General features: G+C 68.5%; 49 protein-coding genes and 1 pseudogene (2 of these 50 cut by a window edge). 33 read left to right on the top strand and 17 right to left on the bottom strand.

The features are described from left to right. The 8 genes from E0W60_RS02935 to E0W60_RS02905 form a co-directional block, all read left to right on the top strand. A protein-coding gene (locus E0W60_RS02935; protein ID WP_133094317.1) for a TenA family transcriptional regulator crosses the window boundary here: on the top strand, nucleotides 1–200 show its 3' end. It extends 532 nt beyond the left edge of the window; 200 of the gene's 732 nt are visible here — the last part of the coding sequence; its start codon lies off the left edge, out of view; the stop codon is at nucleotides 198–200. 25 nt (nucleotides 201–225) lie between these two features. Then, nucleotides 226–1671 carry an aldehyde dehydrogenase family protein gene (locus E0W60_RS02930; RefSeq protein ID WP_135702960.1) on the top strand — a complete coding sequence of 482 codons (1446 nt, stop codon included), beginning with the start codon at nucleotides 226–228 and terminating at the stop codon, nucleotides 1669–1671. Between the two features lie 27 nt (nucleotides 1672–1698). Further along, nucleotides 1699–2178, top strand: coding sequence for a GlcG/HbpS family heme-binding protein (locus tag E0W60_RS02925; RefSeq protein ID WP_013953475.1), 480 nt, complete (start codon nucleotides 1699–1701; stop codon nucleotides 2176–2178). 27 nt (nucleotides 2179–2205) lie between these two features. Beyond that, nucleotides 2206–3207 carry a 2Fe-2S iron-sulfur cluster-binding protein gene (locus E0W60_RS02920; protein ID WP_133094319.1) on the top strand — a complete coding sequence of 334 codons (1002 nt, stop codon included), beginning with the start codon at nucleotides 2206–2208 and terminating at the stop codon, nucleotides 3205–3207. Nucleotides 3208–3277: 70 nt separating this feature from the next. Continuing rightward, nucleotides 3278–3985, top strand: a complete 708-nt coding sequence (locus E0W60_RS02915) for a GntR family transcriptional regulator (protein ID WP_135702959.1) — start codon at nucleotides 3278–3280, stop codon at nucleotides 3983–3985. A gap of 172 nt (nucleotides 3986–4157) precedes the next feature. Continuing rightward, nucleotides 4158–4334 carry a hypothetical protein gene (locus E0W60_RS36940; protein WP_165971459.1) on the top strand — a complete coding sequence of 59 codons (177 nt, stop codon included), beginning with the start codon at nucleotides 4158–4160 and terminating at the stop codon, nucleotides 4332–4334. Nucleotides 4335–4582: 248 nt separating this feature from the next. Further along, a complete protein-coding gene (locus tag E0W60_RS02910) occupies nucleotides 4583–6076 on the top strand; it encodes an amidase (RefSeq protein ID WP_135702958.1) in 1494 nt (497 codons plus the stop codon). Nucleotides 6077–6132: 56 nt separating this feature from the next. Beyond that, complete coding sequence (locus E0W60_RS02905; protein ID WP_133094322.1) at nucleotides 6133–7437, top strand: MFS transporter; 1305 nt, start codon at nucleotides 6133–6135, stop codon at nucleotides 7435–7437. A 28-nt stretch (nucleotides 7438–7465) separates the two neighbouring features. Here E0W60_RS02905 and E0W60_RS02900 read toward each other — a convergent pair whose 3' ends face one another. The 4 genes from E0W60_RS02900 to E0W60_RS02885 all read right to left on the bottom strand — a co-directional run bounded on the left by E0W60_RS02900 (nucleotide 7466) and on the right by E0W60_RS02885 (nucleotide 12616). Beyond that, nucleotides 7466–8236, bottom strand: coding sequence for a sulfite exporter TauE/SafE family protein (locus E0W60_RS02900; protein ID WP_135702957.1), 771 nt, complete (start codon nucleotides 8234–8236; stop codon nucleotides 7466–7468). After that, on the bottom strand, nucleotides 8233–9267 hold the full coding sequence (gene pta / locus E0W60_RS02895; RefSeq protein WP_135702956.1) for a phosphate acetyltransferase: 1035 nt from the start codon (nucleotides 9265–9267) through the stop codon (nucleotides 8233–8235). The genes E0W60_RS02900 and pta overlap by 4 nt, the downstream gene beginning before the upstream one ends. Before the next feature lie 123 nt (nucleotides 9268–9390). Further along, entirely contained in the window at nucleotides 9391–11157 is a 1767-nt protein-coding gene (gene xsc / locus E0W60_RS02890) for a sulfoacetaldehyde acetyltransferase (RefSeq protein ID WP_133094722.1), read from the bottom strand. Nucleotides 11158–11536: 379 nt separating this feature from the next. Next, the gene (locus E0W60_RS02885; RefSeq protein WP_133094325.1) at nucleotides 11537–12616 is read right to left on the bottom strand and encodes a 4-hydroxyphenylpyruvate dioxygenase family protein; all 1080 of its coding nucleotides are present in this window, start codon (nucleotides 12614–12616) and stop codon (nucleotides 11537–11539) included. Between the two features lie 312 nt (nucleotides 12617–12928). On the opposite strand from E0W60_RS02885, the gene E0W60_RS02880 reads away from it, so the two are divergent. The 3 genes from E0W60_RS02880 to E0W60_RS02870 all read left to right on the top strand — a co-directional run bounded on the left by E0W60_RS02880 (nucleotide 12929) and on the right by E0W60_RS02870 (nucleotide 16329). After that, nucleotides 12929–13762: a shikimate dehydrogenase family protein gene (locus E0W60_RS02880; protein WP_135702955.1), complete on the top strand. Its 834-nt coding sequence runs from the start codon at nucleotides 12929–12931 to the stop codon at nucleotides 13760–13762. Between the two features lie 108 nt (nucleotides 13763–13870). Beyond that, complete coding sequence (locus E0W60_RS02875; protein WP_135702954.1) at nucleotides 13871–15199, top strand: MFS transporter; 1329 nt, start codon at nucleotides 13871–13873, stop codon at nucleotides 15197–15199. A gap of 65 nt (nucleotides 15200–15264) precedes the next feature. After that, nucleotides 15265–16329, top strand: coding sequence for a porin (locus E0W60_RS02870; RefSeq protein WP_135702953.1), 1065 nt, complete (start codon nucleotides 15265–15267; stop codon nucleotides 16327–16329). Between the two features lie 93 nt (nucleotides 16330–16422). On the opposite strand, the gene aroQ is transcribed toward E0W60_RS02870, so the two are convergent. Next, nucleotides 16423–16896, bottom strand: a complete 474-nt coding sequence (aroQ, locus tag E0W60_RS02865) for a type II 3-dehydroquinate dehydratase (protein ID WP_135703957.1) — start codon at nucleotides 16894–16896, stop codon at nucleotides 16423–16425. 103 nt (nucleotides 16897–16999) lie between these two features. Here aroQ and E0W60_RS02860 point away from each other — a divergent pair, with 103 nt between their 5' ends. After that, on the top strand, nucleotides 17000–17974 hold the full coding sequence (locus E0W60_RS02860; RefSeq protein ID WP_133094329.1) for a LysR family transcriptional regulator: 975 nt from the start codon (nucleotides 17000–17002) through the stop codon (nucleotides 17972–17974). Here the strand turns inward: E0W60_RS02860 and E0W60_RS02855 are convergent. Beyond that, complete coding sequence (locus E0W60_RS02855; protein WP_133094330.1) at nucleotides 17958–18725, bottom strand: IclR family transcriptional regulator domain-containing protein; 768 nt, start codon at nucleotides 18723–18725, stop codon at nucleotides 17958–17960. The genes E0W60_RS02860 and E0W60_RS02855 overlap by 17 nt on opposite strands. Nucleotides 18726–18859: 134 nt before the next feature. On the opposite strand from E0W60_RS02855, the pseudogene E0W60_RS02850 reads away from it, so the two are divergent. After that, nucleotides 18860–19705: pseudogene (locus E0W60_RS02850) on the top strand (sugar phosphate isomerase/epimerase family protein); the annotation flags it as partial. A 71-nt stretch (nucleotides 19706–19776) separates the two neighbouring features. Here E0W60_RS02850 and E0W60_RS02845 read toward each other — a convergent pair. The 6 genes from E0W60_RS02845 to E0W60_RS02820 form a co-directional block, all read right to left on the bottom strand. Further along, a complete protein-coding gene (locus E0W60_RS02845) occupies nucleotides 19777–20688 on the bottom strand; it encodes a DMT family transporter (protein ID WP_135702951.1) in 912 nt (303 codons plus the stop codon). Nucleotides 20689–20819: 131 nt separating this feature from the next. Further along, nucleotides 20820–21995, bottom strand: a complete 1176-nt coding sequence (locus tag E0W60_RS02840) for a c-type cytochrome (protein ID WP_135702950.1) — start codon at nucleotides 21993–21995, stop codon at nucleotides 20820–20822. 31 nt (nucleotides 21996–22026) lie between these two features. After that, nucleotides 22027–22905, bottom strand: a complete 879-nt coding sequence (locus tag E0W60_RS02835) for an ABC transporter ATP-binding protein (RefSeq protein ID WP_205751617.1) — start codon at nucleotides 22903–22905, stop codon at nucleotides 22027–22029. Next, nucleotides 22899–23954 (bottom strand): ABC transporter permease, encoded by a 1056-nt coding sequence (locus E0W60_RS02830; protein WP_135702949.1) that lies wholly within the window; start codon nucleotides 23952–23954, stop codon nucleotides 22899–22901. The genes E0W60_RS02835 and E0W60_RS02830 overlap by 7 nt, the downstream gene beginning before the upstream one ends. 3 nt (nucleotides 23955–23957) lie before the next feature. After that, the gene (locus E0W60_RS02825; protein WP_135702948.1) at nucleotides 23958–24971 is read right to left on the bottom strand and encodes an ABC transporter substrate-binding protein; all 1014 of its coding nucleotides are present in this window, start codon (nucleotides 24969–24971) and stop codon (nucleotides 23958–23960) included. Between the two features lie 31 nt (nucleotides 24972–25002). Further along, nucleotides 25003–26100, bottom strand: a complete 1098-nt coding sequence (locus E0W60_RS02820; protein ID WP_135702947.1) for an LLM class flavin-dependent oxidoreductase — start codon at nucleotides 26098–26100, stop codon at nucleotides 25003–25005. A gap of 236 nt (nucleotides 26101–26336) precedes the next feature. On the opposite strand from E0W60_RS02820, the gene E0W60_RS02815 reads away from it, so the two are divergent. From E0W60_RS02815 to E0W60_RS02785, 7 genes are all read left to right on the top strand, one after another. Then, nucleotides 26337–27548: an acyl-CoA dehydrogenase family protein gene (locus tag E0W60_RS02815; protein ID WP_133094337.1), complete on the top strand. Its 1212-nt coding sequence runs from the start codon at nucleotides 26337–26339 to the stop codon at nucleotides 27546–27548. Nucleotides 27549–27651: 103 nt separating this feature from the next. Continuing rightward, nucleotides 27652–28269 (top strand): cysteine dioxygenase, encoded by a 618-nt coding sequence (locus E0W60_RS02810; RefSeq protein ID WP_135702946.1) that lies wholly within the window; start codon nucleotides 27652–27654, stop codon nucleotides 28267–28269. Next, nucleotides 28266–29894 carry a rhodanese-related sulfurtransferase gene (locus E0W60_RS02805; RefSeq protein ID WP_135702945.1) on the top strand — a complete coding sequence of 543 codons (1629 nt, stop codon included), beginning with the start codon at nucleotides 28266–28268 and terminating at the stop codon, nucleotides 29892–29894. Before E0W60_RS02810 ends, E0W60_RS02805 begins: the two co-directional genes overlap by 4 nt. Before the next feature lie 236 nt (nucleotides 29895–30130). Further along, nucleotides 30131–30532 (top strand): cobalt-zinc-cadmium resistance protein, encoded by a 402-nt coding sequence (locus tag E0W60_RS02800; RefSeq protein WP_133094340.1) that lies wholly within the window; start codon nucleotides 30131–30133, stop codon nucleotides 30530–30532. 225 nt (nucleotides 30533–30757) lie between these two features. Beyond that, complete coding sequence (locus tag E0W60_RS02795) at nucleotides 30758–32233, top strand: TolC family protein (RefSeq protein ID WP_135702944.1); 1476 nt, start codon at nucleotides 30758–30760, stop codon at nucleotides 32231–32233. Between the two features lie 2 nt (nucleotides 32234–32235). After that, complete coding sequence (locus tag E0W60_RS02790; RefSeq protein ID WP_133094342.1) at nucleotides 32236–33396, top strand: efflux RND transporter periplasmic adaptor subunit; 1161 nt, start codon at nucleotides 32236–32238, stop codon at nucleotides 33394–33396. Nucleotides 33397–33402: 6 nt separating this feature from the next. After that, on the top strand, nucleotides 33403–36519 hold the full coding sequence (locus E0W60_RS02785) for an efflux RND transporter permease subunit (RefSeq protein ID WP_135702943.1): 3117 nt from the start codon (nucleotides 33403–33405) through the stop codon (nucleotides 36517–36519). 271 nt (nucleotides 36520–36790) lie between these two features. Here the strand turns inward: E0W60_RS02785 and E0W60_RS02780 are convergent, their stop codons facing one another. From E0W60_RS02780 to E0W60_RS02770, 3 genes are all read right to left on the bottom strand, one after another. Beyond that, complete coding sequence (locus E0W60_RS02780; RefSeq protein WP_133094344.1) at nucleotides 36791–37375, bottom strand: class I SAM-dependent methyltransferase; 585 nt, start codon at nucleotides 37373–37375, stop codon at nucleotides 36791–36793. 2 nt (nucleotides 37376–37377) lie between these two features. Beyond that, nucleotides 37378–37728 carry a mechanosensitive ion channel protein MscS gene (locus E0W60_RS02775; protein ID WP_133094345.1) on the bottom strand — a complete coding sequence of 117 codons (351 nt, stop codon included), beginning with the start codon at nucleotides 37726–37728 and terminating at the stop codon, nucleotides 37378–37380. A gap of 262 nt (nucleotides 37729–37990) precedes the next feature. Then, nucleotides 37991–40450 (bottom strand): DUF3772 domain-containing protein, encoded by a 2460-nt coding sequence (locus tag E0W60_RS02770; RefSeq protein ID WP_135702942.1) that lies wholly within the window; start codon nucleotides 40448–40450, stop codon nucleotides 37991–37993. Nucleotides 40451–40945: 495 nt separating this feature from the next. Between E0W60_RS02770 and E0W60_RS02765 the strand changes: the two genes are divergently transcribed. The 4 genes from E0W60_RS02765 to E0W60_RS02750 all read left to right on the top strand — a co-directional run bounded on the left by E0W60_RS02765 (nucleotide 40946) and on the right by E0W60_RS02750 (nucleotide 44337). After that, nucleotides 40946–41617, top strand: a complete 672-nt coding sequence (locus E0W60_RS02765) for an alpha/beta hydrolase (RefSeq protein WP_133094347.1) — start codon at nucleotides 40946–40948, stop codon at nucleotides 41615–41617. Between the two features lie 126 nt (nucleotides 41618–41743). Next, nucleotides 41744–42508 (top strand): BON domain-containing protein, encoded by a 765-nt coding sequence (locus tag E0W60_RS02760; protein WP_135702941.1) that lies wholly within the window; start codon nucleotides 41744–41746, stop codon nucleotides 42506–42508. 93 nt (nucleotides 42509–42601) lie between these two features. Continuing rightward, nucleotides 42602–43741, top strand: coding sequence for a DSD1 family PLP-dependent enzyme (locus E0W60_RS02755; RefSeq protein WP_133094349.1), 1140 nt, complete (start codon nucleotides 42602–42604; stop codon nucleotides 43739–43741). A gap of 2 nt (nucleotides 43742–43743) precedes the next feature. Beyond that, nucleotides 43744–44337, top strand: coding sequence for a uracil-DNA glycosylase family protein (locus E0W60_RS02750; RefSeq protein ID WP_135702940.1), 594 nt, complete (start codon nucleotides 43744–43746; stop codon nucleotides 44335–44337). A gap of 28 nt (nucleotides 44338–44365) precedes the next feature. Here the strand turns inward: E0W60_RS02750 and E0W60_RS02745 are convergent, their stop codons facing one another. Beyond that, nucleotides 44366–45688, bottom strand: coding sequence for a sensor histidine kinase (locus tag E0W60_RS02745; protein ID WP_133094351.1), 1323 nt, complete (start codon nucleotides 45686–45688; stop codon nucleotides 44366–44368). A gap of 9 nt (nucleotides 45689–45697) precedes the next feature. Further along, a complete protein-coding gene (gene cqsA / locus E0W60_RS02740) occupies nucleotides 45698–47002 on the bottom strand; it encodes an alpha-hydroxyketone-type quorum-sensing autoinducer synthase (protein WP_133094352.1) in 1305 nt (434 codons plus the stop codon). Nucleotides 47003–47461: 459 nt separating this feature from the next. Between cqsA and E0W60_RS02735 the strand changes: the two genes are divergently transcribed. The 9 genes from E0W60_RS02735 to E0W60_RS02695 all read left to right on the top strand — a co-directional run. Continuing rightward, nucleotides 47462–48397 carry a dioxygenase gene (locus E0W60_RS02735; protein ID WP_133094353.1) on the top strand — a complete coding sequence of 312 codons (936 nt, stop codon included), beginning with the start codon at nucleotides 47462–47464 and terminating at the stop codon, nucleotides 48395–48397. A gap of 40 nt (nucleotides 48398–48437) precedes the next feature. Beyond that, nucleotides 48438–49187: an SDR family NAD(P)-dependent oxidoreductase gene (locus E0W60_RS02730; RefSeq protein ID WP_135702939.1), complete on the top strand. Its 750-nt coding sequence runs from the start codon at nucleotides 48438–48440 to the stop codon at nucleotides 49185–49187. 48 nt (nucleotides 49188–49235) lie between these two features. Next, nucleotides 49236–50120: a 3-keto-5-aminohexanoate cleavage protein gene (locus E0W60_RS02725; RefSeq protein WP_135702938.1), complete on the top strand. Its 885-nt coding sequence runs from the start codon at nucleotides 49236–49238 to the stop codon at nucleotides 50118–50120. Between the two features lie 42 nt (nucleotides 50121–50162). Then, nucleotides 50163–51140: a quinone oxidoreductase family protein gene (locus E0W60_RS02720; RefSeq protein WP_133094356.1), complete on the top strand. Its 978-nt coding sequence runs from the start codon at nucleotides 50163–50165 to the stop codon at nucleotides 51138–51140. Next, a complete protein-coding gene (locus E0W60_RS02715) occupies nucleotides 51137–51478 on the top strand; it encodes a cupin domain-containing protein (RefSeq protein WP_133094357.1) in 342 nt (113 codons plus the stop codon). Before E0W60_RS02720 ends, E0W60_RS02715 begins: the two co-directional genes overlap by 4 nt. A gap of 101 nt (nucleotides 51479–51579) precedes the next feature. Then, complete coding sequence (locus E0W60_RS02710) at nucleotides 51580–52683, top strand: porin (protein WP_133094358.1); 1104 nt, start codon at nucleotides 51580–51582, stop codon at nucleotides 52681–52683. Nucleotides 52684–52725: 42 nt separating this feature from the next. Beyond that, the gene (locus tag E0W60_RS02705; protein ID WP_135702937.1) at nucleotides 52726–53709 is read left to right on the top strand and encodes a tripartite tricarboxylate transporter substrate binding protein; all 984 of its coding nucleotides are present in this window, start codon (nucleotides 52726–52728) and stop codon (nucleotides 53707–53709) included. 590 nt (nucleotides 53710–54299) lie between these two features. Then, on the top strand, nucleotides 54300–55337 hold the full coding sequence (locus E0W60_RS02700; RefSeq protein ID WP_133094360.1) for a LacI family DNA-binding transcriptional regulator: 1038 nt from the start codon (nucleotides 54300–54302) through the stop codon (nucleotides 55335–55337). A 253-nt stretch (nucleotides 55338–55590) separates the two neighbouring features. Then, nucleotides 55591–56676, top strand: partial view of a YihY/virulence factor BrkB family protein gene (locus tag E0W60_RS02695; RefSeq protein WP_133094361.1) — the 5' portion only. Its footprint extends 183 nt past the window's final position; the window shows 1086 of its 1269 coding nt (coding positions 1–1086); the start codon lies at nucleotides 55591–55593; the stop codon falls past the right edge of the window.

Here is a 56676-nt window from a genome sequence, read left to right as displayed (position 1 = left end):
TGCATATCGTCTCGGACGAGATCCACGGCGAGCGCGGCTACCAGATCGTGCTGGAGCACGCCAACACGCCGGAGCTGCAGCAGCGCTGCCTGAAGATCTGCGAGATCGGCGCGCAGATGCGGCTGCTGTACACCACCGCGCTCTATCACGACTACGTCGAGAAAGAACTGCCGCTGCCCGAACTCGACATGGCAGCCTGAGCGCCGCCACGCAACGGGATCGACGATGACCGTATTCCTGAACCATATCGACGGCGAATGGACGGCCTGCCAGTCGGGCCGCACCTTCGACAACGTCAACCCGGCCGACACCGCCGACCTCGTGGGCCGCTTCCAGGCGTCGTCCGCGGTCGACGCGCAGGCGGCCGTGGCGGCCGCGGCGGCAGCCTTTGCCGGCTGGAGAAAGACCCCGGTCGGCAAGCGCGCCGCCATCCTCAACCGCGCGGCGGAGCACCTTGAAGCCAACGCCGACAGCATCGCCGCCGAGCTGACCCGCGAGGAAGGCAAGGCGCTGGCGCTGGCGCGCGACGAGGTGCTGCGCTCGGCCCAGACGCTGCGCTTCTATGCCGTGGAAGCGCAGACCTTCAACGGCGAGGTGTTCCCCAACGACGACCCTGACCAGCTCGTCTACAGCCAGCGCGAGCCGCTGGGCGTGGTGACGGTGATCGCGCCGTGGAATTTCCCGGTATCGATTCCCGCGCGCAAGCTCGCGCCGGCGCTGGTGACCGGCAACACGGTGGTGTTCAAGCCGTCGTCCGAGGCGCCGCTGTCGGGCTACCGGCTGGCCGAGGCGCTGGTCAAGGCCGGGCTGCCCAAGGGCGTGCTGAACTTCATCACCGGCAGCGCCGCCGAGATCGGCGCAACCATCACCGAAGCGCCTGTGGTGCGCGCGATCTCGTTCACCGGGTCGTCGCGCGCCGGCGAGCAGATCCACCGCGCGGCGCCGCTGACCACGCGCACGCAGATGGAACTCGGCGGCAAGAACCCGCTGATCGTGATGGAAGACGCCGACCTGGATCGCGCCGTCGACCTGACCATCAAGGGCGGCTTCTCGCTGTCGGGGCAAGCCTGCACCGGCACCAGCCGCGTGCTGGTGGCCGAATCCATGAAGGCGGCATACACCGAGCGCCTGCTGGCGAAAGTCGCAACGCTCAAGGTCGGCAGCGGCATGACGCCGGGCATGGATCTCGGGCCGCTGGCCTCGGCCAGGCAGCTGGAGACCGTGCTGCGCTATATCGACATCGGCAAGTCCGAGGCGACGCTGCTGTGCGGCGGCACGCGGCTGACCGGCGGCGATCTCGACAAGGGCTATTACGTCGCGCCGACGGTGTTCACCGACGTGACGCAGCAGATGCGGATCGCGCGCGAGGAGATCTTCGGGCCTGTGATCGCCATCATCGGATTTACCGGCTACGCCGACGCCATCGCCAAGGCCAACGATACCGAGTACGGCCTGGCCGCGGCCATCGTCACCAGCAACCCGCGCTACATCCACCACTTCGCCACCGACATCGAGGCGGGCACGGTCAAGATCAACCGCACCACCACGGGCAACCTGGTCAACGCGCCGTTCGGCGGGGTCAAGAGGTCTAGCACCTCGACCTTCCGCGAGTCGGGCCGCACCGGGCTGGAATTCTATACGCAGGTCAAGACGGTCTACCGGGGCGCCTGAGCCCGGCCGCCGCAAGGAGTCTTACCGATGAAGAAAGCCATCAAGCTGGAACTGCGCGAAGCGCGCCACATGGTTGCCGCCGCGATCCGGCGCTCGGAGGAAATCGGCGTGCTGGAGTCGATCTGCGTGGTCGACGAGGGCGGCTACCCGCTCGCGCTCGAACGCATGGACGGTGCCCGCATCACCGGGCCGCAGATCGCGTGGAACAAGGCGTTCACCGCCGCGGGCCACAAGCGCTCCACCCACCTGTTCACCACGCCGCCGAACGGGCCGGCGCTGCCTGGCAACGAGGCCTTCGGCATCCAGTGGAGCTTCGAAGGCAAGTTCGCGGCGTTCGTCGGCGGCTTCCCGATCGTGGTCAACGACGAGGTGATCGGCGGCATCGGCCTGTCGGGCGGCAACGGCGAGCAGGACACGCAGGCAGGGCTGGCGGCGCTGCAGGCACTGGCCGAACTGCTGGCGCCGCAGGACCTGAAGGTGCTGGTGCAGGCCGATATCAAGAAGTAAGTACAAGTTCGTCTTAGCGGAGGTTCCATGTCGTACCGCATCCAGATCGCCGATACGCAGCAGGTCTTTTTCGTCGAGCGCGGCGAGACGCTGCTGCAGGCCGCGCAGCGCGCCAGCATCGCCTTGCCGCACGACTGCCAGCTGGGCGGCTGCGGCACCTGCCGCATCCGCCTGTTCGACGGGCAGGTGCGCTACGACGAGGAGCCGTTCGGCCTCGCGCCGGACGAGGCTGCCGCCGGTTACGCGCTCGCTTGCCAGGCACAGCCGCTGGCCGACCTCGTCATCGGCACCGCACGTGAGGGCGAGGCCTGCGCCGAGCCCGCGCGGCACCGCGCGGTGGTGCAGGCGGTGCGCCCGCTGTCGGCGGACGTCATGCACGTCGAACTGGAGGTGCCGGACGCGGGCACGCTGGACTATCGCCCCGGCCAATACCTGAAGCTGGTGAGTACCGACGGGCTCGCGCGCAGCTTTTCGATGGCGTCGGTGCCGCGGGACGGGCGGGTCGACCTGCACGTGCGGCGCATTCCGGGCGGCGCCTTTACCGACGGCATCCTGCCGCGCATGCGGGCTGGCGATGCAATCGACGTCGAACTGCCGCTCGGCAACTTCTTCTACCGGTCCCGCGACTACCGGCCGCTGCTGATGGTGGCCACCGGCACCGGGCTGGCGCCGATCAAGGCGATCCTGGAATCGCTGATGGGCGATCCCGACTGCCCGCCGGTGTCGCTGTACTGGGGCATGCGCCAGCCGCACGACCTGTACCTGCACGACGCCATCCCCGCGTGGGGCGAACGGCTCTATGACTTCCAGTACGTCCCGGTGCTGTCGCGCGCCGGGACGGACTGGCAGGGCAGGCGCGGCTATGTGCACGACGCGGCGCTGGCCGACCTGGGCGACCTGAGCGAGCACGCCATCTACCTGTGCGGCTCGCCCGACATGATCCGTGACGCCCGTGCCGCTTTCCTGGCGCACGGAGCCAGTCCTGACCACCTCTACGCGGACAGCTTTACCTTCCAGCACCTTTGTTAAGACATGACGGTATGCAAGGATGGCTGGTATACAATGACGCCAGCCTTTCCGCCTACGCCTCTGCCGACCCATGTCCCTCACTCCGTCTCCCGCCGCGCCCGCCGAGCCGCTGAGCCTCGGTGCCAGCCACTCGCCGCTGTTTGCCCTTGTCACCGACAAGGTGCGCGAAGGCATCCTGAACGGCAAGTACGCGCCGGGCGAGCGGCTGGTGGAAAACAAGCTGTCGGCGGAACTGGGCGTATCGCGCATTCCCGTGCGCGAGGCGCTGCGCGCGCTGGCCAGCGAGGGCCTGGTGCTGATCGAGCCGCGCCGCGGCGCCACGGTGGCGAGCCTGTCGCCGGTGATCGCGCGCGAGATGGTGGAGGTGCGCGCCACGCTGGAAGGCCTCAACGCCAAGCTCGCCGCGCAGCGGCGCGACCCGGCGCTGGTGGCGGAACTGGAAACGGTGCTGCGCCAGGGCATGGAGGCCGCCGCGCAGGGCCGCGCGGATGAACTGCTGGCGCTCAATACCCGCTTTCATGAGGTGCTCGGCACCATCGCCGCGAACAGCGTGCTGCAGGAGATGATGCGCTCGCTGCGCGAGCGCACCGCCGTGCTGTTCGGCCCCGCCAACGTGGTGCGCGCGCGCCAGAACTGGGACGAGCACGCCCAGATCCTGCAGGCCGTGATCGCCGGCGACGCCGACCTTGCCGCGCTGCTGGCCGCGCGCCATGTCTACAGCGCCGCCAAGGCGGCCGACCTGCCGGTGGGCGGGCAGGGCGCGGCGCAGGCGGCCTGAGCGAAGGCTGCGGCCCCTGGCTGTCATCCGCTGCCGGCCGGTATTTTCCCAATCCGCGTGGCGATTGCTATTTCCGTTGCATGCCCCGCAACAGGGCGTTGCATGCCCGCGCATGACGCACTGCATCAAGAATGTGTATACTGTAGTCATTCAAGGTCAATTGGGATTTACCATGCAGTCGCCCGAGCAACGCTATCTGTCGCAACCCGTAGGTCAGCAACTGCTGCACCACCTTGCCGCGCGCGACGCCGTGCGCCATGCCTCGCCGCTGGTGCCGCTGCGCCTGCGCGATATCGGCCGCTTCCTGCAGGCGCTGGGCGGCCGCGCGCCCCGGCGCGGCCATTGCTGATCCAGCCTGAGTGAGCGGGCGGCGCATCGCGCCGCTCGTGGCCGTCGCTTCCCTTCTGGCACGCGTTCTGCGTGCCGCACTTCCCCCGATAGTCCATCCCCTGGCGCTTGCCATCCGTGGTGCCCGCGCGCACATTCGCCTTGCACTGCGCGCAAAACGGAATATAGTATACCAACGCAAGCAGTCCCTGAGCCCCTGATAATGCCCCCACCCGTGCCGAGCCGCGCGGATCACGACAAGGAGCCGATGTGAACCTGCCCGACTGGACGACCGGCGGCTTTCCGCCGCTATGGGAGGTGGCACAACGGCTCGCCGGCGGCACGGTTACATCGGAGGAACTTGTCGACGCCTGCGAGGCGGCCTGGCAGCGATGGCACGGCGTCATCAATGCGCTGGTGCTGCCGGATTTCAGCGCCGCGCGCGCCGCGGCACGCGACAGCGACCGGCGCCGCCGCGCCGGGCAGGCGCGCGGCGTCCTCGACGGCGTGCCGTTCTCGGTCAAGGAATCGTTCGACGTCGCCGGCTGGCCGACCACCTGCGGCAATCCCGCCTTGCGCGGGCACGTCGCCCAGCGGGATGCCGTGGTGGTGCAACGGCTGCGCGATGCCGGCGCGGTCCTGCTCGGCAAGACCAACGTCCCGCTCGGGCTGCGCGACTGGCAGAGCTACAACGCCATCTATGGCACGACCCGCAATCCGCACGATCCGTCGCGCACGCCGGGCGGCTCGTCCGGCGGTAGCGCGGCGGCGGTGTGCGCGGGTTTGTCGTTCTTCGATGTGGGTTCCGACATCGGTTCCTCGCTGCGCAACCCGGCGCACTACTGCGGCATCTTCTCGCTCAAGCCTAGTCACGGGCTGGTGCCACTGGCAGGCCACGGCACCGGCGCGGCGCGTTTCGGCGAGCAGGACATCAATGTCGCCGGCCCGCTGGCCCGCAGCGCTCGCGACCTGGAACTGGTGCTGCGCGCGATCGCCGGACCGGCCGGTGACGAGGCATTGCCATACCGCTTGCAGTTGCCGGAATGCCCGCACTGCACGCTCGCGGATTTCCGCGTTGCCGTCCTGCCCACCCATGCCCAGGCGGAAGCCGACACCGAGGTTGCAACGCAGATCGAACAGCTGGGTCACTGGCTGTCCGGCAAGGGCGCCCGCGTCGACTGGCATGTGCGGCCGGACTTCGACGCCGGCGAGCTCTGGCATGTCTACGTGACGCTGTTGCGCGCCACCACCTCTGTGCACATGGACGACGCCGCGTTTGCCGATGCGCTGGCGCGCAGCGCCACCGCCGCGGCGGGCGACCATGGCTATGCAACCCTGCAGTACACCGGCGCGACGCTGGGCCACCGCGACTGGTTGCGCCTGCAGGTCGCGCGCGAGCGCTTTGCCGCCGCCTGGCGCCGCTTCTTTACCGGCTACGACGTGCTGCTATGCCCGGCCGCGGCCACCACGGCATTTGCCATCGACGAGGCCGGAGAGCCCTGGCAGCGGACCATCAGCGTCAACGGCCGCCCGCAGCCGATGACCACGCAACTGTTCTGGGCCGGCCATTCCGGGCTGTGCGGCCTGCCTTCGGCCGTTGCGCCGATCACACCGATCGCACCAATGGGGCCAGGCGCCAGCGGCCTGCCGGTCGGCGTGCAGATCGTCGCCGGCCGCTACCAGGATCTCACCGCCTTGCGTTTTGCCAGCCTGCTGGAGGAAGCGGGCCATGCCTGCCGGCCGCCGCCGCGGCCAGCCGCCTGACCGGCGGACCACCACCACCAACCACACCACATCACACCACCACAGGGGAGGGAATCATGTTCGATTGGTTCCGTGATTTGTCGCGCATGGAGCGCAAGGGATTCTATGGCGCGTTCCTGGGGCATGCCGTCGACGTGTTCGACTTCATGATCTATTCCTTCCTCATCTCCACGCTGCTGGGGCAGTGGGGCATGAGCAAGTCCACGGCGGGCGCGATCGTCACGTGGACACTGGTGTCGTCGCTGGTCGGCGCGATCGGCGCCGGCATCCTGGCCGACCGCTACGGGCGGGTGCGCGTGCTGCGCTGGACCATCATCGTGTTCGCGGGCGCGTGCTTCCTGTGCGGGCTGGCGCAGTCGCCGGAGCAACTGATGCTGTTCCGCATGATCCAGGGGCTGGGCTTCGGCGGCGAGTCATCGCTGTGCATGGTGCTGGTGACGGAGATGATCCGCAACCCCGCGCACCGCGGCAAATACTCGGGCTTTACCGCGAGCAGCTATTCCTTCGGCTGGGGCGCGGCGGCGATCGTGTATGCGATCACCTTCAGCGTGCTGCCGGCGGAGACGGCATGGCGCGTCTGCTTCTTCCTCGGCATCCTGCCGGCACTGGTGGTGATCTACCTGCGCCGCAACCTGGAGGAGCCGGAGATATTCCTGAAGAGCCGCGCGGCGGGCAGGCAAGGCTCCGCGCTGGCCGGGCTCGGCCGCCTGTTCCGCGGGCCGCTGCTGTCGAAGACGCTGCTGTGCAGCCTGCTTTCGGGCGGCATGCTGGGCGCGTACTACGCCATTGCCACGTGGCTGCCGACCTTCCTCAAGACCGAGCGCGGGCTGTCGGTGTTCGGCACCAGTAGCTACCTGACGGTCACCATCATCGGCTCACTGGTCGGCTACGTGGCGGGAGCCTATGCCACGGACCGCTGGGGCCGGCGGCTGACCTACATCGTGTTTGCGGCGGGGGCGTTCGTGGCCGCGCTGGTCTACATGGTGATCCCGGTGTCGAACACGTCGATGCTGTTCCTGGGCTTCCCGCTGGGGGTGCTGATGCAGGGCGTGTTCGCCGGCATCGGCGCGACCATCTCCGAGTCCTATCCCAACGATATCCGCGCGACGGGATATGGGGTCTCGTACAACGCCGGCCGTGTGATCGGCTCGCTGTTCCCGCTATCGGTCGGGTGGCTGAGTTCGGGGCACACCTCGCTGCCGATCGCGATCGCGATTGTCGCCGGGGTTGGCTATGCGATGGTAGTGGTTGCCGCCGTGTTGCTGCCGGAAACGACCGGTATGGATCTCGGGCAGGCCGGCGGCAGCGGCGAGAAAGAAGACGCCGCGCCGCTGGCGCAGCCCGCAGGCACGGTCGCCTGAACGCGCCGGGAGGGCGCTGCCCGCGCCCTCATCGAACCCACGCCGAGATCGCAGGCAGCATCAGGCTGACGCCGATCCCGATCAGCACCCCAAACGCAACCCGCCGCGTCGTGGTCGGCGAGAACGGCGGCGGAAAGCGCCGCCCCAGCAGCGTGGCGATTACCACCACCGGCACGCCCAGCGCCGCCTGCAGCCAGATCGCGCCATCGAGCTGGCCCTGCCAAGCCGAGAACAACGTGCGCACGCTGGACGTGACGGTAAATACCAGGATCAGCGCGCAGCGGATCTCCACCGGCTTCATCGGCTGCCGGTAGAACTGGAAGATCAGCGGCGGCCCGGACACGCCGAACATGCCGCTCAGCAGCCCGCCGAACACGCCGCTGACGAAGAAGCTGCCATCGCCTGAGCGTTGCGGCAGCGGTTCGGGCTTGAACGCGGCGCTCAGGCCGCCGTACAGGATCACCGCGCCCAGCAGCAGTTGCAGCAGCGTGGCGGCGCTGGAACTCAGGTACTCCAGTACCAGCACGCCCACCAGCACCGACGGCAGGATGCCGATGGCGGCAGCGCCCACGGCGCGCCAGTCGATATGCTCCAGCTTGCCGGGCAGCGCGCAGGCGCTGTTGGCCAGCGTCACCAGGCTGACCACGGCCGCGACGGTGGCCACCGGCGCGAGCCCCAGCCCGCTGGTGGCGCCCATCACGATCATGCCCAGGCCGAAGCCGGTCACCGTCTGGAAGTAGGTACCCGCGCCGAGCAGGGCTTGCAGCCCCAGCAGCGGCAACAACAATTCCGCCTTCATGCCGCCGCCTGTTCGCCTTTGCCGGCCTGTGCCGCGGTGGCCTGCGCCTGGACCACGGTGACGGCGATGACATGGAACACATCGTCCGCGCCGCACCCGCGCGACAGGTCGTTGGCCGGCTTGTTCAGCCCCTGCAGCATCGGCCCGATCGCCTTGGCGCCGCCGACGCGCTCGGCCAGCTTGTAGCCGATATTGCCGGACTCCAGGTTGGGGAACACCAGCACGTTGGCGCGGCCGTTGACCTGCGAGTGCGCGACCTTGCGCGCGGCGATCTCGGCGACGATGGCGGCATCGAGCTGCACGTCGCCATCGATGGCCAGGCCGGGGCGCTGCGCGCGCACGCGCTCGGTCGCGGCCACCACCTTGTCCACGGCGGCGTGGTGCGCGCTGCCGCTGGTGGAGAACGACAGCATCGCCACGCGCGGCTCGTCGTTCAGCAGTGCGCGCGCGCTGTCGGCCGCGGCCATGGCGATCTCCGACAGCTCTTCCGCATCGGGATTCACCACCAGCCCGCAGTCAGAGAAGATCAGCCCGCCCTTGAGCGTGTGGAAGGGCTCGCACAGCATCATCAGGAAAAAGCTCGACACCAGCCGGAAACCGGGCGCCAGGCCGATCAGCTGGATCGCGTTGCGCACCACGTCGGCGGTGGTGTGTTCCGCCCCCGCGACCGACCCGTCCGCATGGCCGAGGCGCACCATCAGGTTGGCGAAGCACAGCGGGTCCAGCACCGCGCGCCTGGCTTCGTCCAGCGTCATGCCTTTCTTCTGGCGCAAGGCGTAGAGCTGTTGCGCGAACGAGGGCGTCAGCGCGGAGGTGGCCGGATCGAGCAGCGTGATGCCGTCCAGCGCGATGCCGTGGATGGCCGCGGCGGCGTTGATCTGGCGCGGGTTGCCGACCAGCACGATGCGGGCGATGCCTTCCTGCGTGGCACGCTGCGCGGCCTGCAGGATGCGCGGGTCTTCGGCCTCGCACAGCACGATGCGGCGGGGGGCGGCGCGGGCGCGGTCGATGATGCGGAGGATGGGTTTCATGGTGGTTGGCTCGGTGAAACTGAAAAAAGGGCCAGCGCCGCGCGCTATGCCCTTGGTGTTCTCCCCTCTCCCGCTTGCGGGAGAGGGAGCACCCCATCGCGAGAGAAAGGGGTGCTGCTTGGATCAAACGTAGTCCTTGTACTTGTCCAGGTAACGCACCGGCTTCGACAGCGCATCGCGGCGGAACGGGTCGCCCAGTTCACGCGTGCACATGATCTCGATGATCGTGGTCTTGCCATGATTCATCTGCAGGTCGATGGCGCGCTTCAGTGCCGGGCCCACGTCTTCCAGGCGATCCACCACGATGCCTTCCGCGCCCATCGCCTTGGCGATTTCGGCGAAGCTCTGGTTGTCGAGCTCGCCCGCGACGAAGCGGCGGTTGTAGAAGTCCACCTGGTTCTTCTTCTCCGCGCCCCACTGGCGGTTGTGGAACACCACCGCGGTCACCGGGATGTTGTGGCGCACGCAGGTCATGGTTTCCATCAGGCTCATGCCCCAGGCGCCGTCACCGGCGTACGACACGGCCGGGCGGTGCGGCGCCGCGACCTTGGCGCCGATGATGGTCGGGAAGGCGTAGCCGCAGTTGCCCCAGCTCATCGCCGCAAAGAAGCTGCGCGGCTTCTCGAAGCGCAGGTAGCTGTTGGCCACCGAGTTGATGTTGCCGATGTCGGTGGACACCATCACATCTTCCGGCATGGCCTTTTCCAGCTCGCGCAGCACCTGGCGCGGATGCAGGTAGTGGCCGCCGTTGGGCGTGCGTTCCTGCTTCTGCTCTTCGATCATGTCCAGGCTGTACGGGTCGCGCTCATGCGTCCAGTCGTCCAGCTCCTTCTCCCACGCGGCCTTCTCGTTGGAGATATCGGTGGCGCGCGCGTCGCGGGTGGCGTCGCAGGCCAGCGTGCGGCCGGCCAGGCGCTGGGTCAGCGCGATGGCGGCAGCCTTGGCGTCGCCGCAGATGCCCACCGAGATCTTCTTCACCAGGCCCAGCATCTTGTGGTCGGCATCGATCTGGATGATCTTGGCGTTCTTCGGCCAGTAGTCCATGCCGTGCTGCGGCAGCGTGCCGAACGGCCCCAAGCGCGAGCCCAGCGCGATCACCACGTCGGCGCGTGAGATCAGCTTCATCGCGGCCTTCGACCCCTGGTAGCCCAGCGGGCCGCACCACAGCGGGTGGCTGGCGGGGAACGAGTCGTTGTGCAGGTAGCTGTTGACCACCGGCGCGCCCAGGCGCTCGGCCAGTGCCTTGCATTCCTCGATTGCATCGGCCATCACCACGCCGCCGCCCGAGATGATCACCGGGAACCTGGCATTGGCCAGCAGTTCGGCCGCTTCATTCAGGCTCTGCTCGCCGCCGGGGCCGCGATCGAGGTTCTGCGGCTTCGGAATCTCGGCGGTGATCTTGCCGTAGAAGTGGTCGCGCGGGATGTTCAGCTGCGTCGGCCCCATCTCGGCCTTGGCGCGGTCAAAACAGCGCGCGGTGAACTCGGCCATGCGCGCCGGGTTGGTGACGTGGCCCTGGTACTTGGTGAACTCCTGGAACATCGGCAGCTGGTTGGCTTCCTGGAAGCCGCCCAGGCCGATGCCCATGGTGCCGGCTTCGGGAGTGACGATCACCACGGGGCTGTGGGCCCAGTAGGCGGCGGCGATCGAAGTCACGCAGTTGGAGATGCCGGGACCGTTCTGGCCGATGACCACGCCGTGGCGGCCCGACACACGGGCATAGCCGTCGGCCATGTGGCCGGCGCCTTGCTCGTGCACCACCGGGATCAGGCGGATGCCGGCGGGGGCGAAGATGTCCATCGCGTCCATGAAGGCCGAGCCCATGATGCCGAACATATCGGTCACACCGTTGGCGACCATCGTTTCGACGAAGGCTTCGGACGGGGTCATGGTCTGCGGGCCAGCCGGAACCTGGCTGTCTTTCGCTGCGGCCGAGCCACCGGAAACGGCGGGCTGCTTGGTGGTTTCGAGGTCGCGCATGGCGGGTGTCTCCTGGTTGGGGTGTTATAAAGTGGAACAGTTCGTTCCGAAAAATTGATGCGTTGGTCGAAATGTAGGTGGAAGATCGGCCGGCGTCAATAAGAAGTTTTGGTTTATGGAATGAATCTAGCGAAAAAATGAGACAAAAAGCGGTTATGGGTGCCTGATGAGGCACTAGAGCGTTTGCGTTGGAGGAGCGGAAAGCAAGACAGCGCCGGCATGGGAGCCGGCGCAGGGGGGAAGGCAGGAGAGGAGAGAGGGCGCCGCGCCTACGTGGCGGCGCAGCGCGTCAGCGTGTCGACAGCGCTTCGAGCACCGGCAGGTTGCCCTCGCCGAAGCCCTGATGACCGTCACGCTGGACGATCTCGAAGAAGAACTCGCCCGCCTCGCGTTTCAGGAAGGCTTGCTGGAAGCACTCGCGAGGGCCACTGCCATCAACCAGGATGCCGTAGCGTTGCAGGCCGGCAAGGTCCAGCCCATGGCCTGGCACGCGGGCAGGGACCGAATCGTAGTAAGCCGGCGGCGGCTGCACGAACTGCACGCCACGGCTGGCCAGTGCCGCGGCGCTGGCAAGAATGTCCTCGCTGGCCAGGGCAATGTGCTGGATGCCTTCGCCGTGCTGATCCGACAGGTAATGCCGCATCTGGTCGTGCCGCGGCGTTCCCTTCTCGTATAGGGGGATGCGGATGCTGCCGCACGGCGAAACCAGCGCGTGTGACTCGCCGGCGCTGCGCAGTTTCCGGAACCCCAGCACCTTGCGGTAGAACTCCAGCCATTCTTCCAGGTGGCCGGGATCGACTGCCTGGGTCAGGTGGTCGACGCGCAGAAGGCCGGCGTCGGACATGTCGCCGGCCGGCGGCAGCGGCCGGAAATCCACGTCGTAGATCGAGATGTCGCCGACATCGCCCGGCCGACCCTCTTTCCCGCGCCAGCGGTCGATGAAATAGAGGACCGACTGCCCGATCCCCTGGATGGCGGGAATATTGAGCTCCATCGGTCCCACCGTGCCGCCCTCGAACGGCCAGGCGCCAGCCTCCAGCGCCCGCGCGAACGCCACCGCCGCATCGTCGACCCGGATCCCGATCGCACAGATCGACAATCCATAACGCGCCGCATAGCGCGTGGCGAACGAATCCGGCTCGGCATCGACGATGAAATTCATCTCGCCCTGCCGGTACAGCTTCACCGCCTTGTGGCGATGCCGCGCGATGGCGGCGAAGCCGAGGCGTTCCAGCGTCCGGCCAAGCGCGGCAGGATCTGGCGATGCGAACTCGATGAACTCGTAGCCCCGGATGCCGAGCGGGTTGTCCCATGGTTGTGCATCCCCTGCGCGCGGGGCGTGTGAGGAAGAGGCGGGTGCGGCGCTCATAGTCTTGGCTCCTGTCTGGGTATTGCGGGGGCGGTGCCGGGCCTTGCGGCGACGACCGATAGTAGCAACGGCGCCGCGGCTCGCCGTGCATTGGCGCCTGTCGCAGCGGCCTCGTAGAAACCCGCATTCGATGCCTTGATCGCGCATAGTCGTTCATTAATCGCCCAAAGTGCCGAAAAAGACGGTTGGCGGAGCGCCTGGCGACCACTAATCTCCGGTCAACGACGCGCCCCCGTCCCTCCGCCAAGGCCAACTCAGAAGGCCATGCATGCCGGAGTCCGGGTAGCGCGAATTACCGGAACCCAGGCACACATGATCCACGGCAAGACCACGCTAATCCCCCACATCGGCTATCCGACGGAGTCGTTCAAGGCGCCGATGATCTACAACCCCTGGTTCGACCGGCAGGGCATCGATGCCGCCGTAATCCCGATGGGGGTCAAGCCGGACGACTACGCGACGGTGTTCCCCGCGCTGTTCCGCATGACCAATATCCGCGGCGCGCTGGTGACCATGCCGCACAAGGTCGCCACCGTCGAGCTGGTCGACGAACTCACGCCCGCCGCGCGCATCGCCGGCGCCTGCAACGCCGTGCTGCGGCGTGACGACGGCACGCTGGTCGGCGGCCAGTTCGACGGCGAGGGCTTTGTGCGCGGCATCCTGCGCAAGGGCTGCCGGCTGGAAGGCGCGCGCGCCATTGTGTCGGGCAGCGGCGGGGTGGGCAGCGCGATCGCCGCCTCGCTGGCGGCGGCCGGCGTGGCCGAGCTGGCGCTGTTCGACGCCCGCGAGACGGCGGCGCGCGCCCTGGCGCATCGCCTCGCCGAACACTACCCGGCGTTGCGCGTCAGCACCGGCTCGGCCGACCCGGACGGATATGACGTGGTGGTCAATGCCACGCCGCTGGGCATGCAGCCCGGCGATCCGCTGCCGTTCGACGTGGCGCGCATCGCCCCCGGCGCCATGGTCGGCGAGGTGGTGATGAAGCAGGAATACACGCCGCTGCTGCAGGCCGCGCTCGCCCGCGGCTGCAAGGTGCAGGTGGGCACGGACATGCTGTTCGAGATGATCCCGGCCTACCTGGAGTTCTTCGGCTACGGCACGGCCACGCCCGACGCGCTGCGCGAGGTGGCGCAGATCCGCTACTGACGCATCGACGGGCCGGGGCGCAAGCCCTTGCCCCGAAGCCGCGCGCAGGCCAGCACACAAAGGCACGCCGGCAAGCAAGACTTCTATCCATTGGTGGAGACAGACAACATGACAACGACTCACAAGGAGCTGCCAGCGGCTTCCGCGTTCGGCAACTCGCTCGGTGACAAGGTGCGCGCCGCCTTTGCCTTCGGCAAGGTGCGCTGGGGCATGCTGGCGCTGGTGTTCTTCGCGACCACGCTGAACTATGTGGACCGCGCCGCGCTGGGCGTGCTGCAGCCGGTGCTGGCCAAGGCCATGGCCTGGACCGCGCAGGACTACGCCAATATCAACTTCTGGTTCCAGGTGGGCTATGCCATCGGCTTTGCGCTGCAGGGCCGCTTTATCGACCTGGTCGGCGTCAAGCGCGCCTTTGCGCTGGCGGTGCTGCTGTGGAGCATTGCCTGCGGCGCGCATGCGTTCGCGGCGTCGGCGGTCGGCTTCATGATCTGCCGCTTCTTCCTCGGCTTGTCTGAAGCGGCCAATTACCCGGCGTGCGTCAAGACCACGCGCATCTGGTTCCCGGCCAGCGAGCGCGCCATCGCCACCGGCATCTTCAATGCCGGCACCAACGTCGGCGCGATGCTGACGCCGATCATGCTACCGCTGATCCTGCAGGCATGGGGCTGGCAGGCCGCGTTCCTGGTGATCGCCTCGCTGGGCGCGGTCTGGCTGGCGTTCTGGTTCACGCGCTACCACAACCCCGAGCAGCACCCGACCGTCACCGCCGCGGAACTGGCGCACGTCACCCGCGACATCGATCCGCCGCCCCAGCGCATCCGCTACACGCAGATCCTGCGCATGCGCGGCACCTGGGCCTTTGCGCTGGCCTACGCCATCACCGCGCCGGTGTTCTGGTTCTACCTGTACTGGCTGCCGCCGTTCCTCAACCAGCAATACCAGCTCGGCATCAGCGTGACGCAGATGGGCATTCCGCTGATCGTGATCTACCTGTGCGCCGACGTGGGCAGCGTGGGCGGCGGCGCGCTGTCGTCGTGGCTGATCGCGCGCGGCATGCCGGCGGTGCGGGCGCGGCTGCTGTCGATGCTGGTCTTTGCCGTGTGCATCGTTTCGGTGGTGATGGCCGCCGGCGCCAGCAGCCTGTGGATGGCCGTGGCCGCGATCTCGGTGGCGATCGGTGCGCACCAGGCATGGACCGCCAATATCTGGAGCATGGTGATGGACTACACGCCCAAGCACGTGGTCAGCTCGGTGTTCGGCTTCGGCGGAATGATCGGCGCGATCGGCGGCATGTTCATGACGCAGCTGGTGGGCTACGTGCTGACCGTAACCAACAACAACTACGCGGTGCTGTTCACGATGATCCCGTGCGCCTACTTCATCGCGCTGACGTGGCTGTTCTTCCTCGCCCCGCGCAAGGTGCCTGAGGCCGCCTGACGACAATTCCTCGCCGGCACTGCTGGTGCCGCGAGTACGACAACAAAGACCGGGACAACACTCCGATGCATAAACGATTCATTGCGCTGCTCGCGCTGGGCGCGGGCAGCGTGCCCGCTGTCGCCCAGACTTCCGGTGGCGTCACGCTCTACGGGCTGCTCGATACCACCATCCGCTACAGCACCAACGAAGACGCGGCCGGCCACAGCCGCACGCAGATGACCGACGGCGTGCTGACCGGCAGCCGCTGGGGCATCCGCGGCGCGGAGGATATCGGCGGCGGCAACAAGGCGTGGTTCATCCTGGAGTCGGGCTTCTCGCCCGACACGGGGACCAGCCAGCAGGGGGGGCGGCTGTTCGGGCGTACCGCGGTCGTCGGCTTCGACGGTCCTTATGGCAAGCTCGCGCTCGGCCGCCAATACACGCTGGCGCATGAAGTGCTGTCGTCGTATGAGGCCATGGCCTTTGCCAACAACTCCATCGTCGGTTACCAGGGCGGCAACTACACGGGGCTGCGCTACGACAACACGCTCAAGTACATCAAGAGCTTCAACGGCCTGCAGGTGGCGGCGGCCTACACCTTCGGCGAGGTGCCGGGCAGCATGAAGACCAATTCGGCCGCGGCCGGGTCGCTGGTGTACAGCTCGGGACCGCTGGAAATCGGCGCGGTCTACCAGCAGACGCAGAACGTCACCTCGGCCTATTTCGGCGCGGTGCCGGCGGCGCAGGCGAGCAAGCAGACGGTATGGGGCCTGGGCGGGACGTGGAAGGCGGCGCGGTCGCAATACTACCTGGGCTATACCAACAACCGGCTCGACGTGGCGGACTATCGCAACAACGTAGGCTATGTCGGCACGCGCTTCAGCCTGACGGAGGCGCTGGCGTTTATCGGCACGTTCCAGTACGACTGGCTGCGGCACGCGGGGCAGGGCGGCAAACGGCTGACCACGGCGGGCATGCTGGACTACAACTTCAGCAAGCGTACCGATGTGTATGTGGAGGTGGACTACACCCACCTGCAGGGGCAATGGATTGTGCTGAACAGCGGGGCGGCGTTTGTGAACAGCGGGAATACGTACGGGAACAAGACGCGGCTGGGGGTGATGGCGGGGGTCAGGCATAAGTTCTGATCGCTTTCGGCCTTCTCCACCCGTGCCGGTTTGCTCCCCTCTCCCGCTTGCGGGAGAGGGGAGCAAACACGCGGCGTGCGCCGCCTGCAGCGGTCAGGCGGAAGCGGATTCCGCAACCACCCCCGTCACCTGCGCCACCGCCGCCACCGCCAGCCCATACCCCCTCACCCCCAGCCCCGCCATCACCGCCACCGCCACCGGCGAAATCCACGACTTGTGCCGGAACGCCTCGCGCGCATGCACGTTGGAGACGTGGTACTCGACCACCGGCACCGCCGCGCCCTTGATCGCATCATGTAGCGCGATCGACGTATGCGTGAGCGCGCCCGCGTTCAACACCACGCCGGCCATCTCGCCGCTCGCGCACAGCTTGCCCGCCTCGTGGATCCAGTCGATCAGCTGCCCTTCGTGATTGGTCTGCCGGCACTCGGCCCGCAGCCCGAGCCGTTCTGCGGCCTGCTGGCAGATGCGTTCCACATCGGCCAGCGTCTCGCTGCCATAGACGGCCGGCTCGCGCGTGCCGAGCAGGTTGAGGTTGGGTCCGTTGAGCACCAGTACGGTCTTCATCATGTCTCCTTCATGTCTGCTGTAACGTCTGCTGTCGGCCGCGATGCTGGCGCGGCCACGGCCGATAGCCTATCGTTTAGCCCTCGTCTCATCATCGACTGCCATGGAAATTCAGCATGCGCCCAGCGCGAACAATGACCCGTTCCTGCGCGACCTGCGTCTGTTCTGCACGGTGGCGCGGCGCGCCAGCTTTATCGCCGCGGCCCAGGAGACGGGCATTTCGCCGGCCCATGTGAGCAAGCGCATCGCCATGCTGGAGGCCATGCTCGGCGCCAGGCTGTTCCACCGCACCACGCGCCGCGTCAGCGTCACGGCCGAGGGCGAGAGCGCGTTTGCGTGGGCGCAGAAGATCCTGGAAGACGTGGATGGCATGCTGGAAGCCGTCGGCGGTGCCGGCGGCGAGGCGCGCGGGCAGTTGCGCATCGCCACCAGCCTGCGGCTGGGGCGGCGGCACGTGGCGCCGGTGCTGTCGCTGCTGCGGCAGCAGCATCCGGGGCTGGAGGTATGGCTGGAACTGCTCGACCGCCGCGTCGACCTGATCGGCGAGCAGTTCGACCTCGATATCCGCGTGGGCGACGTGCAGGAGCCGCACCTGATCGCCAGCCGCATCGCCACCGGCAGCCGCGTGCTGTGCGCGGCGCCGGCCTACCTGGCGCGGCGCGGCATGCCGGAGCATCCGTCAGACCTGCCGCGCCACGACTGCCTGCTGTTGCGCGAGCGCGACCAGGCCTTCGGCGTGTGGCGGCTGCAGGGGCAGGACGGCGGCTGGGAGACCACGAAAGTCACCGGCCCAATGGCATCGAATGTTGCCGACGTGACGCACGAGTGGGCCCTGGAGGGCTACGGCATCATCATGGCGTCGGTCTGGGACGTGGCCGCCGCCGTGCGGGCGGGCGACCTGGTGCGCGTGCTGCCCGGCTGGCGGCATCCGTCCGACATCTGGGCCGTGACCAGCGCGCGGGCGTCGGCCTCGGCGCGCATGCGCGTGTGCCTGGCCTTCCTGAAGGCGCAACTGACACAAGGGCCGCACGCGCTGGCGACGTCGCTGGAAGGCCAGGCCGCTACAGCACGCGCATGATCAGGAGCGCCGTGTCCTGCAGCACCTGCAGCACGCGGTCCAGCGCCTGTTGCGGGGTCTCGTCGCCGATCGGCATGTTGACCGACAGCGCGGCGATCACCTTGCCGTGGCGATCGCGCAGCGGCACCGCCACGCCGCGCACGCCGGTCTGCAGCTGCTGCTCGAGCATCGCATAGCCCTGCGCGCCGGCCTTGCGGATTTCTTCCAGCAGCCGGTCGTGCTGCAGGATCGTGTAGGGCGTGTAGGGCGCCAGCACCACGTTTTCCAGCCAGGTCCTGACCTGTTCCTGCGGCCGTGACGCCAGCATCATCACGCCCGCCGACCCCAGCGGTGCCGGCACCCGCGCGCCCAGCACGAAGCCCGTGCTCATCACGCGGTTGGTGCTGGTGCGGGCGATGAACACCAGCTCCCAGCCATCGAGCACGCTCAGGTAGGCGGCCTCGCCAAGCTGCGCGGTGATCTGCTGCAGGAACGGCTGCACCGTGCGCGGCAGCCGCGCCGAATCGAAATACGACCAGCCCACCTTGAGCACGCGCGGCGTCAGGCTGAACAGCGTGCCGTCGCTGGTGGTGTAGCCCAGGTGCTCCAGCGTCAGCAGGTAGCGGCGCGCGGCAGTGCGCGTCAGGCCGGTGCGCTCGGCTGCCTGCGTGGGCGTCAGGCGCGGATGGTCGTTGTCGAAGGCCTCCAGGATGGCCAGGCCCTTCTCCAGCCCGGCGATCCAGTCGCGCCGGTTCAGCGGTTCGTTTTCCATGGTTAACCCTTGCTTCGCGCGATAGATGATTGCATTGGAGCGATTGTCGCACGCGTGCGCGCGAATGACGGTTGTTGCGGGCAATGATGGCTCATAACCTTGGGAAATCCAAGCCGCTACCTCGACTGATCGCCATGACCCTGTTTCCTGTTCCGCTGCGCAAATCGATCGCTACCGTCACCTTGTCGGGATCGCTGCCGCAGAAGCTGCAAGCCGCTGCCGACGCCGGTTTCGACGGCGTGGAGATCTTCGAGGACGACCTGCTGCAGTTCCCCGGCACGCCCGCCGAGGTCCGGCGCATGGCCGCCGACCTCGGCCTGCAGATCCTGCTCTACCAGCCGCTGCGCGATTTCGAGGCCATGCCGGGCGGCCTGTCCGCCGCGGAGCTGGCGCGCGCCGAGCGGAAGTTCGATGCGATGGAGCAACTCGGGGTGCACCTGGCGCTGGTCTGCAGCAACGTGCAGGATGCGGCGCTCGACGATGCCGCGCGCGCCGCCACCGACCTGCACGCGCTGGCCGAAGCCGCGGCCCGCCGCGGCCTGCGGCTGGGCTACGAGGCGCTGGCCTGGGGCCGCCATGTGCGCCGCTGGCGGCAGGCGTGGGACATCGTGCAGCGCGCCGGGCATCCCGCGCTGGGACTGATGCTGGACAGCTTCCATACGCTGGCGCTCGGCGACACGCTGCATGGCCTCGATGCGGTGCCGGCCGGACGGATCTTCTTTGTCCAGCTTGCCGACGCGCCGCGCATGCCGCTGGACGTGCGCACCTGGAGCCGCCACCACCGCAATTTCCCTGGCCAGGGCGACCTGCCCGTGGTCGGTTTCACGCGTGCCGTGCTGCGGGCCGGCTATCGCGGCCCGCTTTCGCTGGAGGTGTTCAACGATGGCTTCCGCGCGGCGCCCCCGTTGCCGGTTGCGCAGGACGGGCTGCGCTCGCTGGAATGGCTGGAAGCGGTGACGAACGGCGTGCCCGTGGCCGCAGAGCGCGCCGGTGGCCCGGCTCTCGCGGCACGCTAAAACGCTATACCGCGACGCTATACCGCGACCCTACCCTATGCCGCGCTCGCTTGCCGCGCCGCCGGCCGTGCCGGCAAGGCGCGCTCGCGGGCCGCCACCGCGGTGCCGGCCACGCCGCTGGCGGCGATCATCGCCACGCCCAGCAGCGACCAGGCATCGGGCAGCCAGCCAAATACCAGCCAGCCACCCAGCATGGCAAAGGCGATCTGCAGGTAGAGATACGGCGTCAGCACGCCGACCGGGGCGCGCGCATAGGCCAGCACCAGGAACATGTGCCCGGCGCAGCCGGCGAGCGCCATGCCCGCCAGCAGCCACCAGTGCAGCGCGTCGACGTGCCAGGTCCACGCCAGCGGCAGCGCCGCCGACAACAGTGCCGCGGCAATGCAGCCGGTATAGAAATGCGTGGTGCCGGCGCCGTCGGTCCGGGTCAGCACGCTGGTCAGCAACTGGTAGGCGGCATTGAGGCAGACCGCCGCGAGCGGCAGCAGCATGGCCGGCTCCACGTCGGCGCCGGGCCGGATCACCACCAGCGCGCCGGCAAATCCGGCCAGCAGGCAGAGCCAGCGCAGCGCCGACATGCGCTCGCCGAACAGCGTCGCGGCCGCCAGCGCGATCGCCAGCGGCGTCAGGCTGACCACCGCGGTGAACTCGCCCACCGGCAGTACCTGCAGGCTGAAGAACGCGCAGGCGCTGGACAGCAGCATCGTCACCGCGCGCGTAGCCTGCAGCCATGGACGGCGCGTGCGCAGCAGGATGCGGCCGCGCGCCGGCAGCAGCACCGCGCCGGTCAGCGCCGCCTGCGCAAGGTAGCGCACCCACAGCGCCATCACCACCGGCACGGCGGCGCCGGTGATCTTGGTCATCGTATCGAGCGCGGCGAAGCATGCCACCGCGGCAACCATCAGCGCGATGCCCTGCAGGGGCCGCGAACTTCCCGTGGCGCTCATGGCGCCATCCTTGACCGCAACATGTCAGCGTTCCAGGCTGTCCTTCATGAAGCCGAGGGTACTGTCCCGGGCGCGGTCGATGGCGGCGGCGGCTGGAAAGTCAGAATTCGCTGCCAGCGAACAATCCCTGCTCAATGGATGAAACCGCCCTTGACGAAGCGAACCGGCTCGGCGTCCATGCGCAGCAACAGCGCCGTCAGGCCATCGATCCCGGCGGGCAGGGGCCGCGTCGCGGCAGCCGGCCCGGACACGCAGACGAGGTCGGCATCGGACCACGTGCTGCCCGGCGTGCCGCGCGCGCGCAGCCATCCCGCACCGTCGGCGAGCAGCTGGGTGCCGGCCAGCCGTGCCGGCGGCAGGCCGGCAATCGCCGCCAGTGCCTGCCAGGCCTGGGCGGAAGCTGCCGTGCAGCCGGCGCGGAAGCGCGGCACCTGCGCCGGCACGCGGCCGTCCGGTGTGACGAGCACGGTCAGGAAGCGCGGGTCTTCATAGGGCAGGGTAGCGGCGATCCCGTCCACCGCCACCAGCCGCACGCGCTGCTCGCCGCGCCAATGCGACAGCGCCACCGGCGCGGCGTCGCCGCAGCGGATGGCCATCTCCGGCAACCGCAGCGGCACCGGCCAGTTCCCTTCGGTACTGTTGGCTGCCGACAACGCCTTCATGTAGTCGATCACGGCCCAGGCCTCGCGCTCGGCAAGCTGGCTGCGGAAGCCCGGCATGGTCGGCTGGCCGCGGCGGTCGCGCATGCCGGACAGCACATGCCAGAACAGCTCGCCATCGGCGCGGCGCGCGAGCAGGGGGCTGACCAGCGTCGGCGGCCATTGCGGCAGGCCGGCGGCCAGCGGTCCTTCGCCGCGGCCGTCATTGCCGTGGCACGCGGCGCAATGCTGTGCGTAGACGCGTTGCCCCAGCACGATGGCGTCGACCGCAAAACCGGTAGGGCTGGCGTGGAAGCTGGTGGGGCTGGCCGGGCCGAGCAGCAGCGCGGCCCGTGGCCACGGCGCCAGCAGCAGGGCCAGCAGCGCTGCCGCGAGCAGCATGGGGCGGCCCCGGCGCCAGGCGCTGGCGACGGCGACGGCCAGCAGCGCAAAGGCGAGCGCGCACAGGCTGAAGCCGACCTGCCGTGCCAGGGCAAGGTCGATCAGCAGCGTTTCGCCGGCAATCCGCCGCGCCCACGGCCAGGCCGGCTGGCCATGGCTGGTGCCGGTCAGGCCCAGCGCATGCCACAGCCACAACAGGCCCAGCTGGCATTTCTCGATCAGGACAAGCAGTGCGTTCAGCCACGCCTGGGGCGGCGGGCCGCTCATGGCGCGGCTCGCCCGGTGCTGCGAAGGGCCATTACCAGCTCGCGTCCAGTCCCAGGTGGCGCAGCGCTTCGTGCCGCAGTTCGGTCAGGCGCGGGTCGCCGCGATGGCGCGGGTAGGGCAGGTCGACCTTCAGCTCCGCCGCGATGCGCGCTGGCCGCTGGCTGAACACGATCACGCGCTGCGCCAGGAACAGCGCCTCTTCCACGTCGTGCGTGACCAGCAGCGCCGAGAAGCGCGAGCGCTGCCACAGTTCGACCAGGTCGCTCTGCATCGCCAGCCGCGTCAGCGAATCGAGCTTGCCCAGCGGCTCGTCCAGCACCAGCAGGCGCGGATCGTTGACCAGCGCACGCGCCAGCGCCACGCGCTGCGCCATGCCGCCGGAGAGCTGGTGCGGAAAGGCCCGCGCGAACGACTCCAGCCCGACGCGGCGCAGCGCGTCGTCGACGCGATGGCGCTGCTGCGCGAGGATGCCCTGCGCCTGCAAGCCGAGCGCGACGTTGTCCCAGACACGGCGCCACGGGTACAGCGTGGGGTCCTGGAACACCACGATGCGCGACGGGTCCGGCTCGGTGATGGGCGTGCCGTCCTGCAGAATCTCGCCCGACGTGGGCTGGTCCAGGCCGGCGACCAGGCGCAGCAGCGTGGACTTGCCGCAGCCGCTGGGGCCGAGCAGCGCGACGAACTCGCCGGGCGCGACGTTGAGGCCGACGTCGTCGAGGACCTGCAGGCGCTCGTTGCCGTGGCCGAACCAGTGGCTGACCTGCCGGATATCGATGCGAGCCCCAGTCAGTACGTTCGAGTCATCACCCGCCGCCGCGTTAACTCCCCTCTCCCGCTCGCGGGAGAGGAGAGCCTTCTGCGGGCGTACGTGAGATCTCGATGCTTTCAACCGCTCGACCACGCTCACCATTTCACCGTCCCCTTCTGCCACGACAACACCCGGTCCCGCGCCACGAACAACAACGTAATCACCCCCGAAAACAGCAACGCCATCACGATCAGCGCCGCATACATATTCACGTACGAGGCCCAGCCCTGCGCCCAGGTCAGGTACCACCCCAGCCCCGATTTCACGCCCATCATCTCGGCCGTCACCAGCACCGAGAACGACGCGCCCAGTCCCATGAACAGCCCGACAAACACCTGCGGCAGCGCCGCCGGAATCGCCACGCGCAGCACCAGGAACCAGCCGGACGCGCCCAGCGTGCGCGCCACGTCGTAGTAGCTCTTGTTGACGCCGGCGACGCCCGACCACGTCAGCACGGCCACCGGGAAGGCGGTCGCCAGCGCGATCAGGAACACGGCCGCCGAATAGCTCGACGGGAAGAAGTAAAACGTCAGCGGCAGCAGCGCGGTCGACGGCAGCGGCCCCAGCATGCGCAGCACCGGATGCACCCAGTAGCCGATGCGCCGCGACCAGCCGATCGACACGCCCACCAGGACGCCCACCAGCCCGCCGTACGCCACGCCCAGCCCCAGCAGCTTGAGCGTGTTGAGCACGCTGTCGCCGAGCCGGCGCCAGTCATCGGCGTAGACCTCGATCAGCGCCTGCGGCGGCGCGAAGAAGGGCGTCGGCAGGATCGCGGTCTTGGCGGTCAGGATCTCCCATGCGGACAGCACCGCCGGCACCGCCACCAGCCACGGGCCTGCGGTCCGCAGCGCAGCCAGCGGCCGTTGCAGCGCGCGCACGTGCTGGCCGCCCAAGGCGAGCAGCGCCAGCAGCGCGGCCGCCGCCAGCGCGGCCAGGCCGAGCTCCTCGGTATAGGCCCAGTCGCTGAAGCCCACTACGTGGTTGGGCCAGCGCCACGTCAGCGCGCCGAAGGCGGCCCATGCCAGCGCCGCGAGCAGCCCCACGGGCCAGATGCGTGCCGGGGCAGCATCCTGCGCGGGCACTTCGGAAGCCGCGGCGGCCGGCTGGCGCGCCAGCCGCGCATCGAATGCAGGTTGGCTTGTCGTCATCGCTTATCCCAGGACGTTGGCGTAGACATGCTGCGCCAGGCGATTGGCATCGGTGGTCTTTTTCAGCACGCCGATGCGGCGGAAATCGTCGGCGTAGAACGCGATCTCGTCGCGCAGGTCGGCGCCGGTCGGGTGATGGTTGTAGGTCAGCGTCGCGTACAGCTTGCGCAGGTCTTCCGGATTGATCTTCGGCGAGTATTTGGCGAACACCCTGGCGGCCTCGTTGGGGTTCTCGTTGACGTAGTCGGTGGCCTGCACGATGGCGCGTGCCAGCGACGCGGCGGCGGGGCGGTCATTGCGCACCAGTTCGCCGCGCGCGCCGACCACGCAGCACACCTTGCGCGCATATTCGCCGGTCAGGTTGGTGGCCAGTTCCACGTAGGCGCCGTTGGTGCGCTTCTCCAGCAGGTACAGGTTGGGATCGCCGTCGGCGATGGCCTGGATCTCGCCCTTGTCGACCGCCACGCCGAGCAGGTCGGCCGGATACTGGCGCCATGTGATGTCCTTGTCCGGGTCGATGCCGTTCTTGGCCAGCAGGATGGTGAAGAAGTGCTTGCCGGGCGCGGCCAGGTCGCTGACGCCCACGGTCTTGCCCTTCAGGTGCTGCAGGCCGGTCACGCCCGCGGCCTTCGAACCCACCAGCCGCACGCAGCCACCGTGCGAGCTGCCGATGATCTTGACGTCGAAACCTGCCTCCAGCGGCTTGAGCCAGCGGTGGATCATGCCCACCGCGGCATCGGCCTTGCCGGTGGCGATCGACTCCAGCAGCTGGTCGGTCGAGCCGCTGTAGTTGATCAGGTCGACCTGCAGCCCGTTCTTCTCGAAGAAGCCTTTCTCCTGCGCCACCACGATCGGCGTCAGGCAGAACGAGTTCTGGTTCCAGGCGAAGGTCAGCTTGCGCGGCGCGGACCAGGCCTGGCGGCCGAGGATCAGCGCCGGCGCCGCGATGGCTGCGGCGCTGGCAAGGCGCAGCACGCTGCGGCGGCGCGGGTCGGTGTCGTTGTGCTTCTGGCTCATGGTGAGACTCCCCGATTCTTGTTGTGGGTGTTCAGGCGGCGCGGCGCTCCGCGTGGTGCGCGGCATCGTGCTGCGCCACCAGCTCGCGCACGCGCGGGATCAGCTCGCGGCCATAGTCGATGGCGTCTTCCAGCGGATCGAAGCCGCGGATCAGGAAGGTGGTCACGCCCAGTTCGTAATAGGCCAGCAGTGCCTGCGCCACCTGCTCGGGCGTGCCGACCAGTCCGGTCGAGTTGGAGCGCCCGCCGGTCTCGCGCGCGATCGCGGTCCACAGGCGCTGGTCGACACGGTCGCCCTTGTCGGCGGCGGCCAGCAGCCGGCGCGCGCCTTCGCTCTGCTGCGGGCCGCCACGGCTGTAGCCGGCCTGCACGCGCAGCGCGCGGGTGCGTTCCAGGATGCTGTCGGCGCGGGCCCACGCCTGCTCTTCGGTCTCGGCCAGCACCGGCCGGAACGAGACCGAGAAGCGCACCGTGCGGCCATGCCTTGCCGCCTCCGCACGCACGCGGGTGGTCAGCTCGCGCACCTGGTCGAGCGATTCGCCCCACAGCGCATAGACGTCGGCATGCTTGCCGGCAACTTGCAAGGCCGCTGCCGATGCGCCGCCAAAATAGACCGGCACATGCGGATGCTGCGACGGCTTGACCTCGGAAAAGCCCTGCGTGAAACGGTAGAACTCGCCAGCATGGTCGAACGGCTGCGGCTCGGTCCAGATGCGGCGCAGGATATGCAGGTACTCGTCGGTGCGCGCGTAGCGCTGGTCATGGTCGAGGAAATCGCCGTCGCGCTGCTGTTCGCTGTCGGAGCCGCCGGAGATGAAATGCACGCCCAGGCGCCCGCCGCTGAACTGGTCGAGCGTGGCGATCTGGCGCGCCGCCAGCGTCGGCGCGGTAAAGCCGGGCCGGTGCGCCAGCATGAAATGGATCCGTTCGGTCACGCTCGCGGCATAGGCAATGGTCAGCGTGGCCGACGGCCCGGTCGAATGGTGCGGCACCAGGATGCGGTCGAAGCCGGCCTGCTCGTGCGCCTGCGCAAAGGCACGCACATAGTCGCGGTCGATCGCGGGGCCCGCAGGGGGATGGATCTCGGACTGCTTCTGGCTCTGGATCATGCCGATGAAATCGACGCTCATTCGTACGCTCCTGATTCGGTGATGGCGGCGGCTTGCCGCCCGGGCCTTGTATGGACTGGGGAACAAAGTACGCCAGCGGCGCGCGGCGACTAACGAATAAAAACGACGGACCATATTCAATAAGCGTCGTTTCCGGAACGCGGGTGCGGCGCTACGCTATGCGGCATTCGCGGCAATCGGCTCAAGCATCAGCAAGTTGCCCGCATTGCCAGCCATCCCTCCCGGAGTTCCGTTCCATGTCTTCGACGTCTTCCCTGCGCCGCCTGCCCGCCAGCGCCGCGCGCCTTGGCGAAGTGCTGGCCGAACTGTCCGCGCGCTTCGCCGCCGGCGCCGCCGCGCACGACGCCGCCGCCAGCTTTCCGCATGACAATTTCGCGCAGCTGCACGCGCAAGGCCTGATCGCGCAGGTGGTGCCGCGCGACTACGGCGGCGGCGGGGCAGGGCTGGCGCAGGCGCGCCGCATCATCGCGGCCGTCGCCGGTGGCGACCCGGCCACGGCGCTGGTGCTGACCATGACCTACTTGCAGCATCGCGCCATCGCTCGCCCCGATTCGCACTGGCCGCATGTGGTGCGCGCGCAGGTCTTTGCCGATGCGGTGCAGGACGGGGCGCTGATCAACGCGCTGCGGGTCGAGCCCGAGCTCGGCTCCCCTGCGCGCGGCGGCCTGCCCGCCACCATCGCCACGCAGGTCGGCGATGGCTGGCGCCTGAGCGGCCGCAAGCTGTACAGCACCGGCATCCCCGCGCTGCGCTGGCTGGCGGTATGGGCACGCACCGACGAGCCGCAGCCGCGCGTGGGCGTGTTCCTGGTGCCGGGGCCGGCCGCGGGCGTGGCCGGGGTGCGCATCGTGGAGAACTGGAACCACCTGGGTTTGCGCGCCTCGGGCAGCCACGAGACCGTGCTCGACAATATCTGGATCCCGCCCGACCACGCCGTCGATATCCGCCCGCCCGCCGCGTGGGCGCCGGCGGGTGCGAGCCAGGCCGACATCGACGCCAATGCCGACCAGCAGGCGTGGATGACCGTGCTGCTCGGCAGCCTCTATGACGCCGTGGCGCGCGCCGCCGGGTCGTGGGTGCGCGGCTTCGTGCGCGAGCGCGCACCCGGCAGCCTGGGCGCGCCGCTGGCGACGCTGCCGCGCGTGCAGGAATCCATCGGCGAGATCGCCGCGCTGCTGCGGACCAACCAGGTGCTGCTCGACGATGCCGCCGCGCGCGCCGACGGCAATGCGCCACCTGCCACCGCCGACAGCGGCCTGCTCAAGTTCACCGTGACCGGCAATGCGATTCGCGCGGTGGAACTGGCGCTGCAGCTTGCCGGCAACCACGGCCTGAGCCGCAACAATCCGCTCGAGCGGCACTATCGCGACGTGCTGTGCAGCCGCATCCATACGCCGCAGAACGATTCGATCCTGGTCGCTGCCGGCAAGCACCAGCTGGGGCTGTAGGGGCATGCAGTGCTGGCATGAACGCGGGCGCCGCGCCGTGTTATGTTTGCAGCGGCAGCGCCCCGCAGAGGGCCCGAACACAGAACCACCCCGGAGGCATTCCATGAGCAGTTCCCCCGAAGCCAGCGGGCTCGCACCGCTGCGCGATTTCATCACCGGCCTGGCCGCGCTGCTGGACCAGCATCCCGACGAGCCGCGCATCCTGCGCGAGGGCGGGGCGCTGCTGGCGCGGCTGGTGGCACGCGACGACTGGCTGCCCGAGGCGTGGGCCGAGCCGCACCCCGAGTACTACCAGCAGCACCTGCTGCATTGCGATTCCGGCGAGCGCTTCTCGATCGTCAGCTTTGTCTGGGGCCCGGGGCAGCGCACGCCCATCCACGACCACACCGTATGGGGCCTGATCGGCATGCTGCGCGGCGCGGAGGACTCGCAGCCCTTCGTGCTCGACGCCGAAGGCCGCCCCGTGCCGCATGGCGAGCCGGTGCGGCTGCTGCCCGGACAGGTAGAAGCCGTGTCGCCGGCCGTGGGCGACATCCATTGCGTCAACAACGTGCATGACGACCGCGTCTCGGTCAGCATCCATGTGTACGGCGCCAATATCGGCGCGGTGCGCCGCTCGGTCTACGCCGAGGACGGCACGCGCAAGCCCTTTATCTCCGGGTATTCCAACCGGACCCTGCCTAACCTGTGGGACTGTTCCCGCGAAGACCGGAAGTCATGACCATCCAGCACGCCACGCAAGCCGCCGCCACGGCGATCCCCATCTTCACTCGCGCGCAGGTGCGCCAGGCCCTGCTGGCCGGCGCCGAGATCGCACTGATCGACGTGCGCGAGGAAGACCCCTTCGCGCAGGCGCATCCGCTGTGGGCCGCCAACTTCCCGCTGTCGAAGCTTGAGCTGGAAGCGTGGCCGCGCATCCCGCGCCGCGATACGCTGATCGTGGTCTACGGCGAGCACGCCGGGGAAGACCTGGCGCCGCGCGCCGCGGCGGTGCTGCAAACGCTGGGCTATACCAACGTGCACCGGCTTGAAGGCGGCCTGGCCGCCTGGATCGCCGAGGGCGGTGAGGTGTTCCGCGACGTCAACGTGCCGAGCAAGTCGTTCGGCGAAGTGGTCGAGGCAGAACGCCATACGCCCTCCCTGTCCGCCGAGGAAGTGCAGGCTCTGATCGACAGCAAGTCCGACGCGGTGATCGTCGACGCGCGCCGCTTCGACGAGTACCAGACCATGAGCATTCCCACCGCCACCAGCGTGCCCGGCGCCGAACTGGTGCTGCGCGTGCGCGAGCTGGCGCCCGATCCGCGCACGCGGGTGATCGTCAACTGCGCCGGCCGCACGCGCAGCATCATCGGCACGCAGTCGCTGGTCAACGCCGGCATTCCCAACCCGGTTGCGGCGCTGCGCAACGGCACCATCGGCTGGACGCTGGCGGGCCAGCAGCTCGACCACGGCGCCAGCCGCCGTGCGCCCGCCGAAGTGAGCAGCGGCAACCGCGACAGCGCCCGCAGCGGCGCGCGCGAGATCGCCGACCGCGCCGGCGTGCGCCGCATCGCGCTGGGGGCGTTGGCATCGCTGGAGGAGCCTGGCCGCACCGTGTACCGCTTCGACGTACGCACGCCGGAGGAATTCGCCGACGGCCACCTGCCTGGCTTCGTCAATGCGCCCGGCGGACAGCTGGTGCAGGAGACCGACCACAACGCCCCCGTCCGCGGCGCGCGCATCGTGCTGGCCGATGACGACGACGTGCGCGCCGGCATGACCGGTTCATGGCTGGCGCAGATGGGCTGGGAGGTCTGGGTGGTGGAGCCGGCCGATGCGGCCGAGCGTGGCGAGAGCGGCGCGGTGGCGGCAGACGTGCCGGTGCCGCCAGCGGTGCCGGCGGTCGCACCCGCCGAACTGGCCGCGTGGCTAGACGAGGACGCGGACGGCAGCACCGTGGTGCTCGACTTCACCGCCAGCGCCAACTACGTCAAGCGCCATATCCCCGGCGCGTACTTCGTCATCCGCGCTCAGCTGGCCGATGCGCTGGCGCGCATCCCGCAGGCGCGGCGCTATGTGCTGACTTGCGGCTCCAGCCTGCTCGCGCGCTTTGCCGCCGCCGACCTGCAGCGGCTGACCGATGCGGAAGTGGTGGTGCTGGAAGGCGGCACGCAGGCGTGGATCGCGGCCGGGCTGCCGCTGGAGTCCGGCGAGACGCACCTGGCGTCAGAGCGCACCGACCGCTATCGCCGGCCGTATGAAGGCACCGACAATCCGCGCGAGGCGATGCAGGGCTACCTGGACTGGGAGTTCGGGCTGATCGCGCAACTGGAGCGCGACGGGACCCACGGGTTCAGGGTGGTGTAGGGCCGCCCGGTCTTCTGAGACCCGCGGCTGTCCGAAACCCTGGCTCAGGGTTATCCCGGGCTTTTCAACGATCTGCTGGTAAAATCGCGCTATTGATATGCATCTTTTCGCTGCATTGCGGAACGAACGTAACGATTCTCTGTCAATCGTAATCGTTACGTTACAATGCTGTCCCGCAGCACGGCCGGTGCCCGTCCGAAAGGGCGCTTCCGCCCCGTGCTCCAAGCCCCCGACCCATGCGATTGTTGTTCCTGCTGCTGACTGCCATGTGCCTGTCACTGCTCTCCTTTGGAGCGGTGGCGGACGCGCGCACGTCGGTGCAGCCGCAGGTCCAGGCCAGTACCGAACTGGCCGCGCTGCAGTCGGTGGACGACATGGGTCGCGTCATCGTGCCCGGCGACGATGGGCTGCATGACGACGACATCTGCGAGGACCCGCCGCCCGGGTATTGCAATATCTGGTCGGCCGACCTGCTCGACCCGCTGGACCTGCTGGACGAAATCGAAGAATCCAGTGCCCTCATTGCCTTGCCCCCGGTGAAGCTGCTGCTGCCCGCCGGGGATGTCGCGCAATATCCCCCAGGCCGCGCCGAACCGCCGCCTTCGGCCTTCTTCCGGCCGCCAATAACCCGCTCCTGAGCGCCGGGCGTTCCACGCCTTGCCGCTCCCCCGCGCGCACGCGCTGCCTCCGCAGCTGCCGTGCCGCGGGCCGCGCCCCCTTGCCTGATAACGCCAGCCTGCCCGCCGCTACCGCGCGCGGGTAAGCCGCTGCCGTGGTCCGTCCCGCCGTGATTCCCAGCCGTGATTCGCGCCGGGGCGCGCGGCGGCATGGCGCAGGCGTCGTATTGCTTGCATTCCGGACTCATGACAACAACTAAGCTGACCCTGATCGCGTCGCTTTCGCTGCTCGCGTTCGCCGCTGCCCAGGCCCATGCCGGTGAGCAGGGCGCCGCCCCGGCGAAGGCCGCGGGGGCAGCGGGCACCACGCCCGCCGCCCCGGCCGCACCGCTCTCCAAGCCTTCCGCGAAGATTTCCGCCGCCCCGGCACTCACTCCCGGCGCCGAGCTGCTTGCGTCCACGGCCGTGCCCAAGGCGGCATCCGCACGCCCCGCGGGTACCGCGGCCGGACCCGCTTTCTCGCTGCCGCAGCTGCTCGACATGGCGCAGTCGACCAACAAGGGCGTCGCCGCGGCCGAGGCCAATGTCGATGCTGCCAGCGCCGCCATCAGCAGCGCGCGCGCCTATCCCAATCCGCAGGTCGAGGTGATGTACGGCCGGCTGTCCGGCAAGCAGCCCGGCGTGACCAGCGGCAATGCGCCCAGCTACGCCGTGGTGCAGAAGCTGGACTACCCGCACCAGCGCAGCTTGCGCGAGGCCATGGCCTCGCGCGGCCTGGAGTCGTCGCAGGCGGCCCGCCAGGGTTTCCGCGCCGACCTCGCCGCGCGCGTCAAGACCTCTTACTACGACGTGCTGCGCCGCGAAAGCGAGCTGCATGCCGCGGAAGAAGACCTGGCGATGATGCGGCAGATCCATTCGCGCGCACGCCTGCGCGTGGAGGTTGGCGAAGCGCCGCGCTATGAACTGATCAAGGCCGAGACCGAGCTGCTGGCCTCGCAGAAGAGCCAGCAGACCGCCGAGCTGCGCGTGAACCAGGCCAAGGCCGCGCTGCGCCAGCAGGTCGGCGGCGCCATGCCGGGCCAGTTCTCGCTGGACGGCACGCTGGGACAGTCGCCGGACGTGCCGCCGCTGCCGGTGCTGCGCGACACCATGGCCGCGAGCAATGCCGAGCTGGTCCAGCGCCGCACGGAGCTGGAGCGCGCCCGCCTGGGCGTCGACTACCAGCGCTCGCTGCGCTGGCCGGAAGTGGCGGTGCGCGCCAGCACCGACCGCCAGCCCGACAACAACGTCTCGCAGATCGGCCTGGTCATGACCATCCCGCTGTGGGACCGCCGCCGCGGTCCCGTGGGCGAGGCCACCGCGCAGGCGACGCAGGCGCAGAGCGCGCTGGAAATGCGCGAGTTCGAGCTGACGCAGGAACTGGAATCGGCCTACCGCCAGTACGAGATCACGCAGGCGCAGGTGACCGCGCTGGAGTCCGGCATCGTGCGCGAGGCCGAGTCGGCGCTGGGCGTGGCCGAGTCCGCCTATCGCTTCGGCGAGCGCGGCATCCTGGACTTCATCGATGCCCAGCGCGTGCTGCGCAGCGCGCGCAACGAGCTGATCGCCGCCCAGTACGAGCAGCAGCTGGCCGCCATCCAGATCGAAAAGCTCTTGTCGACCGCCCCCGGCGCCACCGCCGCGCCGGGCCTGCCGCCGACCTCCACCATCGAACAGAAATAACCATGCGTCCCAATTTCCTGCTTTCGCTGACGGCCGCCGCCGTCCTGACGTTCAGCCTGGCGGCCTGTTCCGACAAGCCTGAACCCGTTGCCGAGGCGCCCAAGCTGCCGCCCGGCGTGATCCAGCCGGAAGGCAACCTGCAGCAGTCGCTGAAAGTGGCGCCGGTGAGCACCTCCCCGTTCAGCGAGATGCTGCGCGTGGCCGGCCGCATCGACTTCGACGAGCAGCGCGTATCGCGCATCGGCGCCAGCGTGACCGGCCGCGTCACCGACCTGTATGCCACGCTGGGCCAGGAAGTGAAGGCCGGCCAGGTGCTGGCGCGCCTGCACAGCAGCGAGCTGGGCGCGGCGCAGATGTCGTTCCTGAAGAGCGAGGCGCAGCACGAGCTGCAGGTGCGCAACGCCGAGCGCGCGCGCCAGCTGTTTGCCGCCGACGTGATCGGCCGCGGCGAGCTGCAGCGCCGCGAGAGCGAGCTGGCGATCGCCTCCGCCGAGATGCGCGCCTACCGCGACCAGCTGCGCGTGCTGGGCATGTCGCAAGGCTCGATCGCAGAGCTGGCCAGGAACGGCAGCATCAACTCGCATTCGCCGGTGTATTCGAGCATCAGCGGCACCGTGGTCGAGCGCAACGTGGCGCAGGGCCAGGTGGTGCAGCCGGCCGACGCGCTCTACACCGTGGCCGACCTGTCGCGCGTGTGGGTCGTGGCCGAGGTGCCCGAGCAACAGGCCGCGCAGGTAGCCGAAGGGCAGAGCGTTGAGATCGAGGTGCCGTCGCTGGCCAACGGCAAGGGCGGCAACACCATCACCGGCAAGCTGATCTACGTGGGCCGCACGGTCAACCCGCAGTCGCGCACGGTGCTGGTCCGCACCGAGCTCGAGAACCGCGAAGGGCGCCTTAAGCCCGCCATGCTCGCCAGCATGCTGATCGCCGGCAAGCCGCAGGACCAGCTGGTGATTCCCGCGGCCTCGGTGGTGCGTGACGGCAACGACGAGCTGGTCTATGTCGAGATGCCGGGCAACAAGTTCCGCCTGACGAAGGTCAAGCTGGGCGCCGAGAGCGACGGCATGCGCGTGGTGCAGAACGGCGTGAAGGCCGGCGACCGCATCGTGGTCGATGGCGCGTTCCACCTGGACAACGAGCGCAAGCGCATCGAGCAAGGGTAATCGGACATGATGAAATCCCTAGTCGAAGCCGCCATCAAGCAGCGGCTGGTGGTTTGCGTGCTGGCCGTGGTGCTGTTCTTCTTCGGCCTGCGCGCTGCCACCAAGCTGTCGGTGGACGCCTTCCCCGATGTGACCAACGTGCAGGTGCAGATCGCGACCGAAGCCGCGGGCCGCTCGCCCGAGGAAGTCGAGCGCTTTGTCACCGTGCCGGTGGAAATGGCAATGACGGGCCTGCCCGGCCTGGAAGAGATGCGCTCGCTGAACAAGGCGGGCCTGTCGCTGATCACGCTGGTGTTTACCGACGCCACCGACGTGTACTTTGCACGCCAGCTGGTGATGGAGCGCCTGATCGAAGTGGGCGGGCGCATGCCGGAAGGCGTGTCGCCGGTGCTGGGCCCGGTCTCGACCGGCCTGGGCGAGGTCTACCAGTACACGCTGGACCGTGCCGACGACGGCAACGGCGAGCTGACGCAGGAAGAGCTGGCCGAGCGCCGCATTGCCCAGGACTGGGTGGTGCGCCCGCTGCTGCGCTCGATCCCCGGCGTGGCCGAGATCAACTCGCAGGGCGGCTACGTGCGGCAGTACCAGGCGCTGGTCAACCCGGAGCGCATGCGCCATTACGACGTGTCGATCCAGCAGGTCTACCAGGCGCTGGCGCGCAACAACGCCAACTCCGGCGGCGGCGTGCTGCCGCACTACGCCGAGCAGTACCTGATCCGCGGCGTCGGCCTGGCCAAGGGCGTGGAGGACCTCGGCAGCATCGTGCTGAAGGAAGTCAACGGTACGCCGGTCTACCTGCGCGACGTGGCCAACGTCTCCATCGGCCATGAGGTGCGGCAGGGCGCGCTGGTCAAGAACGGCCAGACCGAGGCCGTCGGCGGCATCGTCATGATGATGCGCGGCGGCAATGCCAAGGAAGTGGTCAGCCGCGTGAAGGCACGCGTGGCGGAGATCAACGAACGCGGCATGCTGCCCGGCAAGCTGCAGATCGTGCCGTACTACGACCGCAGCGAGCTGGTCGATGCCGCGTTGTGGACGGTGACCAAGGTGCTGCTCGAAGGCGTGGTGCTGGTGGTGATCGTGCTGTTCCTGTTCCTGGGCGACGTGCGTTCGTCGGTGATCGTGCTGGCCACGCTGGTGCTGACGCCATTGCTGACGTTCATGGTGATGAACCACGTGGGGCTGTCGGCCAACCTGATGTCATTAGGGGGCCTGGCAATTGCCATCGGCCTGATGGTCGACGGCTCGGTGGTGGTGGTCGAGAACGCGTTCGAGCGATTGGGACACAAGGAGCCGGGCCTCACCAAGACCGAGATCCTGGTCAAGGCCGTGCAGGAAGTGGCCACGCCGGTGATCGTCGGCGTGGGCATCATCATCCTGGTGTTCCTGCCGCTGATGACCCTGTCCGGCATGGAAGGCAAGATGTTTGCGCCGCTGGCGTTCACCATCTCGATCGCGCTGGCGATCTCGCTGATCCTGTCGCTGACGCTGTCGCCGGTGCTGTCGTCGTACCTGCTCAAGGGCGGCGCCGAGCATGACACGCGCGTGATTGCATTCATGAAGCGCCACTACCTGCGCATGCTGCACTGGGCGCTGGGCAACAGCCGCAAGACCGTGCTCAGCGCAGTGGGCGCGTTCGTCGCGACGCTGCTGATCGTGCCGCTGCTCGGTACGTCGTTCATTCCGGAGATGAAGGAAGGCTCGATCGTTCCCGCGATCGACCGCGTGCCGAACATCTCGCTGGAAGAGTCGATCAAGCTGGAAAAGGAAGCCAACAGGCTGGTGCTGGGCGTGCCCGGCGTCAAGTCGGTGGTGTCCGGCGTGGGCCGCGGCGAAAGCCCGGCCGACCCGCAGGGCCAGAACGAATCGACCCCGATCGCCAGCCTGAAGGACCGCGACCAGTGGCCCGACGGGTGGACCCAGGACGATATCGCCAACGCCATTCGCGAGAAGCTCAAGGCCATCCCCGGCGTACAGATCGTGATGGCGCAGCCGATCTCGGACCGCGTCGACGAAATGGTCAGCGGCGTGCGTTCGGACGTGGCGGTGAAGGTGTTCGGCGACGACCTCGACAAGCTGCGTGAACTCGCGGGCGAGATCTCGCGCGTGGCAGGGGGCATCCAGGGCTCGCAGGATATCCGTATCGAGCGCGTCTCGGGGCAGCAGTACCTGTCGATCGAGATCGACCGCCAGGCGATTGCGCGCTACGGGCTGAACGTGTCGGACATCCATGACGTGATCGAGATCTCGATCGGCGGCAAGCGCGCCACGGACATCTTCGAAGGCGAACGCCGCTTTGCCGCCGCCGTGCGCCTGCCGGATGACTTCCGCAACAACGTGCAGTCGATCCGGCAGCTGCTGGTGAACGCGCCGGACGGCACGCAGGTGCCGCTGCAGAGCGTGGCCAGGATCGAAGTCAACGACGGCCCGGCGCAGATCAGCCGCGAAATGGCCAAGCGCCGCGTCGTGGTGATGATCAACGTGAAGGATCGCGATCTCGGTGGCTTCGTTGCCGAACTGCAGCAGGCCACTGCGTCCAAGGTCAAGCTGCCGGAGGGCTACTACCTGGAGTGGGGCGGCCAGTTCCAGAACATGGAACGCGCCATGGGCCACCTGAAGATCATCGTGCCGGTGACCATCGCTGCGATCTTCTTCCTGCTGTTCCTGCTGTTCAACTCGCTGCGCTTTGCCACGCTGATCATCACGGTGCTGCCGTTCGCATCGATCGGCGGCATCATCGGGCTGTTCGTCACCGGGGAATACCTGTCGGTGCCGGCGTCGGTGGGCTTTATCGCGCTGTGGGGCATGGCCGTGCTGAACGGGGTGGTGCTGGTGTCGTATATCCGTTCGCTGCGCGATTCGGGCTTGTCGCTTGATGAGGCGGTGGTGCAGGGGGCGACGCAGCGGTTCCGACCGGTGATGATGACTGCGACCATTGCGATGCTGGGGTTGGTGCCGTTCTTGTTCTCTACCGGGCCTGGCTCGGAAGTGCAGCGGCCGCTGGCGGTGGTGGTGATCGGCGGGTTGATTACGTCGACGTTGCTGACGCTGGTGATGGTGCCGACTTTGTATCGGTGGTTTGATGATCGGAAGCCGGATCCTACTAGGGATGTGCCGGTTTAAGGTTTTGTTTTTGTTTAGGTTTTAGGTAGTGGGACGCCCTGTGCGCTGGTTGCGTGTGGGGCGTTTTTTTTGGTTATGCTGCGGCTGGCATCTGGCGGTGCTTGATATGCCCTGTTCCGCCCTAAAGGGCGGGTGACTCTTTGTCCGAGCGACAAAGAGTCACCAGCCCTTTAGGGCGAAACCAGGGCATATCAAATCCCACCAGATGCCAGCCGCCACGCACAACAAAAACCACCAGACGCCTGCCCCTAAAAACCCAACCCCATCCCCCTCAAGCCAACCTCATCTCCAACTGCCTGGACCACAAATCCATCGTGAAATCCGGCTCCTGGTGATGAATATGCCGATACAGCCCGTGCTGCGCACCAATCGCATCATGCACCGCCTGCGCCGTGATCTGCTGCTCGGCGAACAAATGCCGGAAATGGCAGGCGACAATGACGCCGTCATCGCTCAACGCACCCGCCGCCAGCGCCGCGACCTCGTGCCAGTCGGACTTCGGGAAGTAGTACCCCAATTCTGAAAACACGATCAGGTCAAACGATCCCTCGGGCCAATGCTGCGGCAGCTCACCCGTCAGCACCTGTACGTGGGCAAACTCCGCCACGCGTTGCCGCGCCTGCCCGGCAGCGCTGTCGGCAAGCTCCATTGCCACCAGCGCATCGCAGCGCGGCGCCAGTTCGACGGTAAGATGCCCGCCGCCGCAGCCGGGCTCGAACACGCGTGCGAAGCGTTCGCGCGGCAGCGTGGCCATCAGCAGCGCGCGCTTGCGTGCCTCGTACCAGCGCGTGCCGATGCCCCAGGGGTCGTCCTGCCGGCCGTACAGCCGGCTGAAGTATTCGCGATCGACCGGCATGATCAGTAGCCGTAGTAAGGCTGTTGCCGGTAGTAGCCGGACGGCTGCGGGCCGCACGGCACGTACGCGCGGTCGTAGTCGCTGTAGCAATAGCCCGGTGGCACCGCCGGCGCCGCGTACGAGACCGGCGCGGGGGCATAGGTGACCGGCGGCGCCACCGCCACCGGTGCGGCCACTACCGGCGCCGAGGCCAGCGCCGCGCCGAACGCCAGGCCGACCAGCGCGCCGACGGCAAGGACCGCGCCGGCATTCGACCCGCCGCCATGGTGGCGGCCGTGCGCGGACGCGGGGCCGGCGGCTACCAGCGCCACGGCCAGGGCGGCCGCGGCGACGATTCGGGTGGAGGGGCGCATGTCGGACTCCTTGTGATGCAGCTTGTGTTCCTGAATGATGGATGCAAACTGCCCGGCAAGGTGTTTCGCCGCGGAGGCCGACTTGTTAGCTTTGTAACGGGGCTTTTTTCAGGGACCGGTTTTTAACAGGCCGTAATACGGCCCCTGTCACCCACCCTGTCCGGAATCCACCCCGGGGATTTGGGCCAGTCCGCCCGGGCTCGCGCAGGGCGGGCGTACCGATGTCTTGAGCGCGGACCACCGGGCGGAGCGGTCGGCGGACTTACCCCGCCGCGTATGCGCGTTGCGATGCTTCGCCGAACGGCGGCAGGTTTTCCAGCCGCAGCGATTGCGGTTCGGTCAGTGCGATGTCCTCGGCGCGCAGCCGCTTGAGGATCTCGAACAACAGGTCGCTGCGCGTGGCCGCGGCGATGCGCGGGCTGCCGACGTAGCCCGTCACCGACAGCGTGATGCCGTTGGAAGCGAGCTGGCTGAACATGACCGACGGCGCCGGCACGTCCAGGATGGACTCGTTTTCCTTGTAGACATCGAGCAGCAGGTCGCGCAGCTGTTCCGGATCGGTATTGAGCGGGAATGTCAGCTGCAGCGATGCCACGCCCTGCGTGCTGTTGCTCATGGTCACATTGCGCACGTTCTGCGAGATCAGCTGCGAGTTGGGCACGATCACAGTCGAGCGGTCGCCCAGCTGGATTTCGGTCGCGCGCACATTGATGCGGCGGATGTCGCCCTCCACGCCGGCCAGGCTGACCATGTCGCCTACCTTGACCGGGCGCTCGGTCAGCAGGATCAGGCCCGAGACAAAGTTTTTCACGATCTCCTGCAGGCCAAAGCCGATGCCCACCGACAGCGCGCTGACGATCCACGCCAGGTTGTCCCAGCGCACGCCCAGCAGCGACAGCGTCAGCAGCACCAGCAGCACATAGCCGACATTGCTGAACAGCGTGATCAGCGATGCGCGCAGCCCCGGCTCGCTGCACACCTTGGGCAGCAGTTCCGCATCGAGCCAGCGCCGCACCGAACGCAGCAGCCAGATGCCCACGCCGAGCGCCAGCACCGCATTCAGGATTCGCTCCGGCATGATGTTCAGGCTGCGCAGCTTCTCGCCGCCCAGCACCATCAGCAGGCTGTTGAGCAGGTCCGCCGGCGTGGTGCCGAAGCCGCCGGTCAGCAGCGCCACCACTGCCACCAGCAGCAGCACGCTGGCGCCGATGCCCGACAGGACGGTCGAGGCCTGCTCCAGATGCGAATCGTCCACGCCGAACAGCTGCTTGATGACGCGGCCGCTGGCGTGGTTGGTCGACAGCACGGCCTCGCAGACATCGCGCGTGACCTGCGTCAGCAGGTACAGGCTGCACAGCACGATGTCGAACCAGACCAGCTCATAGGTCAGGAAGCGCGCGAAGCTGATATAGCCGGCCAGCAGCGCGACCATCGACACGATCACCAGCACGGTCACGGCGGCGTGGATCATGCCGGCCAGCGTGGCGCGCGCCTCCGGGCGTTCGCCCGCGGCGGCGAGTTCGTTGCGCACGCGGTTGGCGCGCAGCAGCGCCGCGCCGATGGTCAGCACCACCACCAGCGACACCAGCCCGCGGCCCAGCAGCGTGACCTGCAGGCTGGTGTCGGCGATGCGGTTGATCTGCTCGAGCGTGCCGGCCAGCAGCAACAGGCCAGCCAGCACGGCGGGGAAGGGCTTCATCGCCAGCGCGACCGGATCGGCCAGCGCAGGCAGGCGCCAGCTGGGGTGGCGCGTGCACAGCAGCGCGCGCCCCAGCCCGACGATCAGCGCGCTGGTCATCGTCAGCTTGACCAGCTGCGCGTAGAGCGCCATCACGTCGGGCGGCAATTCATAGTTGCGAGCGAAGGCGTGGTAGACCAGCTGCACCGCGAGACCTGTGGTGCAGACCGTTGCCAGCGTGGTCGCCAGCGCCAGCGCGCTGCGGCGCAGGCGCGTCTCGGGCAGCCGGGTCAGGCAGAACCACGCCAGCGCGCGCTCGGCAAGGCGCCGCCCCAGCGTCCATACCGCCAGCGCGAGCAGCAGCAGGGCCACCGTGGCCGCGCGTTGCGACGGCTGCCACGCCAGCTGCAGCATCGGCTCCACCTGGTCGCGGAAGCCGTCCAGCCGCGCCTGGTCTTCCGGCGGCGGGCTGAACAGCGGCTGCCAGAACTGCGGGTTGAGGATGCTTTCCGAGCGCAGCGCGAGCTGGTCTTTCAGGTGGCCGCGCTCCAGCCGGGCCAGTTGCTCGCTCAGGTTGGCGATGTTCTCCTTGCTCTCGGCAGCCTGCTTGAGATGCGCGTCGAGCTGCGTGCGGCGCGTGTTCAGCTCGGCGCGCTGCTTCATCACCGCGGGAGCTTCCCTGGTGGTGCCGTCGACCGGTGGCGGACCGAGCACGTCGAGCTGTGCCTGCAACTGTTCGCGCTGCGGCTTCAGGGCGGCGCCGAGCTTGTCGGCGTCGGCATCCAGCCGCCGCAGCGTCTCTTGCAGGTCATGCAGCTTGGTATTGCCGTCGGGGTCGGAGGCCTGCTGCTTGACGCTGTCCTGCTCGGTCTGCAGGCGCTTGAGTTCGGCGTTGGCTTCGGCGTGGGTCAGCGCGGGCGCTTGTGCGGCGGCCTCGGCTTCCGATGCGGTCCCTGCGGCATGGACGGCGGGCAGGGTGACCGGCATCAGGTGGCATAGCGCAGCGAGCGCAAGGCCCAGTGCGAGCCGTGAAGCTTTGCTCATGGCGGATTCTCGTCGGATGGTGACGGCTTGCGGCGCTCCGGCGGCGGATGGAAATGGCAAGGCACGGTGCGGGCAGGGCCACATGGCGCTGCATCGCGATTCCGCTGCGGAACGGCCGGGACACCGGCGATGAACACGGGAAGGGATGGCTGCGTACAGTCCATCCGCTTCGGCGAATTTGGGTCAGCCACGAGAAAGGCCTGCGGGCGAAGCCGCAAGCGGGCAATGCGTGGCACGGGTCGTGCTGACCGATCGCGGCGGGACCATTTTCGGAGCCGCCACGGCTCGGGGCATTATACGAAAGCGTTCAGGTCACACGTCCCGCACAGGCGGCGCATGGGGCACCGGCGGGCAGAATTTTGCGCATCGGTGCCGTGCGCGGCCGTGCGTGGCCGTGCGAGGAAACAGCGCGGGCGGCATGTTCGCCACAATCGCATTACCATCACGGCTTTCGCGCGCCGGCAATCGGCTCGCCCGACATTGCAAGGAGCATTCATGGGAGTACCGTCTGCCACGGAAACGGCGCACCTGGCTGGCGCCGCCGGGCCGATCGAGATGCTGGTCGACCGTCCCGCCGGCACGCCGCGCGGGATCGCGGTGGTGTCGCATCCGCACCCGCTGCTGGGCGGCGCGGCCACGCATAAGGTGCCGCACCAGTTGGCCAAGGCGCTGCTGGCGCGCGGCTTCCTGACCGTGCGGCCCAACTTCCGCGGCGTGGCGGGCTCGGGCGGCGAGCACGACCAGGGCCACGGCGAGACCGGCGACATGCTGGCCGTGGTGGCGCAGTTGCGCGACGACCACCCCGGCCTGCCGCTGGCGCTGGCGGGCTTTTCTTTCGGGGCGTTCGTGATGGCGCAGGTGGCCGCCACGCTGGCGGCGCAGGGCGTGCCGGTCCGTCACCTCGTGCTGGCCGGCCTGCCGTATGGCACGGTCAAGGCCCATCGCAGCTATGACACGCCGGCAGTGCCGGCCGATTGCCTGGTGGTGCATGGCGAGCGCGACGAGCGCGCGGAATTGTCGGCGCTGTTCGACTGGGCCCGACCGCAGGCGCTGCCGGTGGTGGTGGTGCCGGGCGCCGATCATTTCTTTACCGGCAAGCTGCCGTTGCTGGTGCGCATCGTCGGCCAGTACCTCGACCGGCCCGCCGGGGATGGACGAAGCGCATGACGTTGTTGCGCATCGTGTAAAAACTGCGTCCCGCGGCGCTGCCGGAGCGCCACGCGGCCAGCACCGGCGCAAGGGCATGTTTTGTGCTACCGATATCAGGCTAGGACGTCAGATCGGAGGCAATCCATGAAAGACTATCCACCGTCGGAAATCCGGGGAACCTGGCGCCACCGCGGCTACGATGAGCCCGACGATACCCGCCAGGCACGCCACTGGCGCAGCGGCGACACTGGCGGCTCGCCGTATGGCTATGGCGAGGCCCGCTATGGCCTCGAGGATGAAGATGACGAGCGCCCCACGCGCCCTTCGCGCTGGGCCGCGCAAGCGGGGTCGCGCCGCATGCCCAAGGGCTACCAGCGCACCGACGCCCGCATTCGCGATGACCTGTGCGAACGGCTCGCGCACGCCGATGACGATGTCTCGGATGTCACCGTCGACGTCGGCTCGGGCATCGTCACGCTGGCCGGCACCGTCCGGGACCGCGACGCCAAGTTCCGCATCGAGCAAATGGCCGAGGATGTGCTCGGCGTCAGTGAAGTGCGCAATAACATCCAGATGGTGCGGCCCGGCAGCAGCGGCGGTAGCGGCGGCAATGGCGAAATCGGCGAGCGTGCCGGCCGCGCAGCGCGTGGCGAGGATCAGGATCAGGGTCAGGGTCAGCAGCGGGTCGGCCAGTCCACCGGCCAGCGCCGGCAGGTCGGTTCCCCGGCCGGCGACGTGCTGTACATCGTGCAAGGCTGGGACGGTCGTTTCCTCGCTAACGAGCGCGGCGAGGCGGTGATGGTGAGGTCGATCGCGCAGGCCGGCCTGTTCGATGATGCCGATGTGGCCCGCGCCGCTGCCGCGGAACACTGCGGACGCGGCTATCGCCTGCTGGCCACGCGCCGCTAGCGCGTTTTGCGCGCGCAAGCCTGTGCGCAAGGGGCACGCCGGTGTTATCGTGAGGGGCCCACGGCAAGCACTGCCGCAACCGGGCCCCATACCATGCATGAAGCCAGCGTTCTCCGGCCGCCGCACGCGGCGGTCGGCCAATCGTTGTCAGCGTTGCCCACGCCTGCGCTGCTGATCGAACTCGATGCCTTTGAAGCCAACCTGGCGCGCATGGCGGAACTTGCCGAACGCGCCGGCGTAGCGCTGCGCCCGCATGCCAAGGCGCACAAGTCCGTGGCGATCGCGCAGCGGCAGGTCGATGCGGGCGCGGTCGGCATCTGCTGCCAGAAGCTGTCCGAGGCGTATCCCTTTGCCGCCGCCGGCATCGGCAGCATCCACCTGAGCAATGAATTCGTCGGCGCCGACAAGGCCGCAATGGCCGCCGAACTGGCGCGCCACACGCGCTTGTCGATCTGCGTGGACGATGCGCGCCAGGTCAGCCAGGTCGGCGCCGCCGCGGCGCGCGCCGGCGTGCGCATTGCGGTGTTGCCGGAGGTGGACGTGGGGCAGGGCCGCTGCGGCGTGGACAGCGACGAGGCCTTGCTGGCGCTGGTCGATGCGATCGGCGCCGAAGCCGCACTGGATTTCGGCGGCCTGCAGGGCTATCACGGCGGCATCCAGCATATCGAGGCCTGGGCGCAGCGGCGCGAAGCCGCGCAGCGCGCGGCCGAAGCCACCGCCGGCTACCTGCGCGCGCTGGAGCGGCGCGGGCTGCGCTGCCCGGTGGTGACCGGCGGCGGCACCGGCACCGCCGAATTCGACCTGGAGAGCGGCGTCTACACCGAGATCCAGCCGGGCTCGTACCTGTTTCTCGACGGCCATTACGGCTCGCTCGAATGGGAGGGCGCGCTGCGGCCGCTGCATTCCCTGTTCGTGGCAGCCACCGTGATGAGCGCGGCGCGCGCCGGCGTGGCGGTGTGCGATGTGGGGCTGAAGTCGGTCGCGGTCGATTCCGGATTGCCGCACGTGTGGCCGCGCGATGCCGATGGCGCGCTGGAGTACGTTGCCGCCAACGACGAGCACGGTGTGCTGACGGTGACCGGCGCCGACAGCCGCGACCTGCTGGGCGAGCGGCTGTGGCTGGTGCCGGGCCATTGCGATCCCACCGCCAACCTGCACGATGCCTATGCCTGCGTGCGCGGCGAGCGCGTGGAAGCGGTTTGGGCCATCGAGGGGCGCGGGCTCAGCCGCTGATTTTGCCTCGTACCCGTTCCACCAGGCTTGACCGGCTCCTCGCCGACATTGCCGGCTGCCACGCCTGTGCCTTGCCGCACGAGCCCAGGCCGGTGGTGCAGGCCGGCGCCCATGCGCGCCTGCTGATCGTCGGCCAGGCGCCCGGGCGCCGCGTGCATGAAACCGGCATCCCCTGGAACGATCCTTCCGGCGACCTGCTGCGCACCTGGCTGCAACTGACGCCCGAGCAGTTCTATGACGCCGGCAAGGTGGCGATCGTGCCGATGGGGCTGTGCTATCCGGGCAAGGGCGCCAGCGGCGACCTGCCGCCGCGGCGCGAATGCGCGCCGCTGTGGCATGCGCCGCTGCTGGCGTCCATGCCGGAAATCCGGCTGACGCTGCTGGTCGGCCGCCACGCACAGGCTTACTACCTCGGCAGCCGGGCCGGGGCGACGCTGGCCGATACCGTCGCCGCCTGCGCCGACTACCTGCCAGCATTCTTCCCGCTGCCGCACCCCAGCCCGCGCAACCGCTTCTGGCTGCAACGCCATCCGTGGTTCGACACAGACGTGCTGCCGCGGCTGCGGCGGCAGGTGGCGCTGGCGCTGTCCGGCTGATGCCGCTCAGTGGTCCCTCAGTGGTCCCTCAGTGATCCCTATGCGGGAAGCGGATGTTGAACTCCGTGAACTCGTGCTCGACGGAACGGCAGCTGATGCCCGCGCCCCAGCTGGTCAGCACGTTCTGGCAGAAGGCCAGCCCGATGCCGGTGCCGCGGTGCGCCGGGTAGGAGAAGAACGGCTGGAACATGCGCGCCAGCACCTGCGGCGGCACCCCGGTCGCGGTGTCGCGGAAGGTGACGTGCACCCCGTCCGGCCGCACCTCGCAGCAGATCCGGATATCGCCCTTGCCGGCGCGCTTGATCGCTTCGAGCGCGTTCTTCAGCAGGTTGGTCACGACCAGCCCGAACAGCTGCGCGTTGCCGAGCACGCGCACCGGGCCGGGCAGGTCGAACGCGACGATGTCGCGGCCCGGCTCGTCGAACGGAAACCGGGCGATGGCATCGCGGATCACGCCGCCCAGCTCGAACAACTCGCGCGTGGCCTGTTCCGGGTTCTTGGAGTTGGACACCAGCAGCTCGATGCTGTTGCTGATATGCGCGATGTCGGACTCCATGCGCGCCACCGCCTGCATCAGCCCCTCGCGGCGTGGCGCATCCTGGTCCAGCGCCGCCGGCAGCCGCGCCTTGAGGCCGCTCGCGCTGACGCTCAGGCTGGTCAGCGGCGTACGTAGCTCATGCGCGACGGTGGCCAGCGCCGCGGCCATGCCGCGCCGCTTCTGCTCGATCAGCAGCTGGCGGTCGAGCTTGATCACCACCAGCACCGAGATCACGAAGCCGATGATCGGCAGCTGCAGCAGCACCGGCTCCCATGGAATCCCGCCCATGGAATTGCCGGCCAGCACGAACAGCGCCACCGCGGCGGCCGCGCCGGACAGCAGCGAGATGGTCGCGAACGCCGTATTGAAGTGATAGAGGATCACCACGGCGATGATGACCGACTCGGCCCAGGCCATCGAGCCGCCGTTTTCCAGGTACAGGAAGATGAAGGCGAACGGCATGCCCACCGTGATCGCAAACAGCGCGTAGGGCGGCAGCCAGCGGCGGTGCGAGAACGCCCTGGCAAACAGCAGCGGCACGAACAGCGCGGTGCAGACCAGGCGCAGCCACAGGTTCTCGTAGGGCTGCGGGAACACGTACGACCAGATCAGGTAATAGAGCGGGTGACCGATGACCCCCAGCGCGCCCACCATCTGGATGCGCCGCAGCCGGATGACGCTTTCCTCATCGAGCAGGATGGCCCGCGCCGCGGTATCGAACACCGCCTGCCAGGCCCGGCGGGCAAGGCTGGCAAGTCCCGGCAGACCGGAACGGCGCTTGCGGCCGCCCGAGTCGGCCAACTCTGCTTCCATCTCCAACGGCTACTCCTCGCGGGAGCTTGCGGCGAGCTCCTCTTTGGGATTGGGGGATTTGCGCCGGCTGCGGCGCGTCGATGACCATTCTTCCAGGCGCACCTCGTCGCGGATACTGGCGAGAACGCTGACCAGCCGGTCGATTTCACCGGCGCTAAGTTTCGCATGCAGGGTAAGTCGCATCAATGCCCGATTCTTGGGGGTTGCCGGCGAACAGAATACCGCGCCGAAGATGCCGCGCTGCTGCAGCGCGTTGCGCAGGACCATCACCTGCGGCTCGGTGCCGGCCTCCAGCCCGATGATCTGCTCGGAGCCGTCGCTGATGTTGTACCCCAGCGCACCGATCGCTTCGCGGGTGGTGCGGGTGATCGCATGCAGCTGTTCGCGCCGCTGGTCCGCCGCGGCGATGAAGTCGATGGCGGCGTCGAACCACGCAACCTCGTGGCGCAGTAGCCCCGAACTGAAAATGGCCGGCCGCGACTCGACCGCGAAGAAGTCCTTGAACGTGCTGGAGCAGGTGACGAAGCCCGCGCGCCCGGCGAAGGCCTTGGCCAGCGACGCGGTGCGGAAATGCACCCGCTCCGACAACCCCAGCGCCGGTACCAGCCCGCCGCCCGATGGCCCATGAGTGCCGAGCGAGTGCGATTCATCGACCACCAGCACCGAACCCGTCGCCTCCGCCACCGCGACGTATTCCTCCAGCGGCGCCACGCTGCCGGTGGTGGAGTACACCGCGTCGACCATGATCACGCCGGGCCCGAAGCGTTCGGCCTGGCGGCGCGCATGGCCCACGTCGTTGTGGCGGATCGGCACGGCCTGCGCGCCGGCGGCGGTGATGCCTTCCCACAGCGAGGCGTGGCCGTTCATGTCGATATAGACCGGCACGCCCGGCCCGGCGATGCATTGCACCAGGCCGACGTTGGCGGCCCAGCCGGACTGCGCGATCAGCCCGTCCTCGGCCTGCATCAGGTTGGCCAGCTTGCGCTCGACGTGCCGTTGCGGCGTCTCGCCGTACTGGAACACGGACGACATCAGCAGCTCGGGCTGCTCGTTCAGCAGCGCGCGCGCCTGCGCCTCCAGCAACGGCCGCTCGCCCAGCAGGCAGAGGTAGTCGTTGCTGCTCAGGTGCAGCGCGTCGGGCCCCGGCTTGCGCCCGTGCAGCAGGTGGTCGCCACCCCAGAGCTTGCCCAGCCTGGCATCGAAATGCTCTGACATGCGTGCTGCGATCCACTGCGGCAGCGGCGGCGTGGTCACGCTGCGGGGGGGGCAGGGAACGGGGTGCGTCGGTTGCGGACGCTGGACGGCGGAGAACATCGGTTTTCCTCTGGTAGGTAGGAGGGATCGAAGGAGATCGCTGGCGGCATGGCCAGGAACCCGGGCATCGCAGGCACGTCGGGCTTTCTGCACGTCAGCGATTACTGTGCCAAGTCCTCGGCAACGATTGTGACCGGGCTTCCACCAGTCCAACGCTTGTATGAACGGGAGGGGCCACGCTGCCGTTGCATTGTGGCGCGACCAGCGCTCGCTGGCATGTCGGTATATCGCCGGTTAGTGCCTGGTAAGGCATATATAGGCAGGTGTACCCACAAATGCCACCCTCCGCGCGAGCGGGGACCGCCTAGGGTTTGTCCTGAAGACGAGGCGTAGCGGCTTGTTTTGATTGTGATTTCCGGCGGCGCGAAAGGGGGCGGGGCCCCGCCGGCCCGAACTTTCGCCTTGACCTCCGGTGCTGGCCGCCGATAATAATGCAAACGTTTGCAAAGGAGGAGTGACATGGAAACATCGATCGCGCGGCAGGTATCGCCGGCCCCGCGCCCCACGCTGATAGACGACGAACATTCGGTCACCGGCATCGTCCAGGCCGCGATGGCGGACACCGCCAGCCCACGCCTGCGCTTCGTCATGGATGCGCTGGTCCGCCATCTGCATGGCTTCCTGCGCGAGGCGCGCCTGACCGACGAAGAGTTCGAGTTCGCGCTGGGCTGGCTCGCCAGCCTTGGCCATGCGACGCATGCCACGCACAACGAGGTCGTGCTCGCGGCCGACGTCCTGGGTTTGTCGACCCTGGTGACGGTGATGAACAACAGCACCCGCGACGGCCGCACGCCCGGCGCCTTGCTGGGACCGTTCTACCGCGCCAACGCGCCGCGCTATGCCTGCGGCGACTGCGTGGTGCAGGACGACGCGCCCGGCCTGCCGCTGCTGGTCAGCGGCACCGTGCGCGGCACCGACGGCACGCCGCTGGCGGGCGCGCTGGTCGAGATATGGCAGGCCTCGCCGGTCGGCCTGTACGACAACCAGGACCCGACCCAGCCCGACCGCAACCTGCGCGGCTGCTTCCATGCCGATGCCGACGGCGGCTACCGCTTCCGCACGGTGCGTCCGGCCGGCTATCCGGTGCCGACCGATGGCCCGGTCGGCGCGCTGCTGGCCGCGCAACAGCGCCATCCGTACCGGCCGGCGCATATCCACTTCATCGTCGCCGCGCCGGGATACCGGACGCTGGTGACGCAGGTGTTTGCCGACGAGGCCGACAAGCTGGCCTCGGATGTCACCTTCGGCGTGCACCGGCAACTGGTCGGCACGCTGCAGCTGCACGACCAGGGCAGCAGCCCGTGGGGCGACGTGCCGGCGCCGTTCTACACGCTGGACTTCGACTTCACGCTGGAGCCGGGGCAGCAGACCTTTCCCAAGCCGCCGATCGACTGAACGCCGGCCGATTTCCTTTCACGCAAATTCAACTCCGAACATGAGCGCATCCCCCCTTTCCGGCAAGGTTGCCGTGATCCTCGGCGGCACCGGCAGCATCGGCTTTGCCGCCGGTGAAACGCTGGCCCGCCTCGGCGCGAGCATCGTCCTGACCGGCCGCGACGCCGACAAGGCGGCCAGCGCGGCGGCCGCGCTGCCGGCCGGCAACCATCTTGCCGCCGTCGCGGAAGTTGCCGACAGCGCCTCGCTGCGCGCGCTGGCCGACGAAGTCATCTGCCATTACTGCCGCGCCGACATGCTGGTCAATACCGCCGGCTTTACGCGGGCAATCCCGCACGCCGACCTCGACGCGCTCGACGACGCGCTGATCGACGAACTCTTTGCCATCAACTGGCGCGGCCAGTTCGCCGCGATCCGCGCCTTTGCGCCGCACCTGCGCGCCAGCGGCGACGGGCTGGTGGTCAACGTCGGCTCCATCGCGGGGCGCAACGGGCAGGGCAGCAACGTGGCGTACTGCGCGGCCAAGGCCGGGCTCGACGCCATGGCGATGTCGCTGGGGCGCGCACTGGCGCCGCAGATCCGCGTGCTGAACGTCTCGCCCGGCGTGGTCGACAGCGACTTCGTGCCCGGCCGCGACAGCAGCTTCAACGAGCGCGCCGCCAGGACGACGCCGCTGCAGCGCATCGGCCAGGCGCAGGACGTGGCCGATGCCATTGCCGCGTGCGCTACCTCGCTGCGCTTTGCCACTGGCACCACCATCGTCGTCGACGGCGGCAGGCAACTCGGCTAGCCCGGCGCCACGCTCCGTTTTTCTCTTGTTCTTCACCAACGTTCGCTCATGCACGCACGCAAGACCATCATCACCTGCGCGGTGACCGGCAATATCGTCACCCCCGAGCAGCATCCCGGCCTGCCGGTCACGCCGGCGCAGATCGCCGACGCCGCGCTCGAAGCCGCCGAAGCCGGCGCTGCCGCGGCCCATATCCACGTGCGCGATCCCGAAACGGGCCGCCCGTCGATGGCGCTCGAATACTACGCCGACGTCATCGACCGCATCCGCGCGCGCAACCGCACGCTGATCATCAACCTCACCACCGGACCCGGCGGCCGCTTCGTGCCGAGCGAGGACGAGCCGCGCGTGGCCGCGCCGGGCACCACGCTGCTGCCTCCGGGCAAGCGCGTCGAGCACATCACCGCGTTGCGCCCCGATGTGTGTTCGCTCGACCTCAACACCATGAATTCCGGGGGCGACGTGGTCATCAACACGCCCGCCAACGTGCGCAAGATGGCCGCCGCGATCCGCGCCGCCGGCGTCATGCCGGAGCTGGAGATCTTCGACTCGGGCGACCTCAACATGGCGCTCGACTTCATCCGCGACGGCGTGCTCGACGGGCCTGGCCTGTGGACCTTCGTGCTGGGCGTCAAATACGGCTTCGCGCCCACGCCCGAAACGATTTTCTATGCGCGCAACATGCTGCCCGCCGGCGCGCACTGGTCCGCCTTCGGCATCGGCCGCGCCGAATTCCCGATCGTGGCGCAGGCATGGCTGGCCGGCGGCCATGTGCGTGTCGGCCTGGAAGACAACATCTACCTGGAGAAGGGCGTGCTGGCCCCCAGCAACGCCGCGCTGGTCGCCAAGGCCCGCGACATCGTGCGCTCGCTCGGCGGCGAGATCGCGTCGCCCGCCGAGGCGCGCCGCACGCTGGGGCTGCGCGAAGCCTGAGCCTTGCCAACCGAATTGCCGATTCCTGAAAGGAAAGAACTTATGAACACGATCCGCGTGAACCAGAAAGCCGCCGATATCGAGGCGCTGCAGCTCGAACTGCTCGGCGTGCCGCGCCCCGATGCCGCGGCGGACCAATGCATCATCGAAGTCGCCAGTGCCGGGGTCAATCCCAGCGACGTGAAGGCGACGCTGGGCCTGATGCCGCATGCGGTGTGGCCGCGCACGCCCGGCCGCGACTATGCCGGCCTGGTGGTCGACGGGCCGGCCGCGCTGCTGGGCCTGCAGGTGTGGGGCAGCGGCGGCGAGCTCGGCATCCGCCGCGACGGTACCCATGGCAAGTACCTGCGCATCCAGGCCAGTGCGGTGCGCGCCAAGCCGGCGTCGGTGTCGCTGCTGGAGGCCGGCGCCGTGGGCGTGCCGTTCATCACTGCCTACGAAGGCTTGCGCCGCGCCGGCATGCCCCAGGCCGGCAGCACCGTGCTGGTCTGTGGCGGCAACGGCAAGGTGGGGCAGGCCACCATCCAGATCGCCACGGCGCTGGGCGCGCGCGTCTTTGCCGTCGAGCGTACGGCCGAGCCTTACCGCGGCCATGCCAGCGGCGCAGTGCGCATGATCGACGCCAGCCGCGAAGCGATCGCAGAAGTGGTGCGCGACGAGACCGGCGGCCATGGCGCCGACATCGTCTACAACACCGTCGGCAGCCCGTACTTCGAGCAAGCCAACCAGGCGATGGCCATCGGCGCAGCGCAGATCTTCATCTCGACCATCGAGAAGCCGGTGCCGTTCGACATCTTCGCCTTCTACCGCGGCCAGCATACATACGTTGGCGTCGATACGCTGGCCCTGGACAGCGGCGCGTGCGCGCACATCCTGGACCAGCTTGCGCCAATGTTCGCCGCGGGCGCGCTGCGGCCGTTCCCGGTGCTGTCCGATTACACCTATGCGCTGGCCAATGCCAAGGACGCATACCGCGCGGTCCTGCAAGGCGCGACCGAGCGCGTGGTGCTCAAGCCATGAACACGACCCGCTTTGCCCGGGCGCCGGCGTATTTCCCGCCCAACCACGACGGCATGCATTGCCTGCGGCTGCAGGGACACGAGGCCGGCCCGTCCGAGGCACTGTGGCTCGGCGTCTCGGTACTGCTGCCAGGCGGCCATACCGCGCTGGATGCCTCGCCGGTGGAAAAGCACTACGTCGTGCTCGAGGGCGAAGTCTGCGTGCGCACGCCGGACGAGGCCGTCACGCTGGGACAGTACGACTCGGTGCGCCTGGCGCCGGGCGAGGCGCGGCAGGTCTCCAATCCCGGCAACCGGCCCGCCTTGCTGCTGCTGGCGATGCCGTATCCGAAGGCCTGATTTTCTTGTGCCGTGATGCAAACGATTGCAGCCCCGAAATAAACGGCGCTGACCAAAAAGGTGATTACAAAAAGAATGACCACAACCAAAGGGGTAGACCAATGACATCCGTTCCCAAGCGGTGCCGCTTGCTGCTGCTGGCCATGGGCGCGGCCTGCACCGGCCACGCCGGCGCGCAGTCGTCCGTGACGCTGTACGGGCGCCTCAACACCGCGCTGGAGTATTCCTACGCCAATACGGCGACCGACGGCACGCGCCTTGGCGGCGTCGGCCGGCTGACCAACAACCGCTCCGTGTTCGGCATGCGCGGCGAGGAAGGGCTGGGCGGCAGCCTCAAGGCAATCTGGCAGATCGAGAGCAACGTCTCGCTCGACACCGGCCAGGGCCAGATCGCGGGGCGCAATTCGCGCATCGGGCTGCAGGGCAGCGCCGGCACGCTGTTCATGGGGCACTGGCAGACGCCTTATACCGAGGCGACCTCGACCTACGATCCGTATTACCCAACCACGGCGGGGTATATGGCGCTGATCGGCAACGGCTCCACGTCGAGCTCGGACAACGTGCAGGACACCAGCGCGTTCGACCGACGGCAGAAAAACATCATCGTCTACAAGTCGCCGTCGCTGGCGGGCTTCAGCGGCGCCGCCGCGTGGGGCATCAACGAGGAAAAGACCACGGTGCCGCGCAACCCGGGGCTGTACTCGTTCTCCGCCGCCTACGACAACGGCCCCCTCAACGTGGTGCTGGCCTATGAAATCCACCAGCATTACCAGACCGCGGGCCGCAACGACGATGCGATGAAGGCGGGCGTTTCCTACAAGTTCCCGACGACCACCGTCGCGCTGCTCTATGAACGGCTGCACTACCGCACCGCCACCGGCGACCTCACGCGCAACGGCTACTACGCGTCGGTGGTGCAGAAGCTGGGGCCGGGCAGCGTGCGGGTCGGCTTTGGCCTGGCCAGCAACGGCGCCGGCAACGCCACCGAGACCGTCGGCTTCTTCCGCAGCGGCGCGGAGACGGGCGCGACGCAGGTCACGGTGGGCTACGACTATCCGTTGTCCAAGCGCACGGCGCTGTTTGCGTACTACAGTCGCATCAACAACAAGCGCAACGCGATCTATGACTTTGCCATCAACGAGCTGGGCGTAAGCGCGGGCGCCGACCCGCAGACCGTCGCGCTCGGCATGCGGCATTTCTTCTGAGGCGCGGCACACGCGTCCCGACTAGCATTGAGGAGACAAGGAATGATTCGATCCATCCAGGGCGCCGTGCTGGCGCTGACTTCGACGCTGATGCTGGCGGCCGCCCCCGCCGCCAGTGCACAGCCCCAGTACCCCAGCAAGCCGATCCGGCTGGTGGTGCCGTTCTCGGCCGGCAGCGCCACCGATATCCTGGCGCGCATCCTCGGCAGCAAGATGGCCGAGGGCGGCAGCTACCAGGTGATCGTCGACAACCGGCCCGGCGCGGGCGGGACTGTCGGCGCGACCGGCGTGGCCAAGGCGGCGCCGGACGGCTACACGCTGATCCTGGTGTCGGTCGGGCATGCGATCAACGCCACGCTGTATCCCAGGCTCGGCTATGACACGGTGAAGGACTTCGCGCCGGTCTCGCTGGTGGCCAGCGTGCCCAACGTGCTGGTGGTCAATGCGGCCAGCAAGTACAAGTCGGTGCGCGACGTGGTGGCGGCGGCCAAGGCCACGCCGGGCGCGCTGAACTTTGACTCGGCTGGCTCCGGCAGCTCCACGCACCTGAGCGGCGAGATGTTCAAGATGCAGGCCGGCATCGACATCACGCATATCCCGTACAAGGGCACCGGCGAAGCGCTTACCGACGTCATGGCCGGCCGCGGCGACATGATGTTCGCGCCCTCCGTCTCGGCGATGCCGTTCGTCAGGCAAGGCAAGCTGCGCGCGCTGGCGGTGACCACGGCCAGGCGGGCCAGCGCGCTGCCGGATATCCCGACCGTAGCGGAGTCGGGCTTGCCGGCCTATGCCTTCGATTCGTGGTTCGGCATCCTCGCCCCGGCCGGCACGCCGCGCGAGATCGTCGATGCCCTCAACGCCGAGATCGGCAAGGCGCTGTCATCCCCCGACGTGCGCGAGCGCCTGGCGGCGCAGGGCGCCGAGCCGCGGCGTTCATCGCCGCAGGAGTTTGCCGCGTATATCCAGGCGGAAATCGGCAAGCTGGCGCCGGTGGTGCGGCAGTCAGGGGTCAGGGCTGGGGAGTAAGGGCAGGGCATCGCGATGGCCAGGCTTGCCGATTGTGTGCTCCCTCTCCCGCTTGCGGGAGAGGGGAGCAAACAAGCCGGATAGAATGGATTGCGGGCAGCGCCGCGACGGCGCCAAGCGAGCGCAGCGACGCGTTACGTGCCCGAGCCCCTGACCTGCGATACTGCAGGCGCGCAGCGCAGCCGCAGGCGTTCCTGCGTTGCCGCCAGCAGCAGGGGCCGCCCACAGCTCTGGGCTCGTTCAATCACCGTGTCAATGCCGAGCCATGGTGGCGCACCACAGTCCTGCTTTGCAACGAAGCGCAGCCCCGTACGAAAGCCCCGGCACGCTACGATAAGAGTGGCCGCCCGCCCAGGGCAGAAAACGCGCTTTTGGTTACTTTTGCCGCTCGGGCAAAAGTGACTCGCCCCTTCAGGGCGAAACCAGGGCATATCAAATATCCGCCAGATGTCCAGCCACAGCCACGTGAAGGACGACGGCGAAGTGAAGCCCAAGACTTCATTCAGGCCCCCGTCCCCACCCCCCATCAGCAATGCGCCTTAAAATATCGCATCTCCCATTCCCGGCCCGCCGCCCAACAACCAGCCGTCATGTCCGAGCGCAAGCGCCTCACCCTGAAAGACCTGGCCGCCGAGATCGACGTGCATTACTCGACGGTCTCGCGGGTCATGAACCCGGCCACGCGGCACCTGGTGGCGCAGGACGTGGCGGCGCGCATCCTGGAGGTGGCCGAGGCGCGCGGCTTCCGCCCCAACCGCATCGCCGCCGGCTTGCGCACGCAGCGCTCCGGGCTGGTAGGCGTGGTGCTGCCCGACATCGCCAACCCGGTGTTCCCGCCGATCCTGGCGGGGATCGAGTCGGTGCTGGCGCAGCAGGGCTACGTGCCCATCGTCGTCAACGCCGGCACCGACAAGAGCCGGCAGCGCTTCATCATCGACCAGATGATCGGCCGGCAGGTCGAAGGGCTGGTGCTGGCGACGGCGGAGCGCGAGGACGCGGTGCTCGACTACTGCATCCGGCAGCATATCCCGGTGGTCACGGTCAATCGCGGCGAAGAGACGGGCCGGGTCTCGTGCGTGGTCAGCGACAACCTGCTGGCGATGCGGCTGACGGTAGACCACCTGGCCGGCCTGGGCCATCGCCATATCGGCCATATCGCCGGCCCGGCCGCGCTGTCCACCGGCTTCCTGCGGCGCGAGGGCTTTGTCCAGGCGGTCAGGCGGCACCGCCTGCGCCGCGACGCCTGGCACGTGATCGAGGCCGCCAGCTATTCGCGCGAGGCCGGCAAGCTGGCGTGCGCGCAACTGCTGGAAGCCTTTCCGGCGGTCACCGCGATCGCCGCCGGCAATGACCTGGTGGCGATGGGCTGTTATGACCTGCTGCGCGAGCGCGGGCTGCATTGCCCCGCCGACATCTCGGTAGTGGGCCACAACGACATGCCCTTTGCCGACGCGCTGACGCCGCCGCTGACCACGGTGCGCATCGCCGTCCATGAGATGGGCGAGGAGGCTGCACGGCTGCTGCTGCGGCAGATCGACAAGCCGGGATCCGATGCCGTCACCGTGCAGCTGACGCCGCAGCTGATCGTGCGCGGGTCTACCGCCGCGCCGCGCGACGGCACGTCATAGGCGGGCCGTGCCGCCGCCACTGCGGCCATGAAGGCCTGCGACAGCACGCCCAGGTTTATTCGCGCCGGACCACCCGCCGCGTACTCTGGCAGGCACATGCGGCATAGCCGAGCGCGCGCGCCTGGTAATTCTGGAAGCGCCCGTTGCATGATGGACCGGCCAGCGTGCCTCCCCAGGCGCCGCATTGCGGGCGCCGTTGCTCTGGAATGGGATTTGCTATTGCCATGCAGGACACGTCGCGACAGGACCTCGCATGCTATCCCTTGGCCCCGTGTCGCCGCGCGCCGCCTTCGAGCTGATCCGCGAGAGCATCAACTCCTGGATCGACGACTATGCCCCGAGCATGGGCGCGGCGCTGGCGTACTACACCGTCTTCTCCATTGCCCCGCTGCTGATGATCGTCATCACCGTGGCGGGCGTGATATTCGGCGCGGAAGCGGCGCGCGGCGAGGTCGTCAGCGAGCTGAGCGGGCTGATCGGCACCGAAGGCGCGGAGGTGGTCGAAGACATGCTGGTTGCGGTCAGCGAGCCGGCCGCCAGCACGGTCTCCGCCATCATCGGGGTGGTGGCCCTGCTGATCGGCGCGACCACGGTGTTCGCCGAGTTGCAGTCGGCGCTCGACCGCATCTGGCGGGTCCCGCAGCGCCAGAAGAGTTCGGGCCTGTTTTCGCTGCTGCGCGCGCGGCTGCTGTCGTTCGGCATGATCCTGGGCATCGGCTTCCTGCTGGTCGTGTCGCTGCTGCTCAGTGCCGGCATTTCGGCGATGGGGCGTGAATGGGGACCGCTGCTAGGCATCGACGAGGCGGTCGGGCATGCGCTGGACACTGCCATCAGCCTGGTGCTGACGACCGTGGTGTTCGCGATGATCTACAAGATCATGCCGCGCACCAAGATCCGCTGGTTCGACGTCTGGCTTGGCGCCGTCGTCACGGCGCTGCTGTTCACGCTGGGCAAGTTGCTGATCGGCCTGTACATCGGCAAGAGCGGCGTGGCCAGCGGGTATGGCGCCGCGGGTTCGCTGGTGGTGTTGCTGCTATGGGTGTACTACGCCGCGCAGATTTTCCTGCTGGGTGCCGAATTTACCTGGCATTTTGCCCAGCGCTTTGGCTCGATGCGGCACAGCGGCCAGCCAGCGCCGCCGATCGCGCCGCTACGCGGGCGGGCGCAGGTGGTCGTGGACGAGCAGGCCCGGGGCGAAGCGACCCGCCATCCGGTAAGGACCGGCATCGACGGCGTGACGCCCATCGTGGCGCTTTATGTCGACGAGATCGTGAACGCTGCCGTCAAGGCGGGAGAGCAAGGCCAGGCGACCGCGGTCGCCATCGCGGACGCCGCCGAG

This window comes from Cupriavidus oxalaticus (assembly GCF_004768545.1).
Taxonomy (GTDB): Bacteria; Pseudomonadota; Gammaproteobacteria; order Burkholderiales; family Burkholderiaceae; genus Cupriavidus; species Cupriavidus oxalaticus_A.
This window is presented reverse-complemented; position numbering and strand designations above follow the sequence as displayed.

Bases quoted from the DNA above. Each gene is read 5' to 3' on its own strand.
- E0W60_RS02860 (WP_133094329.1), top strand. From the start codon at position 17,000: ATGGAAATTCAGCATGCGCCCAGCGCGAACAATGACCCGTTCCTGCGC.
- E0W60_RS02755 (WP_133094349.1), top strand. From the start codon at position 42,602: ATGCATGAAGCCAGCGTTCTCCGGCCGCCGCACGCGGCGGTCGGCCAA.
- E0W60_RS02765 (WP_133094347.1), top strand. From the start codon at position 40,946: ATGGGAGTACCGTCTGCCACGGAAACGGCGCACCTGGCTGGCGCCGCC.
- E0W60_RS02855 (WP_133094330.1), bottom strand. From the start codon at position 18,725: ATGGAAAACGAACCGCTGAACCGGCGCGACTGGATCGCCGGGCTGGAG.
- E0W60_RS02915 (WP_135702959.1), top strand. From the start codon at position 3,278: ATGTCCCTCACTCCGTCTCCCGCCGCGCCCGCCGAGCCGCTGAGCCTC.
- E0W60_RS02885 (WP_133094325.1), bottom strand. From the start codon at position 12,616: ATGAGCGCCGCACCCGCCTCTTCCTCACACGCCCCGCGCGCAGGGGAT.
- E0W60_RS02705 (WP_135702937.1), top strand. From the start codon at position 52,726: ATGATTCGATCCATCCAGGGCGCCGTGCTGGCGCTGACTTCGACGCTG.
- E0W60_RS02930 (WP_135702960.1), top strand. From the start codon at position 226: ATGACCGTATTCCTGAACCATATCGACGGCGAATGGACGGCCTGCCAG.
- E0W60_RS02805 (WP_135702945.1), top strand. From the start codon at position 28,266: ATGACCATCCAGCACGCCACGCAAGCCGCCGCCACGGCGATCCCCATC.
- xsc (WP_133094722.1), bottom strand. From the start codon at position 11,157: ATGACCCCGTCCGAAGCCTTCGTCGAAACGATGGTCGCCAACGGTGTG.
- E0W60_RS02725 (WP_135702938.1), top strand. From the start codon at position 49,236: ATGCACGCACGCAAGACCATCATCACCTGCGCGGTGACCGGCAATATC.
- E0W60_RS02795 (WP_135702944.1), top strand. From the start codon at position 30,758: ATGACAACAACTAAGCTGACCCTGATCGCGTCGCTTTCGCTGCTCGCG.
- E0W60_RS02715 (WP_133094357.1), top strand. From the start codon at position 51,137: ATGAACACGACCCGCTTTGCCCGGGCGCCGGCGTATTTCCCGCCCAAC.
- E0W60_RS02700 (WP_133094360.1), top strand. From the start codon at position 54,300: ATGTCCGAGCGCAAGCGCCTCACCCTGAAAGACCTGGCCGCCGAGATC.
- E0W60_RS02770 (WP_135702942.1), bottom strand. From the start codon at position 40,450: ATGAGCAAAGCTTCACGGCTCGCACTGGGCCTTGCGCTCGCTGCGCTA.
- E0W60_RS02710 (WP_133094358.1), top strand. From the start codon at position 51,580: ATGACATCCGTTCCCAAGCGGTGCCGCTTGCTGCTGCTGGCCATGGGC.
- pta (WP_135702956.1), bottom strand. From the start codon at position 9,267: ATGAAACCCATCCTCCGCATCATCGACCGCGCCCGCGCCGCCCCCCGC.
- E0W60_RS02845 (WP_135702951.1), bottom strand. From the start codon at position 20,688: ATGAGCGCCACGGGAAGTTCGCGGCCCCTGCAGGGCATCGCGCTGATG.
- E0W60_RS02775 (WP_133094345.1), bottom strand. From the start codon at position 37,728: ATGCGCCCCTCCACCCGAATCGTCGCCGCGGCCGCCCTGGCCGTGGCG.
- E0W60_RS02810 (WP_135702946.1), top strand. From the start codon at position 27,652: ATGAGCAGTTCCCCCGAAGCCAGCGGGCTCGCACCGCTGCGCGATTTC.
- E0W60_RS02760 (WP_135702941.1), top strand. From the start codon at position 41,744: ATGAAAGACTATCCACCGTCGGAAATCCGGGGAACCTGGCGCCACCGC.
- E0W60_RS02840 (WP_135702950.1), bottom strand. From the start codon at position 21,995: ATGAGCGGCCCGCCGCCCCAGGCGTGGCTGAACGCACTGCTTGTCCTG.
- E0W60_RS02920 (WP_133094319.1), top strand. From the start codon at position 2,206: ATGTCGTACCGCATCCAGATCGCCGATACGCAGCAGGTCTTTTTCGTC.
- E0W60_RS02925 (WP_013953475.1), top strand. From the start codon at position 1,699: ATGAAGAAAGCCATCAAGCTGGAACTGCGCGAAGCGCGCCACATGGTT.
- E0W60_RS02800 (WP_133094340.1), top strand. From the start codon at position 30,131: ATGCGATTGTTGTTCCTGCTGCTGACTGCCATGTGCCTGTCACTGCTC.
- E0W60_RS02875 (WP_135702954.1), top strand. From the start codon at position 13,871: ATGACAACGACTCACAAGGAGCTGCCAGCGGCTTCCGCGTTCGGCAAC.
- E0W60_RS02900 (WP_135702957.1), bottom strand. From the start codon at position 8,236: ATGAAGGCGGAATTGTTGTTGCCGCTGCTGGGGCTGCAAGCCCTGCTC.
- E0W60_RS02720 (WP_133094356.1), top strand. From the start codon at position 50,163: ATGAACACGATCCGCGTGAACCAGAAAGCCGCCGATATCGAGGCGCTG.
- E0W60_RS02905 (WP_133094322.1), top strand. From the start codon at position 6,133: ATGTTCGATTGGTTCCGTGATTTGTCGCGCATGGAGCGCAAGGGATTC.
- E0W60_RS02730 (WP_135702939.1), top strand. From the start codon at position 48,438: ATGAGCGCATCCCCCCTTTCCGGCAAGGTTGCCGTGATCCTCGGCGGC.
- E0W60_RS02870 (WP_135702953.1), top strand. From the start codon at position 15,265: ATGCATAAACGATTCATTGCGCTGCTCGCGCTGGGCGCGGGCAGCGTG.
- cqsA (WP_133094352.1), bottom strand. From the start codon at position 47,002: ATGTTCTCCGCCGTCCAGCGTCCGCAACCGACGCACCCCGTTCCCTGC.
- E0W60_RS02790 (WP_133094342.1), top strand. From the start codon at position 32,236: ATGCGTCCCAATTTCCTGCTTTCGCTGACGGCCGCCGCCGTCCTGACG.
- E0W60_RS02835 (WP_205751617.1), bottom strand. From the start codon at position 22,905: ATGGTGAGCGTGGTCGAGCGGTTGAAAGCATCGAGATCTCACGTACGC.
- E0W60_RS02735 (WP_133094353.1), top strand. From the start codon at position 47,462: ATGGAAACATCGATCGCGCGGCAGGTATCGCCGGCCCCGCGCCCCACG.
- E0W60_RS36940 (WP_165971459.1), top strand. From the start codon at position 4,158: ATGCAGTCGCCCGAGCAACGCTATCTGTCGCAACCCGTAGGTCAGCAA.
- E0W60_RS02815 (WP_133094337.1), top strand. From the start codon at position 26,337: ATGTCTTCGACGTCTTCCCTGCGCCGCCTGCCCGCCAGCGCCGCGCGC.
- E0W60_RS02825 (WP_135702948.1), bottom strand. From the start codon at position 24,971: ATGAGCCAGAAGCACAACGACACCGACCCGCGCCGCCGCAGCGTGCTG.
- E0W60_RS02780 (WP_133094344.1), bottom strand. From the start codon at position 37,375: ATGCCGGTCGATCGCGAATACTTCAGCCGGCTGTACGGCCGGCAGGAC.
- E0W60_RS02820 (WP_135702947.1), bottom strand. From the start codon at position 26,100: ATGAGCGTCGATTTCATCGGCATGATCCAGAGCCAGAAGCAGTCCGAG.
- E0W60_RS02785 (WP_135702943.1), top strand. From the start codon at position 33,403: ATGATGAAATCCCTAGTCGAAGCCGCCATCAAGCAGCGGCTGGTGGTT.
- E0W60_RS02880 (WP_135702955.1), top strand. From the start codon at position 12,929: ATGATCCACGGCAAGACCACGCTAATCCCCCACATCGGCTATCCGACG.
- aroQ (WP_135703957.1), bottom strand. From the start codon at position 16,896: ATGAAGACCGTACTGGTGCTCAACGGACCCAACCTCAACCTGCTCGGC.
- E0W60_RS02745 (WP_133094351.1), bottom strand. From the start codon at position 45,688: ATGGAAGCAGAGTTGGCCGACTCGGGCGGCCGCAAGCGCCGTTCCGGT.
- E0W60_RS02830 (WP_135702949.1), bottom strand. From the start codon at position 23,954: ATGACGACAAGCCAACCTGCATTCGATGCGCGGCTGGCGCGCCAGCCG.